Origin of the sequence: Stenotrophomonas sp. CFBP 13725 (assembly GCF_014841935.1) — a bacterium.
Lineage (GTDB): Bacteria > Pseudomonadota > Gammaproteobacteria > Xanthomonadales > Xanthomonadaceae > Stenotrophomonas.
This window is the reverse complement of record NZ_JACYUV010000001.1, coordinates 230,441-286,851: the sequence shown is the minus strand read 5'-3', so window position 1 is coordinate 286,851 and position 56,411 is coordinate 230,441. Positions and strand designations below refer to the sequence as shown.

Below are 56,411 nucleotides of genomic sequence, written 5' to 3'. Positions count from 1 at the left end.
GGAAGTGGGGTGACTGGTCTGCAGTGTTCGATGTCACGGTTATCGAAGCGATACTGATCTTCGCCATGGTGCTGCTGTATGCGGTCGGTTGGCTGCTGGTCGGGCTGCGGGTTCGGCTGGATAGCTATGTCAACCTGCTCGAAGCGTCGTTGCACGAGGGTGCGGCGTCCGGTGATCCCGCAGCTACACCGTGCCTGGGTGTCACTTCACCTCGATATGCAGGCGAAGCCCCATCGCGCTCAGCACCCCCGTCAGGCTCTCCAGGCGCACCCCAGCTGGCGCAGTGAGCCGTCGGCGGAGGGTCAGGGGATTGGAGCGCAGCGTCGTAGCGATGTCTCCCAGGCCGTACGTTTCAGCCAATGCCAGCACGCCGGCGCCCCATATTCGCGGATCGTCCGGCGCCCCGGCCAGCTGAGCGTTGAGGGACGCCGCCATTGCCGAGGCACTTGGCGCGGGCGGCCCTTCGCTGCTTGCTGGGCACGGAGTTTGCGGGTTCTCGTCCATGTTCAATGGGCCCCCAGGTCCGGTCCCACCGACGTCTTTCTCAGCTCTCGACCGGCCACCAGCAGCCCCTCCAGCAGATGCTCGCCCAGCAGGGTGTCGGTATGCCCGTCGCATCGTGAGAGATGCTCACCGTGGAGGATCTCAAGGATGGCGTCCAACCCTTGCAGGACGCGTCTCGACACGATGACCTTGCCGTTGCGCGCCAGCTCGCCCTCAAGCTCGGACGGGGCCGGGACCAGAGCCAGTCGTGGCGTCCATGGATGAGTGGGATGGTCGCGTTCGAACTGTTCGATCTGCGCTTCCAGTCGATCGACAAAGCCGGGTGGGAAGGCGTTCACGCGGTCGCCAAGCAATAGGGCCAGGCGAGCGCGGCTGCGTGGATGCTGGGGTGTCATCGGTCGGACCTCGCATGCGATGAGGCCACCTGCGCCAGGGCGCAGGGTGGCGGGCGATGCGGGTTGGCATACCGGTGGTAACAAAGCAAAAGACCGGCGGATTGGGATCCCCTCGCACCGCCCGCCGTGTGACCGGTGGGCAATGCTGTGCATTCTCCGCCGTGCCCCGGAGGGCAGAACAGAGCCAATCGCTTTGTTACCTGTCAGGATGCCAATCCCGGCTGTGACCTTTCGGCTTCAGCCCGGTCATGGTCCGTGCACAGCATGGATGCGTCCATGAGGATAGTTGCGAATCTGGCAGGTGCGACGGCGACGCCAATGGCGTGGTGATCAAAGCCGCAATCGGCCGGAGAACCACTGCAGCGCTCAATTATCCGGCCGGAAGGAAAGGTGCCGCCGGAATGTCGCAGTGGCATCCCGCGCCGGGTCCGGAGGAAAGAGAGAGATCAGTCCCGCTGCCACTGCCTTCGGTTGCAGGGTCACGCCCACGCCTTCTGCGCGTTCGATATCCACGGCGCTGACCGTTCCATCCCGCTTGATGTGCATGACCCAGACCAGCTCCCCCGTGAACTGATCGGGTGCGAGGGACGGATCGTAATTCGGTCGGCCGAGGACGTAGGGCATGCCCGCCGGCGTGTGCTCGACCAGGGCCTCGACGGTAGCGAACACATCGACCGACTGAGCACCCACCACACGATCCTGATCGTTGACCCGGACCTCGTAAGTCCATTTTCCAGCGGGTGCGTCTGCCGGCAGATCGGCAGAGAAACACTTCTTGCTACCGTCCACGTCGCGATACATCTGGCGGCTGATCTGCCGGCCGGCGGGGCCGACGGCCCGCACTTCCATACGCTCGACGACCAGGTCTTTGTTGAGGATTGCCACGCAGATCTGGTGATCAAAGCGGCCATCCAAGGCGAAAGAGCGGGTTTCCTGCCGCGCCAGTGCGCCCACGCTCGTCCTGGTCCAGAGAAACTCGATGTAGGCGTCCTTGGGGGCCGGGGCAGGCGGCATGGCGAGCGTCGTCCCACAGGACCAAAGGCACATCATCAAACACAGGCTTCTGAACATGGACCGTCCTTGGTATTCGTCGCGTTGACCTCGCTACCTGATTAAAGCGCAGATTCTCTGCAGGGGCGAGCGGCTTATCCGGGGAAGAAAATCGGCGCGCCATACACTCGCTGTCGAAAGCCTGCGGAAGAAGAAAACAGAGCGCGTGCACGCCCTCAATCCAGCCAGCGGAACAGGCGTAACCGCGGCCTGATCCAGCGATCAAACGCCCAGACCACCAGCAGCGACAGAAACACCAGCGGCAGCACGATGGCGGTCGCGAGGGCGATGACGAGCCACCAGCGAAGCGGCGTGTGGCTGCCTGTTCCCGGTGCGCCGATGCGGCCAGCCGGCTTGCGCCGCCACCACATCACCACACCCGACACACACAGCACGACGATGCCGATGCACGTGGCCAGCATGACCGCCTGATTGGCGCGCCCGAAGTAGTTGCCCATGTGCAGCTGCACTCCCATTTCAATGGCCTGCGCCACGACGCCGTAATCATCGAAGCCCGCCCGCACCAGCAGTTCGCCCTCTCTGTCGAAGTGGTAGGTGACCTGGCCCTGGGGCCTGTCGGGGTAGGTGTAGGCCATCAACGCACCGCGCTGCGTGCTCGGCAGGAACACCCGCAGCGGGTCCGCCGTGCCTGCAGCGCGCACATGCGCTATCGCGCGCTCCAAACCTGCTGCGGTCCACTGTCGCGCCGCGCCGTCCGCCGGGGACGCGTGGCTTCCGTGATGCGAATGCGCTGCGTCGGCCGCCGCCCCGGCAGGCGGCATCGGCGCGTGCTGCAACGTCCACGGGACGTCGTTGAACGCATTGCCGATCTTCGGTGCCTCCGGTGCCACGTAGCGGCGATAAACCGGGGGGTAACCCGCATGGATGGCCTCCGCGCCACCGCGCACCCAGTCGCCCCAGAACGCGGCCCATGGCAGGCCGGTGAAGATCAGGAACAGCACCAGCACTGACACCCACAGGCCCGTGGCAGCATGGAGCGACTTCCAGAACGCCCGCCCCTTGGCGCGCATATCCGGGACAACGCCCGACCACCAGGCAAGCCCGCGTCCACGCGGCCAGCCCAGATAGAGCCCCGTCACGATAAGCACCACCGCCCAACATGCGGCCAGCTCGATCAGGTAACTGCCCAGCGTGCCCAGCATCAGCGACCCATGCAGGCGCTCAGCGAACCCCACCAGCGTCCGGGACGGCACCATCGCGCCAAGCACCTGACCGGTGCCGGGGTCGACGAAGGTGATCTGACTTTCTGCATCGGCGCGCTGCAGATAGACCTGGGCAGGACGTTGCGGATCGGTCGGCACATCGATCCGCGTGGCGCTGCTACCGGGCGCAAAGGCCTCCGCAGCATCGATCATGCTCGCCAGCGGTGATCGCTCTTGCCACGGGGCAGGGGTGAAGCGCAGCTCCGGGTAGAGGACATCGTTCAACTCATCGTTGAACAGATAGATCGCACCGGTGATGGCAAGCAACACCAGAAACGGCGCGACGAACAGGCCGGCATACAGATGCCAACGCCAGAACAGCCGATGCCGGTCCCGGTTGCCTGCATCGCCACGCTGCGCGGAAGTGGAGTGTGAGGTCATGTCAGAACCGCGTGCGCAGGGTCAGCTCAACGCTGCGGGGCGCGCCGAGGTAGATGTGGGTGGACGGATACCCGGAATACGTGCCGTAAAGTGCGTTCGACAGATTCCGCACACGCAGCACCGCAGATACCTGCTGCCAGTCGTAGCCGACCCAGGCATCGAATGTCGTATGGCCACGGACGTGGATCGTGTTGGCGTTGTCGGTGTAGAAACCGCCGACGCTGCGGCCGGAGGCCCCTACAGAAAGCGGAAGGCCCAGGAAGCGATAGGTCGCAGCCAGTGCGGCCGTGCCATTGGGCACATTGGTGGGGCGATTACCGCTGCGATCGGCCCCGCCGGCTTCCAGCAGGCGATCGTAGCGCGCAGTGCCATACGCAGCCGAGAGGTCCACGCGCAGCCCGCGCGTCACCTGGGCCTCTGCAGACAGCTCAACGCCCTGCGACGACTGCTCGCCGCCCTGCACGCTGATGCTCGGGTTGGCCGGGTCGCGGGTCAGGATGTTGTCCCGCTCGATCCGGTAGGCCGCTGCAGTAAGTTCCACGCGCTTGTCCCACACGCTCGCCTTGATGCCCGCCTCGAGCGACCTGGCCTTGCTGAGATCGAACACACCGGCAGCCGGCCGCATGGTCAACAGGGTGGACACCGGGCTCACCGCAGTGGCGTACTGCCCGTAGACCTGCACATCCGGGGTGAGGTCGAACACGCTGCCGACCCGCCAGGAGAACGGGCTGTAATCAGGCCGGAACGCGTCGTCGCTGCCGGTGTTCAGATCGCGGATGTCACGCGACAGCTTGATGTTTTCCACGCGCGCGCCCGCCAACAGGATCCAGCGGTCTGTCACGTTGAGTGCATTCTCGGCGAACACGGCGGTAGTGCGCAGGCGCGACTCGAAGATCACATTGTTTCCCGCGCCGGGAAAGTTGCCGGCCGATCCATCCGGGAACAGGCCGACATCCGGATCAAGCGGCGATACCGGGGTGGTGACGCCGGTCTGTCGCGGATTGTGGAAGTCGGTGTCGTTGTACTCGACCCCTGCCGTGAACCGGTTGCGACGTGCCCCGATCTGGCCATCGTAGGACAGCGCAAGACGCTCGTTCCACGTGGTCTGGTCGTGCCGGATCCGCTCGGCGGTCCGCGAGAACTGCCCGGTCGAACGGTTGTAGATCCAGTTGTCGGAATAGAAAAAGTCCCGGTCGGCCTGATACCAGCTGAGATCGCTCTGCAGCGTCCAGTTGTCAGCAAGCGGAAGTTCGACACGCCAGCGCAACAGGTCACTGTTGGCGCCGGTGGTGGCCCCCAAAGGGTTGTAGTTCACATGGCGGGTGGCCTTGTCCACGACGAATCCGTCGCTGCTGCGTACGACCCGACTGGGCGATCGGGCCACATCGGCCGGCACCATCGGCGCACCCTGGTACGTGCCCGTGCTCTCGTCCTCGGCGTGCTCGAAAGAGAACAACATCGACATGCCGGAATCGCGGCGCCAGAGCAGGCTGCCGCCTACCGTCAGCAGGTCTGTGTCGTTGTTGTCGATGTCATCCAGGCTGTCAGAGCGCAACCGGCTGACGAAACCCCGTACCGCCACGGTATCCGACAGCGGCGTGTTGACGTCGAAGCCGGCCCGCCACGTGTTGAAGCTGCCGACCCCGAGCATGCCCTCCATGCTGGTCGCGCCGAACTGCGGCTTGCGACTCACCAGGTTGATGGCACCCCCCAGTGCCCCTTCACCGTAGAGCACCGACGCCGGACCGCGCAGCACTTCGACGCGTTCCAAACCGAACGTATCCAGGTTACGGGTGACGATCGTGGAGGTGCCCAGTCGCACGCCGTCGTGCAGGACCGAGACCGTGTTGCCACTGAACCCCCGCATCGTGACCACAGCAGGATTGCCCGGCACATTGCCGACCATCGCGCCGCCGACCATGTCGAACACCTCGCTGGTGGTGCGTGCCCCCTGCGTGGCGATGTCGTTCTGGTCGATGACCTGCAAAGACGCTGGGGTCTCGCGCTGGGTCAGGCCCAGGCGGCTGCCCACCGCCTCCGGCGAGTCCAGCAGGCGCTGCCGCTGCCCTTGCACGTTCAGCGCGTCCAGCGTCGTCGGGTCTGCAGGCGCAAGCGCACTGCTGGTCTGGGCAAAGGCGCCGGGTGCGCAGAGTGCGCTGATGGATAGCAGCAGCATCCCTTGGCGGGGCAGCATGCTGGATGAGAATCGGGAGATCGTCATGGGTGGACCTTGGATACGGGATGTCGGACCACGGGATACGGAGTGCCAAGCGCCCAAGCGCACGGGTGCTGATCGATACACGATCAGCCACGACATCGAGATGCCGCGACCCCTCAGGGCCGCGACACGGAATTGAGCCGGCCTGTCAGCCGGTTACGGAACGGGGGATCCAGTGTCCAGCCGCAAATGCGCCTGCCCCGGCGACCTGCCAGTGACATGGAGCGTGCAGGAACAGCCGGGCTCGGTGAGCCTCAGGGCGTGGGCTGGATCAGCAGGCGAGGGCGCGTGGTGGGCCGCGGGCGCCGAGCGTTCCCGGCGCGGGGCGGGTCTGCGTATCGACCAGTCCGGCTACGGCACGGAACACCGCCGGCCACAGGCTGATCAGCAACAGCAGCGCCACCAGCAGGGTGATCATGCGGGCGGCGATGAGGCAGTAATCGCACTCCACGCCCATCTCATGGTCTGCGTGGGGATCAATGACCTTCGCGGGCGTGGATTCCGGCGGCGCCGTTTTCGTGGGCGGCGACATCATCGGCATGGCGTGGTCCATGCCCTGCATCCCTTCATGGTGCTGATGGTGTGTATCGGCCGACGGGGATGGCGCCGCGTCCATTTCCATCGCATGGCCCGCATGGGCATCTGGCGCCTGCACGGATGCCACCACCGGGTGTGCCAACGCCCGGCTGACCAACGGAGCGACCACGACCAGCACAATGGCCAGACAGGCCAGAACGTGGAGCCAGCGGTAGAAGACGGGGACGCGCACGGAGCTGATTCTACGGGATGGGGCGGACGCGTCAGGGGGAAAACGGCTTGGTTGCGCCATTCTGCGACGGTTTGTCGCAGGTACTGCGTCGGTTGAGTCCGCAGGACGGCGAGGCGCAGCTCACCCTGGACCAGGCAGATTCAGTTCGTAAGCGGTACCGCGCCCGCCCGCCGCGCGTTTAGTCAGGACGCCCAACTCCAGCAAAGCAGCGATATCACGCAGCGCCGTGTCTGCCGAACATTTGGCGATTGCTGCCCACTTGCTGGTGGTCAGGTTTCCTTCGAATCCATCAAGCAAACGGGCAAGTAGTTTGATCTGGCGCGCGTTGAACGACGTACCGGCCCAGTGCTGCCAGAAGCGCGCTTTGCTTAGCACGATATTCAAGGTGGCCTGCGCGCTGTCGATGGCACGTTCAAGCGCACCCAGAAACCACGCCAGCCACGCAGTGACGTCCAGTGAACCTTTCTGCGCACGCTCCAGTTCGATGTAGTAATCGTTACGCTCACGCTGTATCTGCGCCGACAGGCTGTAGAAGCGCTGTTGGGTTGCACCATCGGCCCGGGCAAGGAACAGGTCGCCCACAGCCCGTGCGATACGGCCGTTGCCATCGTCGAACGGATGCAGTGTCACGAACCACAGATGCGCAAGTCCCGCCTTGATCAGGTCGGGCTGGCCGGCGTCCTGATTGGCCCACTCGACAAAAGCCGTCGTCTCGGCAGCAAGCTGGCTGGCAGGCGGCGCCTGGAAGTGGACTTTCTGGCGTCCGATCGGCCCCGACACAACCTGCATGGGGCCGCGCTCATCGTCGCGCCACTGCGCTACGTTGATGCGGCTCATTCCGGAATAACCGGTCGGAAACAGGGCGGCGTGCCAACCGAACAGGCGCTCGGCGGTCAGCGGCTCGGCGCTGCGCGAGGTCGCGTCCAGTACCATCTCGACTACCCCGTCTATGTGGCGATCAACGGGCGAAACGGCGCCAATGTCCACGCCGAGGTGCCGTGCGATCGACGAGCGGACCGACTCGACGTCGAGCACCTCGCCCTCGATGGCACTGGTCTTGACCACGTCATCGGTAAGCGCTGCCAAGCTCGCCTGATCGCGCAGGGCCATGCCCACGTCTGCCAGTCGGCCGAGCAGCATGCCCTGAGCACGACTGACACTCGACAATGCAGGGGCCAGTGCACCTGCATCGTAGGTCATCGCAGGCCAGCGATCTGCCTGCCAGATATAGGACGTATCTCCGCAATTCATGCGGAGATTAGCGCATGGATTCGCCGCAACCGCAAGCTAATCGCCGCATATTATGCGGCGATTAGGCGTTTTTTCTCCGCACAGTGCCCCGGACGACCGGGGTGCCGACTGCGGGGCCGGCCAGCAGACATCCCTCCCGGCTACTCCTGCAGACTCATCGGCTTGGTCCCGCCCGGCGGCAGGCCGAACCGCGCGCGCACCCAGTTGAGGAACGCGCCGTAAGGGCGTCCGGAAATCAGCATGATGACCGTGGCACCCAGGATGCCGAACAGCAGATCGCGGCCCGACGCGCCGCTGAAAGCGATGACGGCGGCGTAGATCGGCACCTGGAACGTCACCAGTGCTGTGCTATCCCAGAGAACGCGGGACCAGCGCGCCCCCGTGGCGCGGCGCATCAGCAGATCGCGCCACATGCCGTAGGGGCGTGCTACGGGCACCATCAGTGCCGCACCGAGCAGCCGTGCCTGGCCGACGTCTTCCCAGCTCATGCCGGTGATGTAGCGCTCGTTGAGGGCCCCGGTAACGGTGAAGAAAATGATCAGTGCCGTGGTGTCGGCAAGGAACCCACGCGGATTCCAGGCTTCCTTGTTCGTGGTCTTCTGCATGGGGGCAGGATGACACGGCCCGTGCGCGCGTTCGGTGAGCAACACGCCCTGCCGTGCACCTCAATCAGGTGACAGCTGTCACTGTGAAGCGGACGCGTTGCCCCCCATCATTTACTCAACGCGCTGGCCCGCCTGGCCAGTATCTCTTACATCAAGGACGTCCCGTGCAGATGCTGCAGCTCATCGTTTCGCATACCCCGATCTGGGTCTGGCTGGTCCTGGCATTCCTGGTAGTGCGCGGCATCAAGGCCATGAAACCGTGGGAAACCTCGCTGGGGAAACTCGCCATCGTGCCGGTGCTGTTCACGGCGTGGGGCATGTGGTCGATCAACGCCCGGTATGCAGGCTCCTGGCAGGCATGGGCGCTCTGGCTGGTCGGTATAGCGGCCGGCGCCGCCATCGGCTGGGCACTGCTGCGCAGACTGCAGCTGCGCATTGAACCCACCACCGGCGCATTGTGGCGGGGCGCGGATTACAGCCTGCTGCCGCTGCTGCTGGTCACCTTCCTGGTGAAGTATGGTTTTGAAGTGGCGCTTGCGATGTCACCCGAGCTGGTGGCTGATACCGGATTCCGTGCCGCGTACATGATGATCTCCGGTGGGTTCACCGGCATCTTCGTCGGCAAGTTCATCCGGTATGTCAGCGCATCGCGGGTGTTGGTGGAGCAGGGGAAGGTGATGCCGACGGCTTGAGCAACCTGCAGACAGGGTGCTGGCAGGGTGACGATGGGGCCAAAGCCGCTGAAATACGCGGGGGTATAGTGGTTCATCGTCACCGCAAGGATCGAAGCTATGCAGAAGGGCTCGGATCTACTGGTCAAAGCGCTGGAGAATGAAGGCGTCGACCGCATCTTTGGTGTGCCGGGCGAGGAGAATCTCGACTTCCTCGAGTCACTCCGCAACTCGCGCATCGAACTCGTCCTTACCCGCCACGAACAGGCGGCCGCCTTCATGGCCGCCACCCACGGTCGGCTCACGGGCAGACCGGGCGTGTGCCTGGCCACCCTCGGCCCGGGCGCGCTGAACTTCTCCACCGGTGCGGCGTATGCCCATCTGGGTGCGTGGCCGATGATCCTCATCACTGGCCAGAAGGCGGTAATGAGTGCGAAGCAGGCCCGCTTCCAGATCGTGGATATCGTGGCGTCGATGAAGCCGCTCACGAAAATGACGCGGCAGATCGTCAGCCCGGCCGCTATCCCCGCCATGGTGCGTGATGCGTTCCGCGTGGCCATGGAAGAGCGCCCCGGTCCCGTCCATCTGGAGCTACCGGAGGACGTTGCAGGCGAGGAGGTGGAGGATGTTCCTGTCATCCCCGTGCACGCGCTGGACCGTCCCGTTGCATCGCCTGCCGCCTTGGACCGGGCAGAGGCCGCCATCCTCGCGGCGAAGCGGCCACTGGTGATGATCGGCGCGGCGGGCAGCAGGCCGTGGCTCACCGAGGCCCTGTCGGCCTTCGTCGCACGTACGCGCCTGCCGTTCTTCAACACACAGATGGGCAAGGGCGCCGTCACCGGGGGGTCCAACCTATACATGGGGACGGCCGCGCTTTCCGAAGGCGATTATGTCCATGAGGCCGTCGCCCGCGCCGACCTGATCATCGCCATCGGCCACCACACCATCGAAAAGCCGCCGTTCCTGATGAAAAGCAGCGGCGGGCCGAAGGTCATCCATATCAGCTTCCAGTCCGCCACGGTCGAGCAGGTCTACCACCCCGATATCGAGGTGCTGGGCGACATCGGTGCATCGGTCGACGCCTTGGCGGACCGCCTGGAAAATCGCCTGTCTGGCGACGAGGGCATGAGCGAACTGCGCCAGAAAATCCTTGCTCATCTCAACGAGCGCGCCGACGAAGACCGTTTCCCGGTCACACCGCAGCGGGTGGTGCATGACGTGCGCCAGGCGGTGCCGGACGACGGCATCGTGTGCCTGGACAACGGCATGTACAAGATCTGGTTCGCCCGCAATTACCGCACGCATGTCGCCAACACGCTGCTGCTCGACAATGCGCTTGCCACCATGGGCGCCGGCCTGCCATCGGCCATGATGGCGGCGATGCTGTACCCGAAGCGCCGGGTCATGGCGGTGTGTGGGGACGGCGGCTTCATGATGAACTCGCAGGAGATGGAAACGGCCGTGCGGCTGGGCCTCAACCTGGTCGTGCTGATCCTCAACGACAACGCCTACGGCATGATCCGCTGGAAGCAGGCAGTCGATGGCTTCGAAGATTTCGGCATGCAGTTTGGCAACCCCGATTTCGTGAAGTATGCCGAGGCGTATGGCGCGAAGGGGAGCCGGGTAACGGCTGTGGAGGAACTGGCGCCGATGATCGAGGCCGCCTTTGCCGGCGGGGGTGTCCACCTGCTGGACGTGCCCATCGACTACTCGGAGAACACCCGCGTGCTGGTGGATGAACTGCGTAACCGCGTGCCGGATGTGGGCTGCGCCTGATCGTCCCCTGACCTTATCACGGAGCACAAGATGCTGACCGTCGTACAGGCCTTCGACCGCGCACCCATCATAGAGGTCGGGTTGGACACTGCTGGCGCGCTGGAGAAGAAGCTCAGCGCCGCTGAGCGAGTATTCAAGGACCGCGACGGCTGGCTGCCGCCGCACCAGCGCATCGCGATCCTGCGCAAGCTCGCCGCCTTGATGGATGCCAAGCGCGATCACCTCGCCCTGCAGATCGCACGCGAGGGCGGCAAACCGCTGCGGGATGCGATTGTCGAGACCACGCGCGCGATAGACGGTGTCCACAACGCAGCAGATGAGTTGCGGAACTTCGGTGGCCGCGAGATCCCGATGGGGCTGTCGGCAGCCGCAGAAGGGCGCTGGGCCTTCACCACACGCGAACCCATCGGCATCGTGGCGGCGATCTCGGCGTTCAACCATCCGCTGAACCTGATCGTCCATCAAGTCGCACCGGCCATTGCGGTGGGTTGCCCGGTCATCATCAAGCCGGCCTCTGCCACGCCGTTATCCTGCCTGGAGTTCGTGGCGATGGTGCACGAGGCAGGCCTACCCGAACCGTGGTGCCAGAGTTTCCTGCCGGAAGGTAACGACCTCGCCGAGGCATTGGCCACCGACAGACGAATAGCGTTCCTGAGCTTCATCGGCTCAGCAAGGGTAGGGTGGTCACTGCATGCCAAGCTGGCCCACGGCGCACGCTCGGCACTGGAGCACGGTGGCGTTGCGCCTGCGATTGTGGACCGCAGTGCAGACCTGTCCAGAATCATCGAACCGATCGTCAAGGGCGGCTATTACCACGCAGGCCAGGTGTGCGTGTCCACGCAACGTATCTTCGTCCACGACGACATCGCCGATGCGTTCACCGAAGCCCTTGTCGACCGCGTCGAACGCCTGCATACCGGCGATCCGACCCTGGAGGAGACCGATGTCGGTCCGCTGATCCAGCCGCGCGAAGCCGACCGCGTTGCCGAATGGATTGAGGACGCCGTGAGCGGCGGCGCCACGCTCGCCACAGGGGGCAAGCGCCTGTCTGAGACCACGTTGCAGCCTACCGTGCTGCTGAATCCTGCCGATGATGCCCGCATTACCACGCAGGAAGTGTTCGGGCCGGTGATGGCGCTGTTTCGCTACGCCGATCTGGACAAGGCGATCGCGCGGGCCAACGCGCTGCCAACCGCGTTCCAGGCCAGCATTTTCGCGCAGGACATCGACATCGCCCTGAGAGCGGCCAACCGGCTGGATGCTTCGGCGGTGATGATCAACGACGCTACGGCGTTCCGCACGGATTGGATGCCTTTTGCTGGACGCCGTGAGTCGGGATACGGCACCGGCGGCATCCCGTACACCATGCGCGACATGTCTCAGGAAAAAATGATCCTGATGCATAGAAGCTGAGCGGGGGGAGGGGGTCTTCACACCCCCTCTACCTCCCCGGGCATTCACTGAACGTCGGTCTTGGCCTAGTCAAAAACGCCGCTATAGTCCGAACACCCCATACGACGGAGACAGCGAAATGTTCATTACCAAACAGCACCTGACGACCGCACGTACGCTTGGCGTCGCACTGATCGCAGGCGTCAGCCTGAGTGCCTGCGCCACCTATAAAGACGACTTCGCACGCATCGACTCCCGCCTCGACCAGTTGGACGTGAAGGTACAGGGTGCAGCCCAGAGCGCCGAATCCGCCAATCAGTCCGCGACCCAGGCCAACCAGCGTCTGGACCAGATTGAAGGCCGTGTGCAGCAGCTCGAGCAGGCCCCGCGCCGCAAGCCGCGCGGTTGATCGCTTCGCTCACCTTGCAGTGAATGTTTGAACCAGGGACAGGTGGCCGTTACAGGCCACCTGCGTCCTTAGGGCGTTAGAGATGATTCGAAGGAATACTCCCATCCGTACCCACTTCTATCCCAGCTTCAGGCCGCTTTGTGGCGCATTGGTCGTGGCGCTGGCGCTCGCGAGCGCTGGCACTGTCAGTGCCAGGAACGCCGACAAGAACACCGCTGCACCGTCGGTAGCCGCGGTGGACGAGCTTCCGGAAGGCCAGTCAGTGTCAGACACCGTGATTGAACTGGCGGGCTGGGTCGTTGCATCGAAGGACAGCCAAGGCTACCCGTTTGCGATCATGGACAAGGCAGCAGCGCAGGTCCTGGTGTTCGACGGCGATGGCAAGCTGCGCGGCGCAGCGCCGGCATTATTCGGTTCAGCGAAAGGTGATCACACCGCACCGGGCGTCGCCGGTCTGGCGCTTCGCGAGATTCCAGGGCGAGATCGCACTACGCCTGCCGGTCGCTTCATAGGCGGGTACGGCCCGTCCATCGATGCCGGACGCGTGCTGTGGGTGGACTACGATTCCGGGGTTGCGTTGCATCCGATTGCTACGGGTGTGCCGGCAGAGAAACGTGCCGAGCGATTGGCATCGGCGTCAGCCGAAGACAACCGCGTGACGCATGGCTGCATCAACATTTCGCCGACGTTTTACGAGCAGATTGTTCGAACGACCTTCGAGCGGGGCGGGGTGTTCTACGTGCTTCCGGATAAGGCGTCGATGGCAGAGACGTTCCCGGAGTTCGCGCAGAGCCGCGCCGCTGCAAAAGACAGTGGTGAGAAGGACGCGCGTTCCGCCCGCAGGTGAGGGGCGAGAGAGGCGCGTCGTCTGAGACGATCAGCTGTCAGCTCACTTAGCCTCCGCCAGCCCGGGATCGATACCGGTCATTTCCACCGACATCTCCCAAAGGCGTCTTGCCGCCTCAGGATTCATTGCGCATGCCGAGCGCTTGGCGGCACCGGATACACCTCTCATTTCGGCGAAGCCCGAGGGACCGTAGTACCCGCCAGGCACTACATCGCCTGTGGCTGCTTGCAGTGCTGGCCACGCCCCCTGGGCAGCCGTGTTGAGTAATAGCCCAACCACGGGACCAGCAAGCTGCGCGATTCCCATGTACCGCCCAAGCCGGGTAAACGCCACCCCAGGATGACACCCCACTGACAGCACGCTTGAGCCAGCGGACCTGAGTCGTTTATCCAGCTCGAAGAAATGAAGCGCGTTGGCCAGCTTGCTCGAACGATAACGCGCCGCCCGGTGGTACGTTCTTTCCGCGTTGATATCGTCCCACTCAATGTAGCCCTTGATGTGAGCAATGCTTGATGTGACAACCACGCGCGCGCCTGGTGTTGCCGCCAGCTTCGGTAGCAACAGCGAGCTCAATGCGAACGTGCCCAGATGATTCACGCCAAACTGCAGTTCGAATCCCTGTTGGGTACGGGTCAGCGGTGGAATCATGACGCCGGCATTGTTGATCAAGCCATGAAGATGACCCTCTTTTTCCACGATGGCCGCTGCGTCACGAACGCTTGCCAGATCAACCAGATCGAGAGGGAGCCAAGCCAACTCTGACTGTGGCGCCGTGCGCCGGATATCAGCAGCCGCGGCTTGAAACTTGGCGATGTCCCGACACGCCATCAGTACGCGCGCACCTCGCAACGCCAGCACACGCGCTGTCTCCAATCCGATTCCAGCATTAGCGCCGGTTACAACGAAGGTCTTTCCCGACTGATCGGCTACGCTTCTATCCGTGAAGCCTGCGGCAGTTGTCATTGAGATCCATCCAGCGGACTAAGGCGTCAAGTCGGAACATCACCTTATGCGGCGAGGTGGAAACGCCATACGGGTCCTTTGCTCGTATATGCAGCACTTCCATGAACCTGGAAGTTTACGGGGCGTAGGGGCAGGGTGCCTTATGGAAACGCGACACACCGACGGAAGGTCTGAGCAGAACCTGTAGGCTGTTGCTGGCCAAGCCACTCTAGCGCACATCGGTGTTGCCAAACTGGCGCTTCAACTCTGCACCCCCGACGTACCCTTCGATGTCGACCGAATTTTCGTGCCGGACGGCCATGTGTGGTCCTCAGCGGACGTCAGGGCAGGCGTCCAGGGGGCAGTCGCAGTTCAGTGCGCTGAGGAACCAGGATCGCACTGCCTGCGCGCCGGGCACATCAATCAGTCACTCGGCGACCTTGGCGTACACATCGCTGAACTGGACGGTCCCGGCCCGCGGTCCCTTCACCAGTCGTGCGCGGATGAAATCCCGTTGCTCCTGCGAAAAGTCGAAGCTCATCGATCATTCCTTTGAAATTGTCATCGTGCGAACCAGCGCGTCGAGATCGCGCCACCTTTTGAGATTGTCCCGTGAGTAAAAGTGATACCTGACTAAGTATGGTTCCGCTTTCCACTCGACGTAGTTGATGGTGGGGGCCCAGTCCTCGGCCGGCGAACCTTCTATATAGAATGCCGAACCGTCCGGATTTACATATTGCGTACCCAGTGGCGTGAATAGCTGGGACTTCAAGCTGCCCTGACCGGCGCGTATGCGCCTGAATTCCCGGAGGTGCAGGTCGGGGTGCTCCACCTGCTCGGTCCACGGCTGTGCGAGGGCGATAGTACTGCCCAGTTCCGCGTTCCCTGTAAGGCATTTCACCAGAACGACCAAGGGGTCGTGAGTGAGGCTGCCGCCGAGTTTATCCAACGCGACTTCGATCACCAGGACGTCCTTGCTGCCTCGCACGGTCGTGATCGCGGGATTGGTATTCACCGTGGCGCCGCACATCCTGACGCTGCCATCGCTCGCGCGCGCAGGCGATTCGGCAGCGGGTGGGGCAGCCGGCTTACAGCCGGTGCCTGCAACGGCCAGCAGTGCACCGATGATCGATGCCGTCCTAAGCGTGATGACCATTACGACCTATCCATTGTCGAGTCCAACGCAGCGGAGTGTACTTCGTGCGTTTGCCGCGGAGTAGGGGCCAGCACTCGACAATCCGCAATTGGGCGAGGGTGCTTCTGGCGCCCAACCGGGTGTTACGTTTATCTCCCGCAGTTGAGCCAGCCTCCTCACCCTGCGGTACGCGTAGTGAGGCGCATGGGCGAGGGTGTCCTCGTCAACCTGCTAAGCAAGATTGCGGGTACCTGAGCGCGATCCATGGAAGGAGCACCGGACGAAGCTGAGGTAATCTGTTGATAGTAGGTATCGACAGCTTGGAGCGCATCCTCATCACGCTGCGGCTGTAGCGAATCATCCGCAGCACAAAAAGAACGGGGGCGTGGTCCGAAGAGGAATTGTTACATAAGTGGTTTTTGTATATCGCCGAGTAGAGTTGCAATAGATCGGGAGCTTGGACCACGAATGGATGACGGAGAGCCATGCAAGAATGAAGACACCCAGACGAGGCTCTGAAGCCGCTCGCGCACAATTCAGTTCGGCGGCGCCAAAACTTTTGGCAGTCCTGGTCACCGGACTGAGTACTGGAAACGTGACGGCAACGGAGACATGCATTGCTGCGCCGATCGAGGGCAAGGCGAATGTTCAAATCTGCGATGCGGATTTCCCCACCCTTTGGCAGAGGCGGGAGCAGTACGATGGCAGGTACATCATGATCACCGGCTTCGCTACCTACGTAGATGGGAGCCCATACCTGTTCGCTTCAAAAGACTTGTACACCTACATGGCTGCGCGAGGGGGCATCGCGCTGGAGATAGATCCAAGGGACGCGGTGCTCTTCAGGAAGGTGGTGGAGGGCGGAGGACCTGTGACGTTGCAGGGCAGGTACGCGGTCAACCACAGCGCGGTAGCATCGATCGGATTGTTGATCGTCCCCAAGCGACGCTTCTGGCCGGAGACGATGCCGGGTGAACGTCCTCAGCGACCGCCGGACTGAGTTCAGTGGCGATCCTTCAAAGGAGCAAGCGTGCTCCATGCCGCTTTGGACAGAGAAGAACGATGAACAAACTAGCGCGGCTGACCTGCGTCGCTTTGGTCCTCACTGCATGTACTGGCGAAGACCATCCCGCTGATTCCAAGTTGCCTGACCCATGTGTCATCAAGACCAATGGCGCGCCCCCGTCGTGCGAAGTCTCAGCCCAGCACCTACTGTCTGCTGGGCAGGAATTCACTGGGAAGATCGTATCCGTATCGCTCTACTACCCCGGCTATAACGCAAGTCTCTTGTTTTCGGGGGAGGAGTCCGCGGAGATTCACGATCTATCGTCAGCGTTCGTTTTCGACCCGACGTCGCTGCGTGGTGGGAGGACGTTGGAAGATGGCCCTGAGTTGGCTCCCGGCTACTATCGGGTTCGTGCCCGTTTCCAACAGGTGGAGCCGCTGACGGTGGGCGAGGGGGTAGTCATGCCCTTGGTGGTTGCCGGTCGCTTGATTGATATCACTCAATTGGAAAAGATCAGGACCGTCAGGGAGATTCGTGAGGGCTGCACCAAGATCCCCGGATGCAAGATGAACTACCTGCACGGGTTTTATCCGATTCCGACGTTACGGGAGTCGCCGGAATCCTGACCGTCGGGTGCGTCGGCACCACTCCTACGAGGGCTGTGGAAACGTGCTAAATGGCAATCAGTGCGCTGGAAAAAACATCCACTGCAGCGACACGAGGTGACACGTTTTGGCTGTGAAATCATTGATACTGACCCTGGCCCAAGCCAACGCAGCGACTCAAAAACTCCTGGTTGGCGCATATCTGGACAGCTTCAGCGTTACCAGCGTGTCGGTGTCTCTGCAGTTCATCAACCCTGCACTGGTTCAGCGCACGAACCTTTTGGTCGATGTCGATTTTACGTGTCCTGCTGCAGTCCTCAGTCCTTTCTCGAAGACACGCATTGCCGAGGACGAGGATTTCTTCGTTGAACGCAGCGTCTTCATTTCACAGGTATTCAATTGCATCGGCAAAGTGATTGACCGCATGCATGTGGAGGCGGACGGCAGGCTTGTTCTGGTGATTGAAGATGTGTCCGTCGAACTGCACGTCTCTGCTGATGATTGGGCAGATGATGACTCGGTATGGAGCATTGCATTGCACGGTGCGGACGCTCATCACTCGGCGATAAGCGCCGTCTCATGCATCGCAGATGAGTCGATTTTGTTTGTGGCAGACTGTTGAGCTTGGCCATGGTTTGCGGATGGGCCATCCGCAGGTTGGACAACGCGAACAGCCTCACCGGCTAGCAGCCGGCGATACTTCCTGAAGGGCAGGCCGACGACAGCAGGCCTAATCTTGAGGACATCAAATTGCATATGACCCTGCACCTGCAGCAGTTCAACCTCTTCGCGCCGGCCAAGAACGGCCTTGAGCTCAGGGACGGAGGAGGACTCGGTGAGCGTCTTCTCGGATGCGTCTTGACCAGCCGGCTCTACATACGGTCTGCAACGCTGTGAATGGGTCTCGGCACAGCAGATCCGTTCCTTGCAGGCACTAGTAGCTTTCTGTAGGCACCTGAGGTTCAATTGATACATGACCAGCGAATATTCCGCGATCGTTTCGATCCTCGCCTTGATATTTTCAATGATATCCACCTGGATAGCCTATCGAGCGCACCGTGATTCGCACGAATCCAGACAGGATGAGTTGCAACTTGCATTCTCTCGCGAGAGATCCGAGTTCCTGGTTAGAATTGATCGAGCAACGAAGCTGTTTGATCACCACAAGCGCAGGAGCGAGGGTCTGCTGGCTCACATCGACAGCTGGCCACTCCATGAGCAACCCACCATGGCTGATGCTGTCGCACAACTTCGTGGTTAGCTGAGATACTTGGAGGGCTGCCAGCGCCAAGTAGGGTCGCTTCGGGATGAGGTTTACCACCTGAGTCTATCCGGGTTGGCGCATCACAAGCCCCGGTTTCTCGCTCTCATCGAGGACGACGAGAAGATCGTCAGCGAAAGGGCGCTGCGTTCCGAGGTCCTAGGTGCCAACGCGCTCACACAACCCGAGCTGTTGGACGTCTATGCGCAAAGCATGGTGAACCCTGTTAAGGAGGGGGCAGGGGCGCAACAAGTCCGGTCTATACCCAAGGAATGAAGCCTCCGCCGAACCCGGCTGTTTAGGCTGTAATTCGTCTCCTCAGCGACGGTCCCCTCACGTCGTTTGCCGCTGTCGTTCCGCAAAAATGGAGCTTCTTCGCCCGGAAGGGCCAGTGAGATACTCGAGTTCGAGCTACCTTTAAATTGTAGAAAAGAGTCTTGAAGAGGTCAGTCCCCCAGCAGCCGAGCCAATGGATTGCTTGCGGCCCCACCCGTCTGGAAATACCGTACGACGCTCGAAACGGAGCGGTGTTCAGTCAGTTGCATGATCGCCAGCAGCGACACACCCTGACGGCTAGCCTCGGTCACCTACCCGGAGCGATGGTTGTGCCCGTCAAATTTTTTCAGAGCCTCCCTAGTTCAAGTCCTTAAGATCGATGGCTGCTTCGTCAAAGGTCTCTCTTCTTCTGGGAATTGGAAATCGAAGGGCCCTGACCTCTGTTGGCGGATGCAGCTCGCCTATCAAAATGTCATCTGTAGTTCCGTTCCTCTCTTTGGTCTTGAACGTTCCAGTAACTGATACCCAAGAATAACCGTGCTGATCGTACATTTGACGCTGCGAATCCAAAGGCCCTCTAATCCTTACAAAAACTTCGTCGGCAACTCCTGCGTCAAAGAGCTCCTTGCTTGAGCTCAAAACAAAGAGTCCCGCTGAGACAACGAGGTAACCTTCAATTCTCACCTTGCGGCCGTCGAATGATGCTGGATCAGCTGCGAGCGCGCGGAAGGATACTCGGCATACGCTCTCTTTTTTCTCTGATTCGCAGAGTTGCGGAGTGCCGCTTCTTGACGCGTCTGCGCATCCTGCCAGAGAGGTTGCGTAGAAAGCCAAAATAAGGAAGAAACGCACCATCACTTTAGCCCTCTGATTGACCGGTTTTGTTCAACTCTTACACACTTGAAGGAATGGATACATAGTGCGTTGAATTCCATCTCTCAGTTGAAGTCCGAACCATCCATCTTGATTTTATCAATGTCGAGGCGCCGAACGTGCACCCCGACACCGAAATCAGTCTGTCTCCTCACGGGAGGCTGGCGTGCAAGGACGAGGAGCTCACGGGCCATGCGAATATTGAATTGTCGCCTGATCAGGCCGTCAGACTCACCCCAAGTGGCTGACGCGGACAGGATTCCCTAGAAGTTCTACGGCAGTCGCGACATCACGGCGATCCGTAGCGTGGCACTGCCTCAACCCGCACGACCGAGCCAGATCATCGCGAAGGTACAGATGATGCAGCCCACAAGAAGCAGGAAAAACGTCTGCAGCGTGCCGGCAATCATGTTCCTGCCCAATAGATAATGCCTCCATGTGAACTCAGGTTTTCGCTTGAGCGCATGCTGTTCTTTCAACGTGGACTCCTGGTTTTGGTGCCTTTTTGCGGCGTGGCATGTATTGCCCAGATAGACTAAGCCTCTGGAACAGCCACAGCTACTCGCATTTCAAGACCGACATGCCCATACCTCGTGACCTTCCGTCGCAACCTCGCAAACTTCCTCGCCAGGCGCGCTCGATCAGCACGGTGGACGCCATCCTTGAAGCTGCAGCCCGTCTGCTCGAGCAACAGAAGTTCCATGCGTTCAGTACGAACGCGATTGCGGCCCTCGCGGGTGTCAGCACTGGCTCGCTGTATCAGTACTACCCGGATAAGGAGGCTGTCCTGCGAGCGCTGGTCATCAGGGAAATGCAGGGCAGGGTGCATCACGCAGTGGAAGCGATGCGGCAGCACACAGGTCCCGGGGCCGTCATGGCTGGGGTCGCTGCAGCGCTGGCCCATGCGCAAGAGAGGCCAGCGCTGACGACGCAACTCGCATTCGCGGAACCCATGATCCTCGCTGCACCGCACGACAGCGCTCTCACCAAGGGTCTTTTCGTTGTGCTGCAACAAGCGATCCAGCGAGACCACGGGGTATCGGCACAGCTCGCCACTGACTTGGCCCACGATGTCCTGGGCATCTGCAAGGGCATGCTGCTCTCGGCGGCTGCCCGAAACTCCGTCAGTTCTGCCGACCTTGCCAAGAAGATCAGCGTTGCAGTCGGTTCCTATCTGAATGCGATAACCAAATCATGAAGGCAGAACAGGCGGTCTGACAAAGCCGCACGCGCCCGACGCACTGTTTCCTGGCGGTCTCAAGCGTCGGGAAGCGTCCTGTCGGCGCGTTCCCGGAGCCGGCCCGGAATCGTTACGGGGCCAGGTAAGTTAGAGCCTTCAGCAGGATTCGTGGGGCACGTCGCGCCAGCCCCCCTCAATGCGCCTGAAGCGATTACCTGAAATACACCGCTCACCCGGCCGCAATGGCGCCGGAGCGTATTCCGGGATGCTCAGCCTGATTGTTCGCGGACGGATGGCCTCCGCATCCCGCGCCAGCTCAGTGTTTAACCGTGCCATTTCTCGGTCGAACTGTGCCTGTTCGGATTTCGTCATTGGACGCATCAGCTCGGCTGTCATGGCTGCCGCTTGCCGCCTGGCGTTCCACTCAATGAGTCCCATTGCTATTGCGACCGCTGCCGCCACCCCTAGGCAGATTCCTAGCCATGGAATCTCCGGTCGATTTCGATAGGTTGAATTGGAGCTGGAACGCTCCCTGAAATGCACTTTCGCCATGTCTTGTTTGCCAAACGTCGGCTCCTGCCGTTCGCGTTCCATAACATCCCCAAAGCGTGTCCCGGTTCGCATTGTAAGGGTGTGTAGGGCAGGGTCCCTACGGCAAAGGCGTGATCGGCTGAGGTGGACAACAATGGAAGGCTCCTCGCTGCGGCCGCGGCCTGCTTTGCCTTATGGCATCGTGCAGATTGATCACGTTTGGTCTGCAGGAGCCAGCCCGTGGAATCCATTGAAGTTGGCGATGCGCGACGTTGCAGGTCACCGACCGCCAGGCCATATCAGAGGGCTCAAGGCTGTGACACTCGGAGACTTACACAGGTCCACCCTGAAAACCAGAACCGACCTAACGACATGGAAGGGACGCAAGTGCCAACCCAAAGCTCGATCCAATGCCAGCCACAGCTGAAAAAGGCTCCGACTTGACCCAGAATTGATTTCGCATAATGTATAGCCTGTGTTCTGCGCTGTAGCCGCTGCTCTGCATAGCCTGGGCATCGCGGGGCAGGGCGAGACCCACTGCCAGACACAGCGCCATCGCGGTCGCGGCCAGTTTTCGCCACACCGCCTTTTCGTCTGAACTGATGGCTCTCGCCTCGCCGACGATCCCCAGTACCCGCGCCAACGGCGTTCCCGTAAGTCCTGCCAACGTCGCGCAAACAACGGCGTTGGGCAGCGAAACGCCGCGCCTGTAGTTACTCACGGCAGCCGGCCGAATCCCTAGCGCCTTCGCAAGCTCGGAGTCATTCGCTGATTTCGTAGCCGCCTTCGCTGCGTCTAGAAGCTCATCAATCGTGGACATATTTTTCAAAGCCCCTTGACATTGGATTACAAGGGGTATTGAATCACGTCCGGATTCAAAGGGTCTTTGAATCCCCCGCCAGCCGGTTCCCAAGGCCGTTGGCGGGTCATCTTGGGCTTGGGGCATGGGGATGCAGCAATGGACGCATTGATTCTGGCCTCGCTCGGGGGCGCGGTACTGGCCGTCTCCGTCGGACTTGCCAAGTTCTTCACTCGGATCTACGACTACCGCCAAGCAGTAGCCGTGCGCTCCATTCGTCAGAGCGCCTACGTTGCCCAGGCATCCGCACAGGTGCGGCAGTGAGCGCTCGCCTCTTCTTGTGGTTGGTCCCCGCCATTCTCTTTTTTGCGTGCAGTGCCGTGCTGGGCTTCATGGCTGGCACTGTACTTGCCGAGGATTGGAACGCTGTCGCTACTGAGCGTGGTGTGATCCAGAAAGCCTGCCTCGAAGGAAATGACCGCGCCTGCCGCGTCTACGAGGTTCGATATGGCCGCTAAGGTCAACCCTCGTTTCCGCGAGCCCGTGCTTTCCATCTCCCCGCTTGAGGCTGAGATTCGCGGCCTGATGCAGCTGGATAAGCTGCGCTACACCATCGAGCAGCGCGCCATCGGTGGTACATGGGCGCACAAGAGTGACTACGGCACCGACGAGGCGCACGCACTCCGTAATGCGCGTTGGTTCCGCCAGATGCTTCGCGGCAAGGTTGATTTCCGCGTGTGCGTTCGCCTTGGCAACGCAAAAACGGTGATCCTCGGCGAAGTCGAGGTGCATCGTGGTTGAGCGCGTGCAGGCGGCGGGCGAGGGGCTCCCCGCGTCTAACAGGGGAGTCAGTGAATTCAGCAACCCCGAGGGAACCCTGACGGTCGGCATTGACTGGTTCTCGGCTTCTATTGATCTTTTCGTGGCGCTTGATGAGGTTGGTTTCCTCAACGGCGACGCCCAGGACGAAGTCCGCCAGTGGATCGACTTCAATCCCGACAACGCTCGCGTGGCCGCATTGCAGGTCTTTACGTGGTTCTTCGCCGGTCTCGGCCTTGAACTGGATGACACAGCGGGCGGCGGTCGGTTCTACGCATGGCGCGTCAAGATCCTTGACGCAGAAAAGAAGATGGTTGGCATGGTCGAGTTGGGCGGCGACAACTGCCAGCGCGTCGACGGTACTGTCACTGCCCGTGTCGAGTTGACCGGTGAAGGTTGCAAGGCAATGAGCGCTGCGCGCTGCGGCCATGCGAAGCGGTGGCTGGAGCTTCGAGCGAAGCTCGAAAGCTGCGCAGGAAGGATCACCCGTCTTGACGTTTGTGCCGATGATCTGATGGGTAAATACCCTTTGCGTCTCGCGCAATCTTGGTACGCCGATGGTGAGTTTGACCAGCGTGGACAGCGCCCCAAGGCCCGCTTGATTGACGACTACGACAGTGGCGACGGAAAGACGTTCTATGTCGGCGGCAAGCAATCTGAAAAACAGCTTCGCGTCTATGAGAAGGGCAGGGAGCAGGGCGACAAAGACTCGCCGTGGGTTCGCTATGAGGCTCAGTTCCGAGCGTCGAATCGAAAAGATCTCCCGTTGGACCTTCTCCGTGACCCCGCCTCTTATCTGCTCGGCGCGTACCCGGTGCTTCGCTTCCTCCGCTGCGTATCGACGCGCATCGAAATCACTAAGGCCGCTGTCGCGGCAACCATCAAGAGTGTTCGCCGGAACATCAAACGCCAGTACGGCGCTGCCCTGAACGTCATTGTCAAGCACTGCCCGGACGCGGAAGCCGTCAAGGCGGTAATCGAATCCTGCACTTCGCCAAAGCTGCCGAAGTGGTTTTCAGGTGATGTAGCAGCTCATTGGCCCGAAATCGCGGGCGTAAATCAAACCTCAAAGGGGTAACGAAAGATGGACCACAACAACGCCAAGGTCACCGTTCTCGATTCGCAGGTCGCCGAGCGCGGCGGTACGTTCGAAGGTAACAAGGGTGAGCAGATCAGCTACACCACTCGCAAGCAGAAGGGTCGCATCGAAGTCGGCGGCTTCGCGTACCCGGTAGATATCCGTCTGGAAGACGGTCAGCCGCCGTACGCAGTCGGTGACTACGAGTTGGATATCGCATCGATGCTCCAGGTCAACAAAGGCGTCATGAGCCTGTCGAAGTTCACGGCGCTGCGCTCGCTCACCAAGCCCGCTGCACGGGCTGCCTAAGAAATGTCCGCACCGGTCTCTCTGTACGTAGTTGGCTGTGCCCCTGAGAACGTTCAGGCGGATGCCACATGCTCGGTGCCGGTGTGGATGCCATACCACCAGCCAGTTTTACCACCCCTGTCTCTGGCCGATGGAACCCTTGTCGCATTCTCTATCGTGGGGGTGTGGGCAGTCGGGTTGAAAGCGCGCGTCGTATTCCGCGCCGCGCGTCTCGGGGTCTACTGAAATGACGAGGAATACCGCAATGAAGAACATCATCAACACCGCGCGTCGCGTTGGCGCATCCACTGCTGCAAAGGTTGGTACCGGCCTGTCCGCTGTCATGGCGTCTGGCGCTGCATTCGCCTCCGGCAGTGGCTCGCCGGGTTCCGCCATCGCTGGCGAACTCGCGGGTGGTAAGGCAGAAATCGGCTTGGTGGTCGCAGCGTGTGCAGTGCTCATCGGCCTGATCCTCCTGTGGTCGTACACCCGCCGCGCTGCGAAGTAAGGCGCAAGGGTTGTCCAGGCAGGGGCGCGCGGAAACGTTCGCCCCTTTTTTTCTGCACGATATAGGGGGTTCTATGGGTTACTTCGTGATTGTCGCGGTATGTGGTGCCTGTTGGCTCGCATTCGAGGGCATGTGATGAAATGGCTAGTTCACATGTTCGCTCGCGCGTTTGTCAGGCGACTGGCATATCTTGTCATTGCCCTCATAGTCGCCACTCTCTTCTCCCCGCGCGCATGGGCCGTTGACTATCCCGATCAGGGTGCAGCTTATGCCGGGTGCATGTCTGAGGCGGGCAGGGCGGTGTCGCTTGCTGATTCTGGCACGCGTCGCATGCACGCTGAAACGTGCTCTCTTGAAGGAGCTTCGACGGATTCTCCTGGCTATTACTGCTTTGTTGAATGGCGGAATTCGCCCACGGCCGCTTGGGCCGGCGCAAGGACTGATTGTCCTCAGCGAATGCATTTCTTCCCGAAAGACAAATCCTGTGCTGCCCGACCGTCAGGTGTTACCCCGTTCTTTACTCCTACGGGTTCGGTCCGCTGCATGTCCGGCTGCGAGTCCGTGTTCCGCCAGAACGCAGATGATACGAGTACCTACAGCGCAACCGGGAAGCTCTGTGACAAAAAGCCCGACTGTAATGCGCAAGGCAAGAACATGGTTTGGAATGCAGGCCTCGGCGTCTGTCAGCCAGTTGAGCCAGAGTGCCCTGCTAATCAAGTGGTGGTTGGCAATGCTTGCGCTGATGAGCAGCCGTGTCCCGATGGTATGGCGCTCGTCAATGGCTCGTGCAAGAAAAAAGATGAGGAATGCCCTGCAGGGATGATTCGCTCTCCCTTGGGTAATTGCATTCCAGGCGACGGGCAATGTGCTGCAGGTGAGGTGCGCGGCAAAGATGGGACATGTAAGAAAGACAGTGATAACGATGGCAGTCCTGATGAAGGCGAGGACGGTGAACCTGATCCTGATGGAAAGCGTAAGGATCAGTTTTCCGGTGGTGATGACTGCAACAGTCCCCCCTCTTGTAGCGGGTCTCCCATCATGTGTGGTCAAGCTCGCATCCAGTGGCGCATTGATTGCAACACGCGTCGCAACAACAACATTTCCGGCGGTCAGTGCACGCAGGCTGGCGCCCCAGTGTGCACAGGTGAAAAGTGCAGCGCGATGGAACACACGCAGCTGATGATGCAGTGGCGCTCCGCGTGCGCTCTTGAGAAGCTCGTCGCAAAAGGTGCCGGAGATTCGTCAGGTGGCCCCAGCACTGATGCCAACGGCAATGGCGTCGCTGATGCACTGGAGGGGCAGGGCGCTGTTACTTCCCCCGGAGACGGAGCCGCTGACGTTGCCTCTGCCAAAAAGTGGGGCCTCGGCGTTTCTACCAACATGATCGACACCACCAGTCTTTTTGGCACCGCTGGGTCGTGTCCTCAGCCTCCGTCTATCACCATCATGGGAACCACCGTTAGCGGTGCGGATTTCCCATATTTCTGCCAGCTTGCCGCCATCATGCGCGGGCTCATTCTGATGTTCGGCGCGTACTTCGCACTGCGCATCTTGCTTGGAGGTAGCGTCTGATGGGCATGGTATGGGATTGGATTTCTAAGGGTGTTACTCACCTTGTCGGAACGGCCAAAGACGCTGCGGCCGGCATCGTTGGCAAGTTCCTTGCAGCATTCGGCCTCACAACCATTACGTTCAATTCCGTTCTGCCCAGCCTCAAAAGCTTCGTGCTGCAGTACGTTGGGGCTATACCCGGCCCCATGCTTGATTTCCTGTCCTATCTCGGCGTCGGAACAGTCATGTCGATGATCCTCTCGGCTCTCACTGTTCGGATGACGTGGAAGGTATTCATCGTTCCGAAGACCGTGGCTGATCAGATCTCGGGAGGCGGCTCATGATCTACTGGTATACCGGCCTGCCAGGACATGGCAAAACACTTCACGCCATTGAGCGTCTTCTAGAATTCAAGGATCAGGGGCGCATGGTCTATGCGTGCAACATCCGCGAATTCGACTATGCAAAGACGGGTGTTCTTGAGCTCACTCCTGAGCAGTTTCGTGACTGGCCGGACTTCCTTCCTGACGGTGCCGTTGCACTGGTTGACGAAGCTTACGAGCATGGGATGCTTCCAAAGCGCGCACCGGGAGCCAAGGTCCCTCGGCACGTAGAGCAACTGGCTAAGCACAGGCATCGTGGCCTGGACTTTATTTTTGTCAGCCAGTCACCTGATAAGCAGTGCGATCAGTTCGTGCACGATCTCATTGAACGTCACGTCCATGTGCGTAGGCGATTCGGTACCAACTTCGTGCATCTGCGAGAGTTCGACCGCTTTGAAGCGCAAGCTGAGAAGGCCACTCCGCTCGTTATCCGGCGCAAGAAGCTACCAAAGCGCCCTATGGGTCTTTACAAGTCCACGGAGATGGACACCACCGAGCGAAGGGTTCCGTGGTACGTCATCGCGCTTCCAGTAGCGGCTGTCCTCGGCGCGGTGTTGATGTATTACACGTTTGGTCGAATGGATAAGCGGTTTTCAGGCGATACCGCCGATACAGCAGCGCTCAATCCACCAAGCGCATCGTCGCCGCGCGTCGGAGCGTCAGCGACGGCGGGCGGTGGCGGTGCAGCGTTTTCTGATAAGACCGCTGAGGAATACGCGAAGAGCTTTATTCCGCGATTTCCATCTCAGCCGTGGACTGCGCCTGCATACGACTCCGCGCTCAACCTTCCGTCAGAGCCTCCGCGTGTTTTTTGTATGGCCTCTCGTGGCGGCACCAATGCCCAAGGCGATCACGATGGTCCCAGCTGTACTTGCGTCACTGAGCAAGGCACGCGCTATGACCTCGACGACCCCACCTGTCGGTTCGTTGCTCGCAACGGACAGTACGAGCCCTACAGGCACCAGCGTGAGGACCGGTTCGCCGATGGCGGCACGCAGATGGACCGGGCAATTGACGACATACGGATGAAAGAGCAGGGCGGTAGTGCACTCGTTGCCAGGACGCAAAGAGCTCAGGGCACGTTTCCCGAATCCCCCGGCTACGAAGGGTCCGGGGTCACTCAGCTATCCGAGGCAAAACTATGACGAGCGGTGGACGTGAGTTGTTGAAATGGATCGCTGTTCTTCTGATGACCGGCGACCATGTGACTAAGGTTCTCGAGCTCGGGTATGTTCCTGTTGCCACCGAACTTGGCCGTGTCGCATTCCCTTTGTTCGCGTTGGTGCTTTCCTACAATCTGGCCCTTCCGGGCACAGACCTAGTCAAATCCATACGGCGCTTATTTGCTTGGGGTCTGGTCGCCACTCCGGTGGCTTTCATGGCATTCGGTGAGCTGCTACCGCTCAACGTGCTTGTTACCTTTTCAGTCGGGTCTACGGCCATATGGTCGATAGAGCGCCGGAACTGGCCCGTGGCGGCCTTCGCGATGCTGATAGCTCCACTTGTGGTTGATTACGGCTTCCCCGGCGTGTGGCTCGTTGTAGCGGCTCACAGCTGGTTCCGGCAGCACGGAAAGCGCATGCATTGGCTGCTGGGCTGTTGGGACTTCCGTCGATCACGGCTGTATCTCGTGCTCCCCGTTTGGATATGGATCTGCATGGCGTTGCTTTGCCTCTACAACGGCAACGCATGGGCGCTTCTCGCGCTTCCACTGATGCAGCTCGGCGAGCTTTCTTGGACGATCCCTCGCACTCGCTGGGCTTTCTACGCCTATTACGTTGGGCATCTCGTTGTGCTTACGGCTTGCAGCTGACTGGTTGCCCGCGGTGCGTTACAGATTCCCAGCCGTCGGCAGTGCGGTCAATCAATTTTCCTCCCATGCATTTCGCTGTTGCTGGCCAGGCAACTACATCGCCGTTTGACAGCATGTTCGGCTCTGGTGCGCAGCGCGCTTGGTGCACTTCGTGTAGCGTTACCGTTTCCACGGTTCGTGAGCCCTTCAAATCCTCCGTGGCTTGTGCCAATGCAACTCTGTTTGCCTGCAATGCGAAGCCCATTGCCACTGCACAGAGCCCCATAGCTGCTGCCACCACTTGCCAACCTGTCTTTTCCATAAGAACCTACCTAATTGCGTCTTTGGCATTCTACCGGGGTGTAGGGGCAGGGCCCCTACGGTAAGCGCCTCACCCGCGCTTGCGTGGCTTCGGCCCTCGGCGCATCTGGACCACATTGGACGTCTCGGCGGCGGGGCCAGTTGTCACCCGGTCAACCGACTTTTCAGTAACGTAACGAGTTACCCTGCCGCCCTTAATTTTTGAGGCTATTCATGACTGATTTTTCTTTTTTGGAACTGGTTGCTGCAATTGCGCTCGGGTCGGGCATAGGGCGCGTCTGGATCGATTGCTGCAAGGCCTTCGGCACTTTCCTATCGAAGCGGCGTGACAGCCATGGGGGGTGATTCGCCGCTAGCTCAACGCCTTACACGCGTTGGCGGGGCTTCGGCCCACGGCTGATCTGCACCACATTGGAGGACTCTTCGCCCGGTCCGCGATCACCCACGCCCAGCCGCTTTTCTCGCCTCCGCCTTATCGCATCGCGAAGATTGATGACATTTTCAGAACGATGACAGAAGCCGGCGTCGCAATTACGAGCACAGGTGGAACTGTCGATCGCTGGATCTGAACGGGCCTCCGCCATCATCAACCGCCATTCCCGAGCGATGTTGCAAGTGAGCGACCACCAGGTCATGTCGCAGGGTTCGAGACTGTGTCCCTCAGGGGTGAACATCTTTCCAGCCTGGAAACCGAAACCGGCCCAATGGCCGGTCAGTTCTACACGGTCGTGCGGATCCATCTTGCTCATGCTGCTAGCTCGTCCTTGTCGTCAGAGCCGGAAGGGAAGCAAGAGCCGATCCAAAGCTTTATCCAGTGCCAACCGGACGAAACGAACGCCATCCCGGCCCTGACCCAATTGCGCATAATGTATATTATGTTACGAAAGACCAAGCCCTGACTGTCTCACAGGATGCGACAAGCTTCGATCCCCTAGTCAAATAGACGTCCCTCCTCAACGGCGCCAACTTTTCCGGTAGGATCCAGGCGAATGGCGCCAAAGTGGAATACTAGGCTCGCTGCCCTCCAGATCGTGCGGTCAACGTCGGTGCAATCTGTCCGGTGAAATGTTGATGCAAGTAAAATGATGATGCGAGCTATTTCAGAAAGGGAAAGGTTCCTGATCGAAGGCGTGGCCAAGCGCCTTCCGCCGCAGGACGCGTCACAGCTGATTGAAGATATGAATAGATGTAGTGCCGTGGATCGCTTCCCGGATGGCGCTGTAGTCTTGTTTATCATTGAAGGGTATGACCGACCGAAGTACGAGGGTCAGCATTCTTACCCTGTAGAAATCCGCCTTTCTGACGCAGATGGGGCCGACTTGACAGCAATTCTGTTCGCGGACCCCAACGACCGTCTTTATGAGCTTGAAATTGTGAGGTGGGACCTTGGGGTATTGGTTGGACCGAACATGGAGTCAGTGGAGTTTTATTGACCTTCAGCGTGCTCAGGAGGCCCCTCCCTGTGATGGACTGCCCCGACTGCTACCGAGCTTTAGCACGTAACTCGGACGCCCATCCCGAGTCCGTCGGCAAGCCCGCGAAGGTTTGCCAGCATGATGTTGCCCCTGCCCTACTCTCTCCGTCTCCGCCGCCGCACCGCCGACACCTGCCCAACTACCGCCGTCGCCAGGATCAAACAGTTCGTCACCACGAACACCGTAGACCCCACCAAAGCGCTGTAAGCAATGAACAGCACCGACGCCGTCATCTGGCCCACGAACAACCACGTAGATACGGCTTCCACGGAATCAGCCTTGTGTTGTTTGTGGATCTGGCGCGCCAGCGTAGCGATCAACACCACCGTGGCCGCCCAGCCCAACAGGTCCGCCGTCACTTCCATGCTCAGCCCTGCAGCGCTCGCGTCGGCAGCAGCCGCGTACCGACATCAAGGACTTCCCGCTCCAACGCCCGCAGGAATTCGCTGAAACCGTGCGGTGCGCGCGCCGAGCGGCGGGCACTGGTGAGCACGGCAGGCTTCGCATGCCATGCAATGGATGCGCGGGTATTGCTCAGCGCACTCACCAACGCGACATCCTCGCCGGTGGAAAGTGTCTGGAAACCGCCAGCGGCCAGGTACGCAGGCGTGCTCACGCCCATGTTGGCCCCATGGATATGGCGATGACCATCCCTGACGAGTTCGCGTTGCGCGAAGGCGTCTCGAACCGCGTCCGGATAGTCCATCCAGTCGGCGACGTTCACCACGCCGCAGAAGGCATCTGCACCACAGCCTACCTGCCTGCTCAGCCAGTCGCGGGGCACGATCGTATCGGCGTCCGTGCTGGCGATCCAACGCGCCCCCTGGGCAATTGCATAATCCGCGGCGGCCGCACGTGCAGCGCCAACGCAGCGCGCATTTACTGCAATGGCCATCACGCCCTGCCCCTCACACACCGCCGCCGTTGCGTCGGTGCAGCTGTCCAGCGCCACGACGGTCAGCACGGCCTCGCCCCGCAATCTCGGATGCTGGGCGGCGCGGCTGACAGAGGCCAGACAGTGCTGGATCGCGGCCGCCTCGTTGTGGGCCGGAATGATGACGCCGATCATCGCAGTCCCTCCCATTGCGCCACGCTGGTCGCCTGCGTGCTCCATCCCTGAAGCAGCAGATCATCGTCGCGATAGGTGAATGCCTCCACCAAGCCCTGGCCGAGCGCTTCGTGCACCTGGTCAGTGTTGCTGCGGGCCTCATCAAACCCATGCCGCCAGTGGCAGCCCAGCAGGAGGCCGCCATCGGCGAGGCTCCCACGCAGGCCAACAGCGAGCTGCTCAAGATCAGGCTCCGCCAGGTAGTACCCGACTTCGCTGATCACGATCAGATCGAACCGGCCGGCAGGCCAGTCCTGCGGGTGCACGGCGCGTTTAAGCGTCACGTGGGGATACATGCGCGTGGAAGCGGCCGCCTCGGTCAAGGCGTCTGCGCTGATATCGGTACCCAACAGCGTGTCACAACGCGGCGCCAGCTCCGCCGTGAGTACGCCATTCGAGCAGCCCAGCTCCCACGCTTTCTGATACCGCTGCCGTGGGAGCGCGGCGATGGTGAGCGCACGCTTGCGCGCTTCATACCAGCGGCTACGGTACTGAAACGGGTCAGGCTGCTGATACAAGGTATCGAAGTAGGCGGCGGTACTCATCCGATCAGCACCTCGTAGGGCCGCTTGAAACGCGCGGTAACGTGATCGGGCAGGATGGGCGCGCAGTCGAGTCCGTCCACCGCGCCCATCTGGGTGGCGAACGCCCGCATTGCCTGCTGCTTGCGCGACATCGAGGCGTCACACAGGGCGACGCGCGAGGCCACGCGCCACGGCCCCATGGTGGTGTGCGGATCCATCCAGTGCCATGCCCATACCGGATACTGCAGCGCACGCACACCGCGTGCCGTCGCTGCCTCCAGCGTCGCACGTCCGGTTGCCTCGTGGTCCGGATGGGCATCATGCACCCACGGACCCAGCACCAGGTCACCCGGCAGGAGTTGTGCCACCAGCAACGTGACCAGTTCGGCCTCGCGCAGGCTGACGCCACCATCTGGAAGGCCCAGCAAGGTCACATGGGTGGCATCGAGCCCAAGCTCGCGCATGGCGGTGGCCAGTTCGTGCCGCCGCGCATCGCGCAGGCGCGCAGCAGGCCACAACGGTTGATCGGGATAGCAGGCCTCGCCGTCGGTTACCGAGATCACATGCACGTCCGCACCGAGGCGTGCGGCCGCCTGCATGAGGCCGCCACAGCCCAGCACTTCATCATCCGGATGGGGCGACACGATAACCAGCCGGCGCGCGTCCTGCAGCACCGAATGGGCCTCGCGTGTTGGCAGCGCGCCCAGCCACGAAGACGATTCCCACTCGGCTTCCGGCGTGCCCTGCCCTTCAATCCGGGGTCGAGGGGAAACAGGTTTTACAGACTCCATGTGCCCTCCTGCGCCTGCACATCGCGCCCCAGCGCGGCCCAGTCGCGGTCTGCGTGGCTTTGACGAATGAAGACGGTCAGGTCGCTCCAGCGACGGGCATGCTCCGCATCCAGACACATCGGTGCAGGTCCAAGCGCGCGCCCCACCATATCAAGCACGCGCGTGCAGGTGCGCTCCACGACGCTGCGCAGGCGGACCACTTCGGTCTGCCACGGCCGCGACGGATCGGAGTCGATGCGCGCTGCGAGGTCACGCAGCAGCGCAGCCGCACTATGCAGTGCCATATCGACCTCGCCCAGCAGGGCCGCGGTCTGTGCGTCGGTCGCAACGCGCGGAGAACGCTGCAAGGGCGCAGCCAACGCGGCGGCGGCACCGTACCAGCAGGCGGCAATGCCAGCGCCACCGTGCCAGAAACCCGGACGTGCCAGGTAGGCGCCTGGCGCTCCCACGGGCACGGCAGCAACCCCATCAAAGCGGGCCGTCCCACTGGGGATGCCGCCCATGCCGGTGGCGTGCCACGTCTGCGGCTGCAGCAGGATGCCGGCCGCATCGGTGCGGACCTGCACGAGCTGCGGGCCGTCAGCGCTCTGTGCGGTGACCAGCGCAACATCCACCAATCCCGCACCGGAGCACCACGGCTTGTTTCCTGTCACGGTGCCAAGGGCCGGGTCAAAACAGAGCGTTGCCTGCGGGCCCTCGGCTGCCCACACTGCGGCCAGGGCGTCCTGCGGCAGGGCATCAGCATGCAGGTCGGCAAGAATCGCCTGTGCGTCGTAGTGGGCTTCGACAACCTTCACCACGCAGAGATCGCGGGCGGCGATGTCGGCCAGCGCACGCCAGCGATCCAACGTATTGCCACGTCCTGGCAACGGCAAGGCAGGCAGGCGGGCCAAGACCTCACGTGCGCCGGCATCCAGCGCGGGCGATGCGTGCTCTGAAAGCTGGTCCATCAGGGCGTCAGGATGACCTTGCGGCAGTCCTCCTCCTTGCGATCGAAGATCTCGTAGCCACGTACCGCGTCCTCCAGCGAGAGCCGGTGGCTGATGATCACGCCAGGATCAAGCGCACCTTCGCCGATGTAGTCCAGCAGTTCGGGCATCAATCCCTGTACATGCGTCTGACCCATTTTGAACGTCAGCCCCTTGTCGAAGGCATCGCCCAGCAGGAAGCCGTGCAGATAACCCGCGTAGACACCCGGAATGCTGACCGTGCCGCAGCGCCGGGTAGCCGCAATGCACTGACGGATCGCCACCCCACTGCTGCCTTCCACCTTCAGCGTGGTGAGCGCGGTCTCCAGCGCGCTGCCCTCCGCCTCGAAACCCACGGCCTCGATGGACGCATCCACGCCGCGCCCGTTGGTCTGGGTGATGATGTATTCGGCAGGATCTTCGATCTTGCTGAAGTCGACCGGCGTCACCCCGTATGTGCTTTCGGCGAAGGCCAAGCGATACGCAAGGTGATCCACCATGAAGATGGTCTCCGCGCCCAGCAGGCGGCAGCAGGCAGCTGCCATCAGCCCCACCGGCCCGGCACCGAAGATCGCGACCGTCGAGCCGGGCTTGACGCCGGCGTTGATGGCGGCCTGATAGCCAGTGGGCAGGATGTCGGACAGGAACAGGACCTGCTCGTCCGCGAGCACGTCCGGTATGCGCAGCGGCCCCACATTGGCCTTGGGTACCCGCACATACTCTGCCTGGCCGCCGGACACGCCACCGTACAGATGGCTGTAGCCGAACAACGCCGCCGGCGGGCGGATGCCCTTCTGGTTGAGTGCCGCGCCCTTGCCGGTGTTCGTGGTCTCGCACGCGGCGTGCTCGGACAACATGCAATGGAAGCACTGCCCGCACGCAATCACGAAAGGCACCACCACGCGGTCACCCGGCCGCAGGTCAGTCACCTCGCTGCCCACCGCTTCGACAATGCCCATGAACTCATGGCCCAGGACGTCGCCGGCGTGCAGGTCGGGAATCTTGCCGCGATACAGATGCAGGTCCGAACCGCAGATGGCGGTCGCCGTGACCCGGAGGATCAGGTCATCGGGCGCTGAGATGGTCGGATCGGGTACGGTCTCTACCCGTACATCCTTGCTGCCGTGGTAGGTCAATGCACGCATGGTCCGGCTCCTTGAAGATCGTAGCACCCAGTGATACCTGCCAACCCATGGGTGAACGGTGACCAAGATGTGCGTGCGGCGTGCATGCGCGCGATTCAGGCCCTCGCCCGTCGCGGGGCCAGGGTCGCCGATGCGCCCCACCCCGCCCCGGAAACGCCCGCCGCTACGCGCGGCGGGCGTTTCAGTACGCGGATCAGGGCCAGCTGATCCCCACTTCCGGCGTTGTCTCAAGGATGCCGTCGATCCCGCAGGCCAGGCCCACATTGGACTCCAATGTCCCCGTCAGGCTGAGCCGCCCGCCGATCAACGTGCCGTCAAGCGTCCCGTAGCAGTGGACCCCAAACGGCCCGTTCACCCTGACATCGCGGATCTCGAGGGTCGTGGCTGATGTTGGCAGCACAGCCCAGCTTCCGCTGCCCCTTATCACCGCGCACCCCCGTGATGTGCCGGAGAACTCGGAGACATCTCCGTCGATCTTCCCGGCTCCTGCCGGATCGATGTCACCAAACAAGGTGACAGAACAGGTGCCGGAATACGGTCCTGCCGAGAGCTTGATGGCGCCCATTCCTTCAAAAACCGAATCAACCGGCGTCAGTCCGCTGGCGTGCGCGGTACCGCTGGCCAGCAGGCCAACGGCGACCAGCGACATGCCGAGGTGATGCATTCCCATGACTTTCATATGCGTGCGTCCTGCCCGGTGCGCCGGGCCTGCGTACAGACGGTGCGTCTGCAGCAGCGCCATCGCGTAGATGACGCTGCCAAAGGCGTTTTCACACGCTTCGCCTCCGCTGCACTTTGATCCGCGTCGCATTGAGTCGACGGAGGGCGTAAGCCTCACCCTGCTTCGGGCAATTCCCGCAAGCGACCTGACCGGCTTAACGAAAAGATTGCCCGGCTCCGACCGAAATCCGACCTGTGCCCCCCCAAGATCGCCGCCATCCTTCATGCCGGCGTTCTACTTCGTGGCCCCTCCTTCCCCCTCGCCTGTCGCCGCAGGTCCTGCTGCCCTCCCCTACCGTGCCCTGGCCCGTGGTGCCGTGCTGGATCGCCTCGGAAGCTGGCATCCGGCGGTAAGCCAGGAGCGGCTGATCCTGCTGGCCAGCGTGTTCTTCGCGCTGGTCAGCAATGGGCCGTTCTGGCGCGCCTCCTACGCCCTGCATCCCGGCAATCTGCTGTTCGGCCTCGCACTGAGCGGCCTGCTGATCACCGCAAACGCGGTAGTGCTGTCGTTGCTGGTGTGGCGCTGGAGCGCAAAGCCGCTGCTTACCGTGCTGTTCTTCACTACGGCGCTGGCCGTGCACTACATGTCGACCTATGGCGTGTACATGGACGCGGACATGGTCCGCAACGTGCTGCAGACCGATGCAAGGGAGTCACGTGAGCTCATCACGCCCGGGCTGATCCTGCCGCTGCTGGTCCATGCCGTGCTGCCGACACTGGCGGTATGGCGCGTGCGCATAGTGCCGCGCCGGATGATCCGCACCGCGTGGATACGCCCCCTCTTCATCGTCGGCCTGCTGGTCGTGGGTGCCGGCTCGGTCCTGCTGGCCTCTGCCGACGTAGCATCGATGCTGCGCAACCATCGCGAGATCAAGTATCTGGCGACGCCGCTGAACTACCTCATCGGCCTTGAGCAGAACCTGCGTTCGAACTCGCCGATCAAGAGAGCCCCCAGGACGCCCATCGCACAGGATGCCAAGGCGGGGCCACACGCGCCAGGCGCCAGGCCGCGCCTGTTGGTGCTGGTGGTCGGCGAGACCGTTCGCGCGCAGAACTGGGGCCTCAATGGCTACCGCCGGCAGACCACGCCGGAGCTTGCACAGATCGGCGTGGTCAACTTCCCGGACATGCATTCCTGCGGCACCAGCACCGAAGTATCGGTGCCGTGCATGTTCTCCCGGCTGGGTCGGCGCCACTACGACGAGAACGAGATCCGGTCGGAACAATCGCTGCTCAACGTGCTGGATGGGGTGGGCATCAAGACGCTATGGCGCGACAACCAGTCCGGCTGCAAGGGCGTCTGCGAGGGCACGGCCTTCGAATCACTGGCCGATGCGAAGGACCCCGGCCTGTGCGCGGACGGCCGCTGCATGGATGAGGTGCTGCTGAAGGGACTTGCCGAGCAGGTGCGTCTCACCCCGGGCGATCGTGTCGTCGTGCTGCACCAGCTGGGCAACCATGGCCCAAGCTACTTCCAGCGCTACCCGGGCAACTTCCGCACCTTCACCCCGCCCTGCGAGAACCCCGAACTGGGCAACTGTCCGCGCGAGCAGATCGTCAATGCCTACGACAATGCCGTGCTTTACACCGATCATTTCCTGGCGCGTGCGGTCCATGAACTGCAGGCGATGGATGACTACGACACCGCCCTGATCTATGTGTCCGACCATGGCGAGTCGCTGGGTGAAAAGGGCCTCTACCTGCACGGGGTGCCGTATGCCATCGCACCGGCTGAGCAGACGTCGGTGCCGATGGTGATGTGGTTCTCACGCCACTTCGCCCTCGACCGCGGCCTGGATACGCGCTGCTTGGCAGAGCGGGCGCGGCAGCGCACCGACCACGATGTACTGTTCTCTTCGGTACTGGGTCTGTTGCAGGTGACCACGTCAGCGTACGACCCCGCACAGGATGTGTTCGCATCGTGCGTCACGCCGACGACCAGGGCCTGACGCATGCCGTCCGTGCACTCCCCCGCCGGGCCAACGAACCGCATCGCCGCCGCCAGCGTGTCGACCGCGTTCCTGACCACGGTCATCGCGCGCTGCTGGCAGCCGCTCCTGATGCTGATGATCGCGCTGAGCCTGGCGGCCGGGCTTGGCCTGCGCGCGCCGTCGCCCCCCGACGAGCCCCGTTTCGTGCTCGCCGCCAAGGCAATGATCCGCACCGGCGAGTGGCTGATACCGCACCGGGGCACGGAGATCTACGCGGAGAAGCCCCCGGTCTTCATGTGGCTGCAGGCCACGGCGTACCAGCTGGTACACAACTGGGACATCGCCTTCCTGCTGCCGTCCCTGCTCTGCGCCTTGCTTACCCTGTGGATGACATCGCGCATCGGCCGCATGCTGTGGAACCGACGCGTGGGGCACCATGCCGCCCTGGCCGTGTTCGCCACCCTGCAGTTCGGGCTGATGGCCAAGCGCGGTCAGATCGACATGGTGCTGGTGGCCATGACCACCGCCTCGCTGTGGGGGCTGCTTGCGCATCTGCTGCGCGGCCCACACCGCGCAGCCCTGTTCTGGGGTGCCGCAGCGGCCGGGCTCGGCACGGTGACCAAAGGCGTCGGCTTCCTGCCCCTGCTGATCCTGCTGCCGTGGATGATCCTGCGTCTCGGCCACCGGGTTCCCGCGCTGCCCGGCAGTGCGTGGCAGTGGCTGCTGGTCCCTGCCGGCTTCGCCACCGGGCTGGCGGTGTGGCTGGTGCCGCTGGGCATCGCAGTGCTGCAGCCCCACGCCGCCGAGCTCGACGCCTATGTGCGGGAGATCCTGTTCCGGCAGACGGCCACCCGCTATGTAGGTGCATGGCATCACCTCCAGCCGGCGTGGTACTACCTGCAGGTCATCGCCACCCTGTGGCTGCCCGGTTGCCTGCTGCTGCCCCGGCTGGTGCCGGCGTGGGCACGACGGGTCGCGCGCGGTGACACCCGGCAGATACTGCTGATCAGCTGGGTGGTACTCGTCCTGCTGTTCTTCAGCGCCAGCCCGGGCAAACGCGAGGTCTACCTTTTTCCTGCCCTGCCCCTGCTCTGCCTGGCCGCTGCGCCGTTGCTGCCAGGTTTGCTGCGCCAGCGCTTCGCGCGCATCGTGCTGCCCGGCTTCACCGCGCTGATCGGCGCGGCGTCGTTGGTGCTGGCGATGGCCATCCTGATGCAGGCCAGCTGGATTCAACCCGCGCTGACCGGACGCGATCTGGACCCCGACGCCACCACGGCGATCGGGTACTGGGCCGGTGCCTTGGGCGCGGCAGTGCTGGCGCTGGCCGCCGTGTTGCGTGGACGCCAGCCGGGCCTGTTGGCAGTGCTCACGATGGCGTGTATCTGGACGGTGTATGGGGTGGGTTTCATGCCCGCGCTGGACGATGCGGCATCTGCCCGCCAGCTGATGCACCGCGTGCTGCAGACCATTGGCCCAACGGCCGAGCTGGGGTTGGTGGACTTCCGGGAACAGAACTACCTGCAGGCTGATGGCCGGGCAACCGACTTCGGCTACCGGCAGCCCTGGGATGTGCAATGGCGCCGCGCGCGCAGGTGGGTGGACGACGCACCGTCCCGGCGCTGGATCCTGGTCACCGACAAGGCGCTGGGACCCTGCGTGGACACTCGCCAGGTCCGCGCCATCGGCCAGTCCAACCGCAACGCGTGGCAGCTGGTCCCCGCTACGGCGCTCATCCACGGATGCGAAAGCACGATCAACAGGGGTGATATCGATGAATGACAACGCAGGCGTCTGGCCAATCCCGGGTCGTGGGCGTTCGCTGCTCGGCGCGCTGGGTATCGGCAGGCATGTGGTGCTGCCGCTGTCTGGCCTGCTGCTCGGTTCACTGGTGCTGATGCAGTGGCACGGCGACCAGGCGGTGGCGTCGGCACTCTATGCGATGCAGGGCCATCAGTGGGCGTGGAAAGACCAATGGCTGACCGAACAGCTCATCCATACGGCGGGCCGCGACCTGTCCATCACCGCAGGCCTGCTGGTGCTGCTGCTGGCCATCATCGCGGAGTGGTGGACCCCACTTGCCGGGTGGCGCCGGCCGCTACTGCGGCTGTTCGCCTCGGTGGCGCTGTCCACGGTGGTTGTCTCGTTGCTGAAGAAATCCACGGGGATGGATTGTCCGTGGGACCTCATCGACTACGGTGGCACCCGCCCTTTCCATGGACTCTTCGCGTCACGCTCGGCCGGTACGGTGTCCAGCGGCTGCTTCCCGGCGGGCCATGCCAGTGCAGGTTACGCTTGGATGGCGCTGTACTTTCTTGCGCTGGAGGTTCGCCCTCGTCTGCGCCACCTGGCACTGGGGCTGGGCGCTGGGCTGGGCCTGCTGTTCGGCCTCTCCCAACAGCTTCGCGGAGCGCATTTCATGTCGCATGATCTGTGGACTGCAGGCCTGTGCTGGTTCATTGCGCTGGGCCTCTATCTGCTCAGTCCACCACTTCGATATCCAACCCCTGCAGCAGCCGTACCGCTTCAAAGCGGCTGAACTTCGCGTGGCGCACGACATTGTTCAGCACATCGATGTCGTAGTTCGTGGCTTCGCTGAAGTCCGCTTCGCTGAGGTCGGTGCGGCCGAACAGTGCACTGCTGAAATCGCTGAAGGTGAGGTCCGCCGCACGCAGCCGGGCCTCACGGAAGTCCACCGCGTGCGCCTTGCAGCTCTGCAGCACCAGTGCGTCCAGGGCCAGCCCGAAGAAACTCGATTCGTTGAGCACGCAGTCACGGAAACCGACCTGGGCATCACGCGTGAGCCGCGACCAGTCCACGGCCGTCCAGTTGATGCCGACCAGACGGCACCGCTCGAACACCGTGCTGGTGAAGCGCGTCGAGGACAGCTGTGCGTGGTTGAGGGTGCTGCCCTGGAAGCTGCAGTCGATGAAGCGGCAGCGACGAAGCGTTGCGCTGGACAGATCGCAGTCGACGAACGTGCAGGATTCGAATTCGATGCCGTCGAGACGTGCATCGGCAAGCGCCAATGCCGTGAAGGTTTTCAGGTAGTACGCCGTTTCACCGTCCACCAGCGCGCTTGCTGCGCTGCCCTGCGTCTGCATGCTCATTGTCTCTTTCGTGCGGCGGCGCACAGCATACGTCAGCACGGCGGAAGGCGCGGCGCATCCTGTCCGCGCGCTTCCGACCCCCTTCAGCCGCGCTGTGTACAGCGCAGCCTGCCCTGCTCTCAGAGCTTCATGTTCAGGCCGACGAACACCGATCGCCCCGCGGCCGGCGAGAACATCGGCTGGGCCTGCTCCCAGAAGAAGCTGTCGTACCACGCGTAGGCATACGCGCGGCCGGTGGCGTTCTTCACCTGCAGATCGACGCTCCATCGCGGATTGATGTCATAGCGCGCGCTGAGATCCAGCACGGCGAACCCACCGAACTTCCCGGCGACGTTGCGCTCTTCGAGGTAGTAGTCGCCCTGCGCCCTCCCCTGCATGCCCAGCTGCAAGGCCTCGGTCGCCTGGTAATCGATGCCGATGGTGCTGATGTGACGCGGAACCGCTGCCACCTCGCGCCCCTGCAATGACAGCGCGGGGCCACGGCCATCCCGCTTGATCTTCGCTTCCTGGTACGCGTGCGAGGCCCACACGGTCCACGCATCCGCGAGTTGCGCACTGATCTGCGCATCCACGCCCCGCCGCTGCGTCTTGCCGAGCGTGATGGTGGTGCCGGTGGCCGGCATGTTGGACGTTTCGTTTTCCGCATCCTGTTGCCACACCGCCACGCGGGCCTGCGAGCGGGCGAAGGGGCTGAACTTCAGACCCAGCTCCATCCCGGTGTTGGTGGACGGCTCCACCGCAGCCTGTCCCGGCGTCAGGTAGGCCGGCGCGGTCGGTCCGGTCAACACCTGGAAGGTACGGCCCCAGTTGGCGTAGAGGTTGGTGTCCGCGCCGAGGGCGTAGACAACGCTCAGCTTGGGCTGGTTGATGGTGCCGTAATGCTGCAGCTCCCCGGTGATGCCGCCCGGCAGGCGCGTGTTTCCGTCGAAGCGGTCCACGCGGAAGGCCGGTACGATCTTCAGCGCCGCGGTGGGTTGGTAGATGGCCTGTACGTAGGCGCCCCAGTTGTCCAGGGTATGACGGTCGTCGCTCTGCACGCGTGCCGGCGGGGCGTCGAAATCGGTGGGCTCGCTGTAATTGAAACGCTGGCGCAGGTAGGCGTTGTCCTGGTGCTCGTAGTTGATGCCACCTTCCACGGTCAGGTTGCTGCGTGCCTGCCACGTCAGCGTGCTGAGCATGCCCACCTGTGTTTCGTTCCATACACGTCGCTGGCGTGGCGCGTTGCCGGTGGGCAGGTCGCTGAAAGTCACCTTGCGGTCGTCTTCATACCGGTTGTAATACAGCTTCGTGCTGGCCAGCAGATCGTCCGCAAGTTTCAGGTCCACGTGCACACCGAGCGTCCGCATGTCACGGTCATCGCCGTCGTTGGCATTGCGGCGCTGCGAGGATCTGCGGTCTGCCCTGAGCTCTTCGGCCGTCATGAAGCCGGGCTCGTCCGCCTCGTGGTGGTAGGCCCTGGCCGTCAGCCCGATGCGCATGCCCTCATCCAGGCTTCCGTAGAACCACTTGCCGCCCAGCGAATATTTCTGCGAGGTATCGTGGTCGCGGTAGCCGTCCGAGGCCTGCGTGCCGATGAAATAGTTCTGCGCGAAGCCGTTCGACTCACGCCCCACGGCCAGCTGGGCATCGCGGGTGTTGTAGCTGCCGTAGGACAGTCGACCGTCCGTGTAATTGCCGCCCTGGCGCGTGCCGAAATTGACGTTGCCGCCGATGTTGTGCAGGCCATAGCGCGGATCGTTGGTCCCCCTGACGACTTCGATGTAGCTGATCTCAAGGGGAAACAGCATGTCGATGAAGCGCTGGTTGCCGCTGTTGACGTTGCTCGGCATGCCGTCGATGAGCGTTTTGATGGCGTTGAGATAGCCCTCGCCGTTGAACGCACGGAAGCTGACCTTGCCTGATTCGGCGCCCTGGCGCGTCTCGGTGAGCTGTATCCCGGGCATCTGGCCCAGCAGCTCCCAGCTGTGCTGGACGTTCTTGTCTTCGATCTGGTCAGCGCCCAGCACGTCCACCGAGGTCAGCACCTGGTGCGCCGTCAGCTGCGCTTCGCCGTGTTGGTGGACATCGACCTTGCCGAGCGTCAGGGCGGAGCCAGCAGATTGCGCGTGCGCGTCCGGCGTGCACACCACCGCAGTGATCGCGGCGGCCAGGACGTGGATCTTCATCAGGGAACTCATCGGGCAACTCATCGGTGAAAGGAAAGGGGGTGAACAGGCAAGAGAACGATCAGCGATCCGCGTCGAAGCGCGGCGCCTTGTCGTAGTCCGGTTCATGGAATGGGGTATCGGTGAACAGGAAACCGTAGAAATAGCGACGCAGCTGCGCGTGGTAGTCGCGCACGCGATCCTGGTAGGCCAGGTGCGCCTGCATGTCCGTGTCGGCCATGCGGGTCAAGGCCACCTGCAGCCCCACCGGCGGCAACAGCCACCCTAAAGTGGATGCCGCGGCGGTCCGCTGCTCGATGCCCTGCCGGTAACCGGCAACCAGGGGTGCCACCGCATCGTCGCCATTCTGGTGGAACGCCAGATACCACTTGTAATGAAAGTCGGTGCCCAATGGCGGCGAGTCGCGCCATTCGGGATACGCCGCGTAGAAGCGACGCATGGTGTCCTCGCGCGGAATATCCCACGCGCCATTGACCGCCTCGCGCTGCGCGCGGGCGATGCCGGCGCCCTGCTCCACCGGAATGGCCCGCTCAATGCCCACGTTCGCCAAGGCAGGCCCGACCAGCGCGACCACCACCCACAGCGAGGCCAAGGTGGCCGCATTGACCCCGGAGTTCCAGCCGCGCCACGCCACCAGCAGGCACAGTCCGGCCCAGAACAGCAGGTAGCCCGCCGCCAGCGCCAGCACGGCCAGTATCTGGCTGGCCGCCACCTGCTGCTGCAGTGCCACGACCAGGAAAGGCAACCCTGCGCAGATCCACAGCGCGGCCATCCGCACCGTCGCCCGGCGCGCGTAGAGCCGGCCCATCCGCAGTGGCAGGCTGCGCAGCATGCGTTCGCGACCGGTCTCGGTTTCGGCCGAGCGGATGTCGTGCATCAGGGCGATCACGAACAGCGGCAGCAGGAAGGTCAACAGGAAGGCGAAGTCGAAGCGACCGGCCAGTGCAAGCTCTGGATTGAACGTATCGCCATCGTGGATCTGCGCCTCCAGGCCGAGGGCCCGCACGCGCAGGATGTAGGGCGACACATCGCGCATACCTACCGCGGCGAAGGCCAGCGGCGACGGCGGATTCCACGTGGGATGGAAGCTGTAGTACGCCGCACGCCCGGCATCGGTGGAATCGCCGTGCCCGGCGGACACCGCGGCCAGATCCTCCGCGTGCAGGGCGCTGATGCGTGCGATCGCCTCGCGTTGGCTGTCCATGCGTTGCACGCCCGCCACCAGGCTGGCCAGCGCAAGCAGGCTGAGCAGCACCAGCGCGGCAGCAGCCACCCGCGAGCGCAGCATCATGCGCAGCTCATACCGCCAGAGGCTCATCGCACACCTCCCAGCCGCCGGATGGACCCACCCATCAGCAGCGCACCGGCCAGCGCCCAGCCAAGCAGGCTGAGCAGCGGCCACAGCAGGGATCGCAGCACGCCGTCGGGCGGCTGCGGCGTGTAATGGAACGTAGGGATTTCCTGCCACTGTGCGCGATCAACGCGCTTGCGCTGGTCCGCTCCGGCATCGCTGGCGGTGTCGTCCGCATAGGACACCGCATCCGCCTGCATCTGGTTGAGCTGCTGCACTAGTCCATAGCGATGCTGCTCGGCCTGGTCCATGAAGCGCAGATGGGCGCGCAGATCGGTGGCCGCTGCGGCCATCGACAGCTGTCGGATGGCGATGACCGGGCTCAACAGCGCGAAGCGGCTGACCAGCGCATTCTGCGCATGCTGGAGGTGGGCGCTGTGCTCGGCGTACCGATTGAACAGCGTCGAGGTCAGCCGCTCCCCTTCCACGGCCAGCAACCCTTTGTAGTTGACGGGCAGATCCTCTATCCGCGCCACGCCATACTGGTCCAGCACACGCTGGCGGAAGCCGGCAAAGTACGGATCGGCTGGATCATGGCTGTCGCCCATGGCGCGCAGGTCGCGCGCGATGCCGACCTCAGTCTGCAGCCGGTCCGGCAGCGCGAAGGCCGTATAGGCCACGTCCGGTGCGATGCGCGGCACCAGCAGTGCTACCACGGCCCAGCCCCCGATCATGCCCAGCAAGGCATCGCGTCGTCGCGGCAGCAGGGCCGAAACGGCGGTGATCACGAGGCACCATGCCGCCAGATAGAGCGCGTATCCCGCCAGCACGCCCAGCGCCACGAGCGCCGACGCCGGCGCACCCACGGCCAGCCACCCCAAGCCCAGCGCAGCGGGCAACAAGAACGCCGCCGCGATGATCAGCAAAGCCAACAACTTGCCGCCGACAATCGCGCGGCGGCTTGCCCCCTGCAGCATCAACTGGCGCAGTGTCCCGCTCTCGCGCTCCTGCGCCAGAAGGCCGTGGCCGAGGAAGATGAGCACCAGCGGCGCCAGGATCTGCAGCACGAAGGCCGGGGTGAGCTGTCCGAAGCGGGTCAGGATCGAGCTCTGCATGACATCACCGAAGTTGGCCGTGTTCTGCCGATGGCCTTCGAGGAACATGCTGCTGCCGGTGAAGGGGTCGACGCCGGGATCAAAGGCGGCCAGCGCCGACGGCAGCCGGTAGACGAAGTGACCGTAGTGAACGACACGATGCGGATGCCGGTCCGGCTGCGCATCGAACGCGGCCTGCGCCTCCGCCTGCTGGCGAGTGCGATGCTCGGCCGCTGCCGCCATATGGTGGAGCGACACGACCGTCGCGGTGACGGTCAACGCGACCATCAGCACAATGCCGGCCAGCGCCGTGCGCTGCCTGACCAAGGCGCGCAGTTCGTTGCGCATCACCGAGAGCAGTGCACTCATGCGGCGCGTTCCCGGCCCGCGAAGTGCGCATGCAGCGTCCGCAGGTCGAAATCCCTGCGTTCGGCTTCATACACGATGCGGCCATGGTCCAGCACGCCGATGCGATCGGCGATCTCCACCGCCCCCAGCAGATCGTGGGTCACCATCAGCACCGCGGTGCCACGTGCCCGGACCGGTTGCAGCAGCGCGTGGAAATCCGCACTCGCGCCGGGATCCAGGCCGGACGTCGGCTCGTCCAGCAGCAACAGAGGCACCTCGCGCATCAGCGCCAGCGCGATGGCCACTTTCTGCCGCATGCCTTTCGAGAATCCGGAAAGACGTTGCGACCACGCGGCTTCCTGCAGGCCCGCCGCACGCAGTGCGTCGGCGATTGCGCTTGCAGGCTGGCGGCGACCACTGAGCGAAAGCAGGTAGTCGACGTTCTCCACCGCCGTGAGGTGGTCATACAACGCCACGTTCTCCGGCAGATAAGCCAACTGGGCACGGGCGCGCTCGGGATCGGCCCATGGCGTCAGGCCTGCCACCCGCACGTCCCCTGCGGTGGGCCGCACGAAACCGAGCAGCGCCGACAGCGTGGTGGATTTTCCGGCGCCGTTGCCCCCCAGCAATGCATAGATGTGCCCGCGATCAACCGTCAGGTCAAGGCCGGACAGCACCGATTTGCCGGCAAAGGAAATGGAAAGGTCGCGGATCTCGACAACAGGCGTATCGGCAGGCACAGGCAGTCCCTCTGAAAGCAGGTCGCGCAGCCTATCACGATATGATATTACATAACATTCCCGTGATGAGACGTAGGCCGCTGGGCTTCTCCTCGCACCGGGTCAGCTCGCCGGTTCCGATTTCAGCAGTTGCGCCAGCCTCGCCACGATGATCGCGCGCTCGGCTGCATCCAAGGTGCCGTTGTACATGGCCTCGTAGATCCAGAGGCCATCGGCAGCGAGGCGTGCGATGAAGGGGTCCCATGCCGAAGGCGCGTCAGTGCCCGCTGCGGGCGGCGACGGCGCCCATCGCAGCATGGCCTCGTTCCACGGCGCGCTGCCGGTCTCCGGATCCATCGATTCCAGCATGAACAACAGCTCGGCCCGGGTAGCGCTCTGTGCCGACACCCGCATGTAGGCCTCGTAGCGCTCCACGGCAGTGGTCTGCGCTGTGGGCTTGCCTGCGAGCGCCTCCATGGAAGCTTCCCAGGCCTGCACCAGATGCGCATCGATGCCGCGCAGCAATGCCTCGCGCGAGGGGAAGTGATACAGCAGTCCACCGCGGGTAAGCCCCGCCTCGCTGGATACCGATTCGAAGGTCACCGCGCGCACGCCCTCGCGGTTTATCACGCGGACAGCGGCGTCGAGGATGCGGGTTTTGTTGCTGGCTCTCATCGGCTCAATGTACGGGATGGTTGCGCGCTTCGGCCACCGTCGGCGCGCGGCGCAGCAGCACGCCGGTGAGGATCGCGCCCGCCGCCAGCACCAGTGCGATCACGCCCAGCACCGTCTGGTAGCCGCGGTCGTAGGCCACGCGCACATCGTCCAGCCACGCCGGTGCGGTGTTGCCTGCCGCCTGCAGAGCGTGGCTGATGCCATCGCGCGCGGCAGCCGGCAACGACGCATCCACCGGCAGGAACGCCGTATACAGTGCGGCACCCAGGCTGCCGAGTATCGCCACGGCAAGCAGGCCGCCGAACTCGTACGCCACCTCTTCCACCGAGGACGCCATGCCGGCGCGGTGAGACGGCGCGTTGCCGATGATGGCGGTGGAGGCAACCGAGATCGTGGCGCCCATTCCGATCCCGGTGAGTGCCATCCCGCCGATGACCCAGCCCAGTCCGTGCGGGAACCCGAACACGATCACCGCCACGCCCACGGCACCACAGGCGAGGCCGCCGCTGATCAACGGTCGCAGGCCCACCCGATGCAGGATGCTGCCGCCCAGCAGGGCGCTGGGCAGGCTGCCCAATGCCGCGACCGATACCAACAGGCCCGCCTGCAGGGGACTGAATCCAGCGATGAGCTGGAAGCGCTGCGTGGTCACCAACTGCAGGCCGGCCAACGCGAACAAGGTAAACACGGCCGCCAGCGTGCCCGACAGGAAGGCGCGGTTACGGAAGATCGCAAAATCGAGCAGCGGATACGGCAAGGTCTGTTGACGACGCACGAAGGAAGCACCTGCGATCACCGCCACCAGCAGCGCGATCGCGCCGGTGACCCAGGCGGGCGGCACCGCGATCCAGGACTTGATGGCCAGCACCAGCCCGGACAGCGCGACGAGGGCGAGCAACGACGAGGCGACGTCCCACGTGCGACTGGCATCGGGCACGCCCTTTGGCGCGAGCACCAGGGTGGCGATGATCGCCAGCACCACCACCGGCACGTTGATGAGAAACACCGAACCCCACCAGAAGTGCTGCAGCAACAGACCGCCGATGATCGGCCCAAGGGCTGCGCCGATGATCGCGACCGAGCCCCAGATCGCGATGGCGAGGTTGCGCTCGCGCTCTTCGTGGAAGGTGAGGCCGATCAACGCAAGCGTCGCCGGCATCATCGCCGCAGCCCCCACCGCCAACGCGGCGCGCGCACCGATCAGCTGGCCCGCGGTCTGCGAGAACGCCGCCCCCAGCGAGGCCACGCCGAAGGCGACCAGCCCGGCCAGGAACATGCGGCGATGTCCGATACGGTCACCCAGCGTGCCGGCACCGAGCAACAGGCCGGCCATCACCAGCGGATAGGCGTTGATGATCCAGAGTTGCTGGCTGTCGCTGGCGTCCAGTTCGCTGGCCAGCGTGGGCAGCGCCGTATAGAGCACGGAGTTGTCCAAGGTGACCAGCAACAGGCCGGCCGCCACGGTGAACAGCAGACTCCAACGGCGGGCAGGAGAAAGGAGGGTCATGAGGGCGACACGAGACGAGGAATGATCAAACTATACCGGACGTCCGGTATAGTTTGTGAACGCCGCCCGCCGCAGCCGCTATCAGCGCCCTGCCGCGCCGGTCAGGCGACAACGAACGCAAGCGTGTAAAATCCCGTCTTTTGGCCCTTCCGAACATGGCGAAACCGTCACACCGGCCGCCCGTCGCAGGGCCTCCCCTGATCCGCACCCTGGCCCGCTTCGGCCACCCGCCGCTCTCCTCCGACAGCCCCGCCCTGCCCGCCGCGCTGGGCAACTGGGTCGACTGGAACCGCGCGGTCGCCCTGGCGCGCGCGCTGGACGGCGCACTGCCACCGGCTCCCGACGTCGCCGCGACGCTGACGCGTGAAGCCGTCGAGGAGGAGTGTGCGCGTGTGCACAGCGCACACCGCGACGCGGTCCACGCGCTGGTGGAAGCGCTCGACGATTCACTCGACGCGGCGGAACTGCAACGCCGGCACGCCACCCTGCAGCGCGGGCAGCTCACGAGCACGGGCCGCCTGCGCGGCCGACTGCGCGATCTACTGGCGCAAGGGGACGCCCAGTGCGCGCGCCTGGCCGAGATCGATGCGGTGATGGAACAGGCACTGGCACCACGCGAGTTCCGCTTGCTGGACGCGCTCGGTGCGCGCCTGGCCGCCCATGCCAAGGCCACCCTGGCACCCGCCGATCCGGAAACCGGTGACGACACGGCACCCGGCACGGCTTCCCCTCCTTCCGCGCCCTGGCCGGCGGCACTACGCGACGATGTGCGCGAACTGCTGCTGGCCGAGCTCGACCTCCGCTTCCACCCGATCGAGGGGCTGCTTGCGGCCCTTCATCCGCACCGAGCAGGACCCCATGCTGCGTAACGCCTTGCACCTGATCATCTTCGTCCTCGGCCTGAGCGCCGCCCTGTGGATCGGCGTCGGCTATATCGGCCACCACGCCGTGGGCGCGGCAGTCGCCTTCCTCATTGCAGGCTGCTACTGCGTGGGCGGGATGGAGCTGCTGCAGTTCCATCGTGCCACCCGAGCGCTTGCCACCGCCGTGGCCGACGCAGGCAGTGCCCGCGATGACCTCGGCAGCTGGCTGCTGCGCTTGCCGGAGGGGCTTCGCACCGGTGCCCGCCTGCGTATCGAAGGAAGCCGCGCCGCCCTGCCCGGCCCGGCGCTGACGCCCTACCTGGTCGGCCTGCTGGTGCTGCTGGGCATGCTCGGCACGCTGCTCGGCATGATGGCGACCCTGCGCGGCACCGGTGTGGCACTGCAGAGCGCGACCGACCTTGCGGCCATCCGCGGCTCGCTGGCCTCGCCGGTCGAAGGACTTGCGGTGGCGTTCGGCACCTCGATTGCCGGCGTCGCGGCATCGGCCATGCTCGGCCTGCTGTCGGCGCTGCTGCGCCGCGAGCGCCACGCAGCCGTGCAGGCGCTGGACCTGCGCATCGGCAGCGACCTGCAGGCCCACGGACAGGCATGGCAGCGCAATGAAAGCCTGCGCCTGCTGCAGGGCCAATCCGACCTGCTGCCCACCCTCGTGCAGCAGATGCACGCCTTGGTAGAGAGCGTGCAGCAAGCGAACCAGGCCAGTCACGCGCAGTTGGATGCGCGGCAGGACGCGTTCCTTATCCGCCACGAACAGGCACAGCAGCAGCTGACCCAGCAGATCCAGTCCGTCGTGGACGGCATGCAGCAGGCAAGCGCGGCCAGCCACGATCAGCTTGCCGCGCGCCAGGAGGCGTTCCTGACCCGCAACACCGAGGCGCAGGTGCAACTGGCCGACGCGCTGAGTATGTCGCTCGAGCGTGCCGTGACCCGCGGCAGTGAAGCCATCGGCAGTGCCCTGCAGCCCCTGCTGCAGGAAACGCTGGGCAGCCTGGAAGATACCGCCACGCGCACACAGACAAGCGTGACCTCCGCCGTACAGCAGCAACTGGACGGCGTGCAGGCCGCCATCGACCGCGTATCCACCGAGGCGGATCGTCGCGTGGACATCGCGCTGCAGGGCCAGCAGCAGTCCAGCCGGGCGCTGCTTGATGCGCTGCGTGGGTCGCATGACGAAGTGATCGAGCGGCAGCAGCAGCGCAACGAGGAGCTGCTGCAGCAGATCGATGCGCGCCAGCGCGAGCAGCAGCAACGCCTGGGCAGCGAATGGTCGGCGCTGGCGGAGCGCCAGCAACAGGCGCTCGCGGCCGTGACAGAACACGCGAGCCAATCCGCACAGGCGTCCCTGCTCGCCCAGCAGCACCTGGTCCGCGACACGCTGGCCGACCTGCAGCAGCGCCAGGAAGCACTGATCGAGCGCGCTGGCGAAGGCGACGCCGCCCGGCTGGCACAGTGGTCGGAGGCCTTCGCCACGATCACCGAACAGACTGCCCTGCGGTGGGAACACAGCAGCGAACAGGCGCGCCAGCAGCAACAGCAGATCATCGCCACCCTTGAAGCGGCCGCGCGCGGGATCAGCGAAGAAGCGCGCGCACAATCCAGCGCGACCATCACGGAGATTGCGCGCCTGCTGGAAACGGCAAGCGAGGCGCCGCGTGCCGCCGCCGACGTGGTTGCCGAGCTGCGCCAGCGCCTGTCCGACAGCTTGGTGCGCGACACCGCCCTGCTGGAAGAGCGCGCGCAGTTGCTGGGCACGCTGGGTACGTTGATGGAGTCGATCCAGTCTGCCTCGCTGGCCCAGCGCGGCGCCGTCGATGACCTGATCACCAACGCACAGGGACTGATGCAACGCACCGGCGAGCACTTCGCCGAACAGGTCGACGCACAAGCACAGACCCTGCAAGCCGTGATCACCGGCGTAAACGATGCCGCCACCGGCACCCGCGCGCTGGCCAGCGGGCTGGAAGGCGCGGTGACCACGTTTGCCGACAGCAGCACATCACTGTCCGCCCACCTGCAGCAGCTCGCCGGTGCGCTGGATGCCTCGCTGGCGCGCAGCGACGAGCAACTCGCTTACTACGTGGCGCAGGCACGTGAAGTCGTTGACCTCAGCCTGTTGTCGCAGAAGCAGATCACCGAGGAACTTCGCCAGCTGGGCGATGCACGTGGCGCAGCAGGTTCGGCATGAGCCTGCATGACGAACTGGAAGACGAAAGCAGCACCCCCATCTGGGCGGCGTTCGGCGACCTGATGTCGGTGCTGCTGGGCGCGTTCGTCCTGATCCTGGTCGGCGTGGTCGCGATGCAACTGGAACTCACCAGCCGGTTGGACGCAGAGGTAAAGCAGCGCGAAGCCGCCGAGCAGACGCTGGAGCAGGCGCTGGCCGGCCCCTTGGCGGGCGGCCGCGTGACGCTGGTGGATGGGCGCATCGGCATCAGCGGGAACGTCCTGTTCGCACTGAACTCCGATCAGTTGCAGCCCGAAGGACGCGAGGTGCTGCGCAGCCTGGCCGGACCGCTGAAAGGCTGGCTGGCGCAGCGCCAGGACATCCTGATGGTCAGCGGGTTCACCGATGACCAGCCGGTCCACGCCCACAACCGCCAGTTCGCCGACAACTGGGAGCTGTCGGCGCAGCGCTCGCTTACGGTTACCCGGACGCTGATCGCCGAAGGCCTGCCCGCATCTGCGGTGTTCGCCGCGGCCTTCGGCGCCGAGCAGCCGGTCAGCTCCAATGCGGACGAAGCCGGCCGCGCACGCAACCGCCGGGTGGAAATCGCACCGATGCCGCGACCCGGCGCGAAGGCGCCCACCGATGGCCACTGAGCAGGACGTGCAGGGATTGGCGGGCCTGGTCAGGCGGCTGGACGAAGCGTCAGCGTCCGCCGCGCACTATCCGCACCTCCCTGCCTTGCAGCCGCTGCGCGATGCCTGGCAACAACTGCACGCCGACAGCCGCCTGCGCATCGCCTTGCAGCAGACCCCCGCCGAAGGCGGCCCGCTCAATTCGGCCGTCCTGGTGCACCGGATGCTGGACACGATGCACGCGCTGTCGCCAGAGTACCTCCGTCACTTCATCGCCCACGCCGACACGCTGGCCTGGCTGGAACGCTTGCCACCGGCCAACGCAGCAGCCACCAAGCGCCCGCCCCGCAAGCGCGGCAAAGCCGAGCGGTAGAGCCGAGCGGTAGAGCCAACTTCAGTCGGCTTACGGACAGCAGCCGACTGAAGTCGGCTCTACCAAGAGCAGAGCAGCGCCGCGCGTGCGCGGCACCCACGTATCAGCAGCACCGCGGACGCCCCAGCGCAGCCGAGATCGTCGGTATCGCGGTAGAGCAGACTTCAGTCGGCTGCGGGCAGCATTGCGGTAGAGCCGACTTCAGTCGGCTTACGGACACCAGCCGACTGAAGTCGGCTCTACCAAGAGCAGAGCAGCGCCGCGCCGCGCCGCATGTATCCCACCCACGTATCCGCAGCCCGTGGAAGCCGAGGAGCAGCGCAATCCGGGCGCCCCGTCAATCGGGACGCCCGCGCCGTACCGCGATCACGCGTCGCGCTGTGCCTGCAAACGCGTCAGGTCAGCAAAACGGGACAGCGACATCAGGTGCTGGTGCACCAGGCCCAGCCAGCCATTGCGGTGCCATTCCAGCACCACTGCATCGGGCAGCGCCTGCAGCTTTTCCACGTCCACCACACTGAAGCCCTGCAGGGTCAGCTCGCGACCGTTGGGCAGGCGCACATTCGCATTGCGCACGGCCAGCAGGTCGTGTTCGATCAGCGCCTTGGAAAACGCCTGCGTGCGGTCATGCTCGCCCGTGAAGCGGCCGCAGAATTCCATCGCCTGCTGCAGCAGTTCGCTCGGCTTGCCGTCAACGAACAGCGCTTCGCCTTCCGTGCCGCCCTTGACCAGGCGATCACTGTCTTCGTCCACACCCAGCACGAAGTTCTGGCTGCCATCAGTGTCAATGAAGATGAAGGGATGACGGCGCACGTAAGCGGGCACGTAGGTGTCCGGCTCCCACTTGCCATCGGTGATGAAGAGGTTGGTTTCCGTGACACCCGTGGCGGCCATCGGCACCGCGCCGGGGCCAGCGAACAGGATCGGGAAGTGATGCAGCGCCAGCGAGAACTCGCCGACGATCAGCGGGATCGCATTGCTCTTCGCCGCAAAATCCAGCTTGCCCGGCAGGATGCGCAGGTCACCGTGGATGTCGGACTGCAGCGGCACCGGGCGGCTGTAGAACAGGATGTTGCTGCCTTCTGCGGGCGGGGTGTCGTTGCCGGTCGTCATCGTGGAATGCCATCTCTACTCGTCGCGCCAGCCGTCCCGGGCGCGCATGCGGGTGGAACTTCAATCCCGCATTATCAACAAGCCGTGTTGCAATCACCACCCCGTCACGAATGACTCATTTCAGTTGCAGCGGATAACGCTGCCACAACACGTGCACGAGGAAGCCGGTGAGCTCGGCATCCTTGCCGCGGATGGACGAGCGGATCTTGTCCAGCAGCACCATGTCGCTGCACTTGCGCACGTCAGCATGATTGGCCTGGCCCGCCCGACGTGCACGGTAGCGCGCCGCGCGCTGCGCATCGCTCATCGCATACCCGAATTTCGGCGGCCTGCCCCGCTTGCGCGGCAGGGACAGTTCAAAGGTGCCGGGGTCTTTATCGTCGCGCATGCGGGGGGACAGATGAAACGGCCGCGCACTTTATCGTGAGGCATCACTTTAATCCAGCTTTTTCGTCACGAATCCGCTTGATTTCAGGCGTCTCGCCACTGTGTTTCAACCGCCCGCACACACGTGGCGCACCGCTAGCTGCTATTGATGCGAATGCTTCTTGATTGCATCATTGCCCGGGTGGCGTTACGCTGGCTGTCACCTTCATCAACCGCAGGGCCCCGCGCACCTGGATCTGCCTGATCCGTGCTGCGCCGGCCGGCACACGCACGCCCATGACCCAGACCGCACGCGCCCCGCTGTTCTCTCTTTCATGCCACCCGCTCGCCCTCGCCTGCGCGCTCGCCGCCTTCGCACCCGCTGTCCACGCGCAGCACGGCAGCGCTACCGAGCTGGATGCAGTCCGTGTCAACGCGTACCGCGCGGCGAACAGTGTCAGCAGTGCCACGAAAACCAGCACGTCGGTTGCCGAAACACCGCAGTCCGTGTCGGTGATCGAACGCGCCGAGCTGGATGCGCGCGGGGTGCAGTCGCTCAACGATGCCATGCGCTACGTGGCCGGCGTCAGCCTTGAGAGCTCGGGCATCGACAACCGCGTCGACGATTTCCGCATCCGTGGCTTCGATGCGGGTAGCTGGGCGAACAACGTGACCCTGGACGGGATGCGTGCACCGCAGGGCAGCCAGTGGAACCGCAGCATGTTCGACAGTTGGAACCTGGAGCGCGTGGAAGTGCTGAAGGGACCGTCTGCGGTGATGTACGGCCAGGTCGCACCCGGCGGCATGGTCAACCAGGTCAGCAAGACGCCGCAGCCGGACCAACGTCAGCAACTGCGACTGGGGCTGGATGCGCACGGTCAGTACAGTGCAGCGTTCGATGTGGGCACCGGCACCGACGATGATGCGCACCTGGTGCGCCTGGTCGGCCTGTATCGCGACGGCGACACGCAGATCAAGTACACCGAGCAGCAGCATTGGTTCCTGGCGCCGAGCTACACCTGGCAGATGGCCGAGCGCACGCGCATCACCCTGCTGGGCATGTACCAGAAGGACGACGGCGGATCGACCTACCAGTTCCTGCCGATGGATGGCACGCTGCGCGCCACGTCGCAGGGGCACATGAAGAACACGACCTTCATCGGCGAACCGGACTGGAACACCTTCAACCGCACCCTGTGGACGGCAGGCTGGATGTTCGAGCACGCCTTCAATGACCAGCTGACCTTCAGCCAGAGCGCGCGCCGCACGCACGTGGAGTCCCTTTATCGCGGCGTAGTAACCAACGGCGCACTCAACGCCGACGGCCGCACGCAGGCACGACGCGCGACCTACGGCACCGGCGATTCCGATGGGGACACCTTCGATACGCGCCTGCAGGCGCGCTTCACGACGGGCATCGTCGACCATGTCGCGCTGCTGGGCTGGGACTGGCAGCGTGCGGACTGGGAGGGCGTGCGCGGCGCGATGAGCAGTCCGCGCCCGATCGACATCTTCAACCCGGTCTACACCGGCTACGTGCCGCAGGTCACCTCACTCAGTCCCACCGAGGGCAGCAATCGGCAGAGTGGTGTCTACCTGCAGGACCAGCTTGCGCTGGGCAACTGGCGGTTGACGCTGGGAGGGCGTTACGACTGGACCAAGGACGACGCATCGAGCGCGACACGCAATCCGATCACCGGCGCAACGGTCACGCAACCGCGCAGCGTGATCAAGAATGAGGCATTCACCGGCCGCGCGGGCCTGCTGTATGTGTTCGACAATGGGCTGACGCCGTATGTCAGCTATGCCGAATCGTTCCAGCCCTCCTCCACCAGCCCGCTGAACAACTTCGCCGGGACTGCATTCGATCCGGTGACGGGCAAACAGTGGGAGGCGGGCATCAAGTACCAGCCCGCTGCGATCGATGGCCTGGTCACGCTGTCTGCGTTCGACCTGCGCCAGCAGAACCTGCTCACCCAGGATCCGGACCCGAGCCACAACACCTGTGGCGCCACCGCCAATGCGCGCTGTTCGATCCAGGACGGTGAGGGGCGGGTGCGTGGCGTGGAACTGGAGGGACGCGTGACGCCGTTCGAAGGCTTCAGCCTGATCGGCGCCGCTACGTGGATGGATTCGGAGATGACCCGCTCTGACCAGTACCAGGGCAAACAGCTGATCATGGTGCCGGACTACACCGCCTCGTTCTGGGCGGACTACACGTTCCGCGGCGGCGCGCTGGATGGCCTCAGCCTTGCCGCGGGCACACGCTACAACGGGCGCAGCTACGGCGACAGCGCGAACCTGTACCGCATTCCCGGTTACACCCTGTTCGACGCGGCCATCCGCTACGACGTGGGCCGCATCGGCAACAGCGATCTGCAGCTGGCGTTGAACCTGAGCAACCTGGCTGATCGCCGCTACGTTTCTACGTGCACCACGGTGTCATCGTGTTATTACGGCAGCGGCCGC

At 63.4% G+C, this 56,411-nt stretch carries 56 protein-coding genes and 1 pseudogene (2 of these 57 running past the window's edge); 28 read left to right on the top strand and 29 right to left on the bottom strand.

The window, feature by feature from the left end; genetic code table 11:
* Positions 1–287: the 3' portion of a hypothetical protein gene (locus IFT65_RS01235; RefSeq protein WP_249404975.1), read on the top strand. Its footprint begins 547 nt before the window's first position; only the last 287 of its 834 coding nucleotides appear in the window; its start codon lies beyond the left edge, outside the window; the stop codon is at positions 285–287.
* A gap of 219 nt (positions 288–506) precedes the next feature.
* Here the strand turns inward: IFT65_RS01235 and IFT65_RS01230 are convergent, their stop codons facing one another.
* The 7 genes from IFT65_RS01230 to alaE form a co-directional block, all read right to left on the bottom strand.
* Entirely contained in the window at positions 507–842 is a 336-nt protein-coding gene (locus IFT65_RS01230) for a hypothetical protein (RefSeq protein ID WP_192079490.1), read from the bottom strand.
* Positions 843–1,265: 423 nt separating this feature from the next.
* Positions 1,266–1,970: a hypothetical protein gene (locus IFT65_RS18605; protein ID WP_249404974.1), complete on the bottom strand. Its 705-nt coding sequence runs from the start codon at positions 1,968–1,970 to the stop codon at positions 1,266–1,268.
* 155 nt (positions 1,971–2,125) lie between these two features.
* Positions 2,126–3,553 carry a PepSY domain-containing protein gene (locus IFT65_RS01220; protein WP_192079488.1) on the bottom strand — a complete coding sequence of 476 codons (1,428 nt, stop codon included), beginning with the start codon at positions 3,551–3,553 and terminating at the stop codon, positions 2,126–2,128.
* 1 nt (position 3,554) lies between these two features.
* Positions 3,555–5,774, bottom strand: a complete 2,220-nt coding sequence (locus IFT65_RS01215) for a TonB-dependent siderophore receptor (RefSeq protein WP_192079486.1) — start codon at positions 5,772–5,774, stop codon at positions 3,555–3,557.
* Between the two features lie 268 nt (positions 5,775–6,042).
* A complete protein-coding gene (locus IFT65_RS01210; protein WP_192080078.1) occupies positions 6,043–6,489 on the bottom strand; it encodes a hypothetical protein in 447 nt (148 codons plus the stop codon).
* A gap of 171 nt (positions 6,490–6,660) precedes the next feature.
* Complete coding sequence (locus tag IFT65_RS01205) at positions 6,661–7,791, bottom strand: Fic family protein (RefSeq protein WP_192079484.1); 1,131 nt, start codon at positions 7,789–7,791, stop codon at positions 6,661–6,663.
* A gap of 140 nt (positions 7,792–7,931) precedes the next feature.
* Positions 7,932–8,396 (bottom strand): L-alanine exporter AlaE, encoded by a 465-nt coding sequence (gene alaE, locus IFT65_RS01200; protein WP_192079482.1) that lies wholly within the window; start codon positions 8,394–8,396, stop codon positions 7,932–7,934.
* A 170-nt stretch (positions 8,397–8,566) separates the two neighbouring features.
* On the opposite strand from alaE, the gene IFT65_RS01195 reads away from it, so the two are divergent.
* The 5 genes from IFT65_RS01195 to IFT65_RS01175 all read left to right on the top strand — a co-directional run bounded on the left by IFT65_RS01195 (position 8,567) and on the right by IFT65_RS01175 (position 13,491).
* Positions 8,567–9,088, top strand: a complete 522-nt coding sequence (locus IFT65_RS01195; protein WP_197973942.1) for a DUF6622 family protein — start codon at positions 8,567–8,569, stop codon at positions 9,086–9,088.
* Between the two features lie 99 nt (positions 9,089–9,187).
* Entirely contained in the window at positions 9,188–10,843 is a 1,656-nt protein-coding gene (locus tag IFT65_RS01190) for an acetolactate synthase large subunit (protein WP_192079478.1), read from the top strand.
* A gap of 30 nt (positions 10,844–10,873) precedes the next feature.
* Entirely contained in the window at positions 10,874–12,256 is a 1,383-nt protein-coding gene (locus IFT65_RS01185) for an aldehyde dehydrogenase family protein (RefSeq protein ID WP_192079476.1), read from the top strand.
* 118 nt (positions 12,257–12,374) lie between these two features.
* Entirely contained in the window at positions 12,375–12,644 is a 270-nt protein-coding gene (locus IFT65_RS01180) for a hypothetical protein (protein WP_188324015.1), read from the top strand.
* 154 nt (positions 12,645–12,798) lie between these two features.
* Entirely contained in the window at positions 12,799–13,491 is a 693-nt protein-coding gene (locus IFT65_RS01175; protein WP_192079474.1) for a L,D-transpeptidase, read from the top strand.
* 42 nt (positions 13,492–13,533) lie between these two features.
* Here IFT65_RS01175 and IFT65_RS01170 read toward each other — a convergent pair whose 3' ends face one another.
* Together IFT65_RS01170 and IFT65_RS01165 are read right to left on the bottom strand one after the other, a co-directional pair.
* Complete coding sequence (locus tag IFT65_RS01170) at positions 13,534–14,454, bottom strand: oxidoreductase (RefSeq protein ID WP_192079473.1); 921 nt, start codon at positions 14,452–14,454, stop codon at positions 13,534–13,536.
* A 523-nt stretch (positions 14,455–14,977) separates the two neighbouring features.
* The gene (locus IFT65_RS01165; RefSeq protein WP_192079471.1) at positions 14,978–15,589 is read right to left on the bottom strand and encodes a hypothetical protein; all 612 of its coding nucleotides are present in this window, start codon (positions 15,587–15,589) and stop codon (positions 14,978–14,980) included.
* A 436-nt stretch (positions 15,590–16,025) separates the two neighbouring features.
* On the opposite strand from IFT65_RS01165, the gene IFT65_RS01160 reads away from it, so the two are divergent.
* The 3 genes from IFT65_RS01160 (at position 16,026) to IFT65_RS01150 (ending at position 17,801) form a co-directional block, all read left to right on the top strand.
* Positions 16,026–16,568, top strand: coding sequence for a hypothetical protein (locus tag IFT65_RS01160; RefSeq protein ID WP_206756809.1), 543 nt, complete (start codon positions 16,026–16,028; stop codon positions 16,566–16,568).
* 62 nt (positions 16,569–16,630) lie between these two features.
* Complete coding sequence (locus tag IFT65_RS01155) at positions 16,631–17,200, top strand: hypothetical protein (protein ID WP_192079467.1); 570 nt, start codon at positions 16,631–16,633, stop codon at positions 17,198–17,200.
* 112 nt (positions 17,201–17,312) lie between these two features.
* Complete coding sequence (locus IFT65_RS01150) at positions 17,313–17,801, top strand: hypothetical protein (protein ID WP_192079465.1); 489 nt, start codon at positions 17,313–17,315, stop codon at positions 17,799–17,801.
* Positions 17,802–18,886: 1,085 nt separating this feature from the next.
* Here the strand turns inward: IFT65_RS01150 and IFT65_RS18600 are convergent.
* The 3 genes and pseudogenes from IFT65_RS18600 to IFT65_RS01140 all read right to left on the bottom strand — a co-directional run.
* Positions 18,887–19,066: pseudogene (locus IFT65_RS18600) on the bottom strand (integrase); the annotation flags it as partial.
* 7 nt (positions 19,067–19,073) lie between these two features.
* Entirely contained in the window at positions 19,074–19,571 is a 498-nt protein-coding gene (locus IFT65_RS01145) for a hypothetical protein (RefSeq protein ID WP_192079463.1), read from the bottom strand.
* Between the two features lie 335 nt (positions 19,572–19,906).
* Positions 19,907–20,068 (bottom strand): hypothetical protein, encoded by a 162-nt coding sequence (locus IFT65_RS01140; protein ID WP_192079461.1) that lies wholly within the window; start codon positions 20,066–20,068, stop codon positions 19,907–19,909.
* Positions 20,069–20,238: 170 nt separating this feature from the next.
* Between IFT65_RS01140 and IFT65_RS01135 the strand changes: the two genes are divergently transcribed.
* From IFT65_RS01135 to IFT65_RS01085, 10 genes are all read left to right on the top strand, one after another.
* Positions 20,239–20,787 carry a TetR/AcrR family transcriptional regulator gene (locus IFT65_RS01135; protein ID WP_192079459.1) on the top strand — a complete coding sequence of 183 codons (549 nt, stop codon included), beginning with the start codon at positions 20,239–20,241 and terminating at the stop codon, positions 20,785–20,787.
* 1,471 nt (positions 20,788–22,258) lie between these two features.
* Entirely contained in the window at positions 22,259–22,423 is a 165-nt protein-coding gene (locus IFT65_RS01125; protein ID WP_192079455.1) for a hypothetical protein, read from the top strand.
* 183 nt (positions 22,424–22,606) lie between these two features.
* Positions 22,607–22,900 (top strand): hypothetical protein, encoded by a 294-nt coding sequence (locus IFT65_RS01120; protein ID WP_192079453.1) that lies wholly within the window; start codon positions 22,607–22,609, stop codon positions 22,898–22,900.
* Positions 22,890–23,996 carry a replication initiation factor domain-containing protein gene (locus IFT65_RS01115; RefSeq protein ID WP_192080076.1) on the top strand — a complete coding sequence of 369 codons (1,107 nt, stop codon included), beginning with the start codon at positions 22,890–22,892 and terminating at the stop codon, positions 23,994–23,996. Before IFT65_RS01120 ends, IFT65_RS01115 begins: the two co-directional genes overlap by 11 nt.
* Positions 23,997–24,002: 6 nt before the next feature.
* Positions 24,003–24,305, top strand: a complete 303-nt coding sequence (locus IFT65_RS01110) for a single-stranded DNA-binding protein (protein ID WP_192079451.1) — start codon at positions 24,003–24,005, stop codon at positions 24,303–24,305.
* A gap of 244 nt (positions 24,306–24,549) precedes the next feature.
* A complete protein-coding gene (locus tag IFT65_RS01105) occupies positions 24,550–24,792 on the top strand; it encodes a hypothetical protein (RefSeq protein WP_192079449.1) in 243 nt (80 codons plus the stop codon).
* A gap of 561 nt (positions 24,793–25,353) precedes the next feature.
* A complete protein-coding gene (locus IFT65_RS18900) occupies positions 25,354–26,364 on the top strand; it encodes a virulence factor TspB C-terminal domain-related protein (protein ID WP_249404970.1) in 1,011 nt (336 codons plus the stop codon).
* Entirely contained in the window at positions 26,364–26,687 is a 324-nt protein-coding gene (locus IFT65_RS01095; protein ID WP_192079445.1) for a DUF2523 family protein, read from the top strand. Before IFT65_RS18900 ends, IFT65_RS01095 begins: the two co-directional genes overlap by 1 nt.
* Entirely contained in the window at positions 26,684–27,871 is a 1,188-nt protein-coding gene (locus IFT65_RS01090) for a zonular occludens toxin domain-containing protein (protein ID WP_192079443.1), read from the top strand. The genes IFT65_RS01095 and IFT65_RS01090 overlap by 4 nt, the downstream gene beginning before the upstream one ends.
* Positions 27,868–28,539, top strand: a complete 672-nt coding sequence (locus IFT65_RS01085; protein WP_192079441.1) for a TraX family protein — start codon at positions 27,868–27,870, stop codon at positions 28,537–28,539. Before IFT65_RS01090 ends, IFT65_RS01085 begins: the two co-directional genes overlap by 4 nt.
* A gap of 665 nt (positions 28,540–29,204) precedes the next feature.
* Here IFT65_RS01085 and IFT65_RS01080 read toward each other — a convergent pair.
* Positions 29,205–29,588 carry a DUF3653 domain-containing protein gene (locus IFT65_RS01080; RefSeq protein WP_192079439.1) on the bottom strand — a complete coding sequence of 128 codons (384 nt, stop codon included), beginning with the start codon at positions 29,586–29,588 and terminating at the stop codon, positions 29,205–29,207.
* Between the two features lie 333 nt (positions 29,589–29,921).
* Between IFT65_RS01080 and IFT65_RS01075 the strand changes: the two genes are divergently transcribed.
* Positions 29,922–30,272 carry a hypothetical protein gene (locus IFT65_RS01075; protein ID WP_192079437.1) on the top strand — a complete coding sequence of 117 codons (351 nt, stop codon included), beginning with the start codon at positions 29,922–29,924 and terminating at the stop codon, positions 30,270–30,272.
* Between the two features lie 137 nt (positions 30,273–30,409).
* On the opposite strand, the gene IFT65_RS01070 is transcribed toward IFT65_RS01075, so the two are convergent.
* The 7 genes from IFT65_RS01070 to IFT65_RS01040 all read right to left on the bottom strand — a co-directional run bounded on the left by IFT65_RS01070 (position 30,410) and on the right by IFT65_RS01040 (position 35,529).
* Positions 30,410–30,679, bottom strand: a complete 270-nt coding sequence (locus IFT65_RS01070; RefSeq protein ID WP_192079435.1) for a PQ-loop repeat-containing protein — start codon at positions 30,677–30,679, stop codon at positions 30,410–30,412.
* Between the two features lie 2 nt (positions 30,680–30,681).
* Positions 30,682–31,383 carry a glycosyltransferase gene (locus IFT65_RS01065; RefSeq protein WP_192079433.1) on the bottom strand — a complete coding sequence of 234 codons (702 nt, stop codon included), beginning with the start codon at positions 31,381–31,383 and terminating at the stop codon, positions 30,682–30,684.
* Positions 31,380–31,967, bottom strand: a complete 588-nt coding sequence (locus IFT65_RS01060) for a class I SAM-dependent methyltransferase (RefSeq protein WP_192079431.1) — start codon at positions 31,965–31,967, stop codon at positions 31,380–31,382. Before IFT65_RS01060 ends, IFT65_RS01065 begins: the two co-directional genes overlap by 4 nt.
* Positions 31,964–32,737: a PIG-L family deacetylase gene (locus tag IFT65_RS01055; protein WP_192079429.1), complete on the bottom strand. Its 774-nt coding sequence runs from the start codon at positions 32,735–32,737 to the stop codon at positions 31,964–31,966. Before IFT65_RS01055 ends, IFT65_RS01060 begins: the two co-directional genes overlap by 4 nt.
* Positions 32,725–33,687 (bottom strand): acyl-CoA dehydrogenase, encoded by a 963-nt coding sequence (locus IFT65_RS01050; protein ID WP_192079427.1) that lies wholly within the window; start codon positions 33,685–33,687, stop codon positions 32,725–32,727. The genes IFT65_RS01055 and IFT65_RS01050 overlap by 13 nt, the downstream gene beginning before the upstream one ends.
* A complete protein-coding gene (locus IFT65_RS01045) occupies positions 33,687–34,850 on the bottom strand; it encodes a zinc-dependent alcohol dehydrogenase (RefSeq protein WP_192079426.1) in 1,164 nt (387 codons plus the stop codon). The genes IFT65_RS01050 and IFT65_RS01045 overlap by 1 nt, the downstream gene beginning before the upstream one ends.
* Before the next feature lie 193 nt (positions 34,851–35,043).
* A complete protein-coding gene (locus IFT65_RS01040) occupies positions 35,044–35,529 on the bottom strand; it encodes a hypothetical protein (protein WP_192079425.1) in 486 nt (161 codons plus the stop codon).
* A gap of 265 nt (positions 35,530–35,794) precedes the next feature.
* Here IFT65_RS01040 and IFT65_RS01035 point away from each other — a divergent pair, with 265 nt between their 5' ends.
* Genes IFT65_RS01035 through IFT65_RS01025 form a run of 3 tightly spaced genes read left to right on the top strand, consistent with a single transcriptional unit; the run spans position 35,795 to position 40,037 of the window.
* Positions 35,795–37,519, top strand: a complete 1,725-nt coding sequence (locus IFT65_RS01035; protein WP_192079423.1) for a phosphoethanolamine--lipid A transferase — start codon at positions 35,795–35,797, stop codon at positions 37,517–37,519.
* A 12-nt stretch (positions 37,520–37,531) separates the two neighbouring features.
* A complete protein-coding gene (locus IFT65_RS01030) occupies positions 37,532–39,280 on the top strand; it encodes a glycosyltransferase family 39 protein (protein WP_342365820.1) in 1,749 nt (582 codons plus the stop codon).
* Positions 39,273–40,037, top strand: a complete 765-nt coding sequence (locus IFT65_RS01025) for a phosphatase PAP2 family protein (RefSeq protein WP_192079421.1) — start codon at positions 39,273–39,275, stop codon at positions 40,035–40,037. The genes IFT65_RS01030 and IFT65_RS01025 overlap by 8 nt, the downstream gene beginning before the upstream one ends.
* Here the strand turns inward: IFT65_RS01025 and IFT65_RS01020 are convergent.
* The 7 genes from IFT65_RS01020 to IFT65_RS00990 all read right to left on the bottom strand — a co-directional run bounded on the left by IFT65_RS01020 (position 39,979) and on the right by IFT65_RS00990 (position 48,407).
* The gene (locus IFT65_RS01020; RefSeq protein ID WP_197973940.1) at positions 39,979–40,608 is read right to left on the bottom strand and encodes a pentapeptide repeat-containing protein; all 630 of its coding nucleotides are present in this window, start codon (positions 40,606–40,608) and stop codon (positions 39,979–39,981) included. The genes IFT65_RS01025 and IFT65_RS01020 overlap by 59 nt on opposite strands.
* Positions 40,609–40,727: 119 nt before the next feature.
* Positions 40,728–42,773 carry a TonB-dependent receptor gene (locus IFT65_RS01015; RefSeq protein WP_192079419.1) on the bottom strand — a complete coding sequence of 682 codons (2,046 nt, stop codon included), beginning with the start codon at positions 42,771–42,773 and terminating at the stop codon, positions 40,728–40,730.
* Between the two features lie 61 nt (positions 42,774–42,834).
* Complete coding sequence (locus IFT65_RS01010) at positions 42,835–44,091, bottom strand: DUF3526 domain-containing protein (RefSeq protein WP_192079417.1); 1,257 nt, start codon at positions 44,089–44,091, stop codon at positions 42,835–42,837.
* Positions 44,088–45,527, bottom strand: a complete 1,440-nt coding sequence (locus IFT65_RS01005) for a DUF3526 domain-containing protein (protein ID WP_192079415.1) — start codon at positions 45,525–45,527, stop codon at positions 44,088–44,090. The genes IFT65_RS01010 and IFT65_RS01005 overlap by 4 nt, the downstream gene beginning before the upstream one ends.
* Entirely contained in the window at positions 45,524–46,246 is a 723-nt protein-coding gene (locus IFT65_RS01000) for an ATP-binding cassette domain-containing protein (protein WP_192079413.1), read from the bottom strand. Before IFT65_RS01000 ends, IFT65_RS01005 begins: the two co-directional genes overlap by 4 nt.
* A 102-nt stretch (positions 46,247–46,348) precedes the next feature.
* Positions 46,349–46,900 (bottom strand): TetR/AcrR family transcriptional regulator, encoded by a 552-nt coding sequence (locus IFT65_RS00995; protein ID WP_192079411.1) that lies wholly within the window; start codon positions 46,898–46,900, stop codon positions 46,349–46,351.
* 4 nt (positions 46,901–46,904) lie between these two features.
* Positions 46,905–48,407, bottom strand: a complete 1,503-nt coding sequence (locus IFT65_RS00990) for an MFS transporter (RefSeq protein WP_192079409.1) — start codon at positions 48,405–48,407, stop codon at positions 46,905–46,907.
* A gap of 155 nt (positions 48,408–48,562) precedes the next feature.
* Here IFT65_RS00990 and IFT65_RS00985 point away from each other — a divergent pair, with 155 nt between their 5' ends.
* From IFT65_RS00985 to IFT65_RS00970, 4 genes are read left to right on the top strand one after another with little or no spacing between them, the layout of a single operon-like run.
* Complete coding sequence (locus IFT65_RS00985) at positions 48,563–49,276, top strand: DUF3348 family protein (RefSeq protein WP_192079407.1); 714 nt, start codon at positions 48,563–48,565, stop codon at positions 49,274–49,276.
* Complete coding sequence (locus tag IFT65_RS00980; protein WP_192079405.1) at positions 49,266–51,476, top strand: hypothetical protein; 2,211 nt, start codon at positions 49,266–49,268, stop codon at positions 51,474–51,476. The genes IFT65_RS00985 and IFT65_RS00980 overlap by 11 nt, the downstream gene beginning before the upstream one ends.
* A 2-nt stretch (positions 51,477–51,478) precedes the next feature.
* Positions 51,479–52,111, top strand: a complete 633-nt coding sequence (locus tag IFT65_RS00975; protein WP_188327277.1) for an OmpA family protein — start codon at positions 51,479–51,481, stop codon at positions 52,109–52,111.
* On the top strand, positions 52,101–52,463 hold the full coding sequence (locus IFT65_RS00970; RefSeq protein ID WP_192079403.1) for a DUF2894 domain-containing protein: 363 nt from the start codon (positions 52,101–52,103) through the stop codon (positions 52,461–52,463). The genes IFT65_RS00975 and IFT65_RS00970 overlap by 11 nt, the downstream gene beginning before the upstream one ends.
* 366 nt (positions 52,464–52,829) lie before the next feature.
* Here the strand turns inward: IFT65_RS00970 and IFT65_RS00965 are convergent, their stop codons facing one another.
* Together IFT65_RS00965 and IFT65_RS00960 are read right to left on the bottom strand one after the other, a co-directional pair.
* Positions 52,830–53,576 (bottom strand): SapC family protein, encoded by a 747-nt coding sequence (locus IFT65_RS00965; RefSeq protein WP_188324061.1) that lies wholly within the window; start codon positions 53,574–53,576, stop codon positions 52,830–52,832.
* A gap of 115 nt (positions 53,577–53,691) precedes the next feature.
* Positions 53,692–53,964, bottom strand: coding sequence for a hypothetical protein (locus IFT65_RS00960; protein WP_188324062.1), 273 nt, complete (start codon positions 53,962–53,964; stop codon positions 53,692–53,694).
* A 275-nt stretch (positions 53,965–54,239) separates the two neighbouring features.
* Here IFT65_RS00960 and IFT65_RS00955 point away from each other — a divergent pair, with 275 nt between their 5' ends.
* A protein-coding gene (locus IFT65_RS00955) for a TonB-dependent siderophore receptor (RefSeq protein WP_192079401.1) crosses the window boundary here: on the top strand, positions 54,240–56,411 show its 5' portion. The gene runs 33 nt beyond the window's last position; the window shows 2,172 of its 2,205 coding nt (coding positions 1–2,172); its start codon is at positions 54,240–54,242; its stop codon lies beyond the right edge, outside the window.

What these genes read in the sequence shown, in the direction of transcription:
- IFT65_RS18605 (WP_249404974.1), bottom strand. Translation starts at nt 1,970, where the DNA reads ATGTTCAGAAGCCTGTGTTTGATGATGTGCCTTTGGTCCTGTGGGACG.
- IFT65_RS01220 (WP_192079488.1), bottom strand. Translation starts at nt 3,553, where the DNA reads ATGACCTCACACTCCACTTCCGCGCAGCGTGGCGATGCAGGCAACCGG.
- IFT65_RS01215 (WP_192079486.1), bottom strand. Translation starts at nt 5,774, where the DNA reads ATGACGATCTCCCGATTCTCATCCAGCATGCTGCCCCGCCAAGGGATG.
- IFT65_RS01205 (WP_192079484.1), bottom strand. Translation starts at nt 7,791, where the DNA reads ATGAATTGCGGAGATACGTCCTATATCTGGCAGGCAGATCGCTGGCCT.
- alaE (WP_192079482.1), bottom strand. Translation starts at nt 8,396, where the DNA reads ATGCAGAAGACCACGAACAAGGAAGCCTGGAATCCGCGTGGGTTCCTT.
- IFT65_RS01195 (WP_197973942.1), top strand. Translation starts at nt 8,567, where the DNA reads ATGCTGCAGCTCATCGTTTCGCATACCCCGATCTGGGTCTGGCTGGTC.
- IFT65_RS01190 (WP_192079478.1), top strand. Translation starts at nt 9,188, where the DNA reads ATGCAGAAGGGCTCGGATCTACTGGTCAAAGCGCTGGAGAATGAAGGC.
- IFT65_RS01185 (WP_192079476.1), top strand. Translation starts at nt 10,874, where the DNA reads ATGCTGACCGTCGTACAGGCCTTCGACCGCGCACCCATCATAGAGGTC.
- IFT65_RS01180 (WP_188324015.1), top strand. Translation starts at nt 12,375, where the DNA reads ATGTTCATTACCAAACAGCACCTGACGACCGCACGTACGCTTGGCGTC.
- IFT65_RS01170 (WP_192079473.1), bottom strand. Translation starts at nt 14,454, where the DNA reads ATGACAACTGCCGCAGGCTTCACGGATAGAAGCGTAGCCGATCAGTCG.
- IFT65_RS01165 (WP_192079471.1), bottom strand. Translation starts at nt 15,589, where the DNA reads ATGGTCATCACGCTTAGGACGGCATCGATCATCGGTGCACTGCTGGCC.
- IFT65_RS01155 (WP_192079467.1), top strand. Translation starts at nt 16,631, where the DNA reads ATGAACAAACTAGCGCGGCTGACCTGCGTCGCTTTGGTCCTCACTGCA.
- IFT65_RS01145 (WP_192079463.1), bottom strand. Translation starts at nt 19,571, where the DNA reads ATGGTGCGTTTCTTCCTTATTTTGGCTTTCTACGCAACCTCTCTGGCA.
- IFT65_RS01125 (WP_192079455.1), top strand. Translation starts at nt 22,259, where the DNA reads ATGGACGCATTGATTCTGGCCTCGCTCGGGGGCGCGGTACTGGCCGTC.
- IFT65_RS01120 (WP_192079453.1), top strand. Translation starts at nt 22,607, where the DNA reads ATGGCCGCTAAGGTCAACCCTCGTTTCCGCGAGCCCGTGCTTTCCATC.
- IFT65_RS01110 (WP_192079451.1), top strand. Translation starts at nt 24,003, where the DNA reads ATGGACCACAACAACGCCAAGGTCACCGTTCTCGATTCGCAGGTCGCC.
- IFT65_RS01105 (WP_192079449.1), top strand. Translation starts at nt 24,550, where the DNA reads ATGAAGAACATCATCAACACCGCGCGTCGCGTTGGCGCATCCACTGCT.
- IFT65_RS01095 (WP_192079445.1), top strand. Translation starts at nt 26,364, where the DNA reads ATGGGCATGGTATGGGATTGGATTTCTAAGGGTGTTACTCACCTTGTC.
- IFT65_RS01090 (WP_192079443.1), top strand. Translation starts at nt 26,684, where the DNA reads ATGATCTACTGGTATACCGGCCTGCCAGGACATGGCAAAACACTTCAC.
- IFT65_RS01085 (WP_192079441.1), top strand. Translation starts at nt 27,868, where the DNA reads ATGACGAGCGGTGGACGTGAGTTGTTGAAATGGATCGCTGTTCTTCTG.
- IFT65_RS01080 (WP_192079439.1), bottom strand. Translation starts at nt 29,588, where the DNA reads ATGAGCAAGATGGATCCGCACGACCGTGTAGAACTGACCGGCCATTGG.
- IFT65_RS01075 (WP_192079437.1), top strand. Translation starts at nt 29,922, where the DNA reads ATGATGATGCGAGCTATTTCAGAAAGGGAAAGGTTCCTGATCGAAGGC.
- IFT65_RS01070 (WP_192079435.1), bottom strand. Translation starts at nt 30,679, where the DNA reads ATGGAAGTGACGGCGGACCTGTTGGGCTGGGCGGCCACGGTGGTGTTG.
- IFT65_RS01065 (WP_192079433.1), bottom strand. Translation starts at nt 31,383, where the DNA reads ATGATCGGCGTCATCATTCCGGCCCACAACGAGGCGGCCGCGATCCAG.
- IFT65_RS01060 (WP_192079431.1), bottom strand. Translation starts at nt 31,967, where the DNA reads ATGAGTACCGCCGCCTACTTCGATACCTTGTATCAGCAGCCTGACCCG.
- IFT65_RS01055 (WP_192079429.1), bottom strand. Translation starts at nt 32,737, where the DNA reads ATGGAGTCTGTAAAACCTGTTTCCCCTCGACCCCGGATTGAAGGGCAG.
- IFT65_RS01050 (WP_192079427.1), bottom strand. Translation starts at nt 33,687, where the DNA reads ATGGACCAGCTTTCAGAGCACGCATCGCCCGCGCTGGATGCCGGCGCA.
- IFT65_RS01045 (WP_192079426.1), bottom strand. Translation starts at nt 34,850, where the DNA reads ATGCGTGCATTGACCTACCACGGCAGCAAGGATGTACGGGTAGAGACC.
- IFT65_RS01040 (WP_192079425.1), bottom strand. Translation starts at nt 35,529, where the DNA reads ATGAAAGTCATGGGAATGCATCACCTCGGCATGTCGCTGGTCGCCGTT.
- IFT65_RS01035 (WP_192079423.1), top strand. Translation starts at nt 35,795, where the DNA reads ATGCCGGCGTTCTACTTCGTGGCCCCTCCTTCCCCCTCGCCTGTCGCC.
- IFT65_RS01025 (WP_192079421.1), top strand. Translation starts at nt 39,273, where the DNA reads ATGAATGACAACGCAGGCGTCTGGCCAATCCCGGGTCGTGGGCGTTCG.
- IFT65_RS01020 (WP_197973940.1), bottom strand. Translation starts at nt 40,608, where the DNA reads ATGAGCATGCAGACGCAGGGCAGCGCAGCAAGCGCGCTGGTGGACGGT.
- IFT65_RS01015 (WP_192079419.1), bottom strand. Translation starts at nt 42,773, where the DNA reads ATGAAGATCCACGTCCTGGCCGCCGCGATCACTGCGGTGGTGTGCACG.
- IFT65_RS01010 (WP_192079417.1), bottom strand. Translation starts at nt 44,091, where the DNA reads ATGAGCCTCTGGCGGTATGAGCTGCGCATGATGCTGCGCTCGCGGGTG.
- IFT65_RS01005 (WP_192079415.1), bottom strand. Translation starts at nt 45,527, where the DNA reads ATGAGTGCACTGCTCTCGGTGATGCGCAACGAACTGCGCGCCTTGGTC.
- IFT65_RS00995 (WP_192079411.1), bottom strand. Translation starts at nt 46,900, where the DNA reads ATGAGAGCCAGCAACAAAACCCGCATCCTCGACGCCGCTGTCCGCGTG.
- IFT65_RS00990 (WP_192079409.1), bottom strand. Translation starts at nt 48,407, where the DNA reads ATGACCCTCCTTTCTCCTGCCCGCCGTTGGAGTCTGCTGTTCACCGTG.
- IFT65_RS00985 (WP_192079407.1), top strand. Translation starts at nt 48,563, where the DNA reads ATGGCGAAACCGTCACACCGGCCGCCCGTCGCAGGGCCTCCCCTGATC.
- IFT65_RS00980 (WP_192079405.1), top strand. Translation starts at nt 49,266, where the DNA reads ATGCTGCGTAACGCCTTGCACCTGATCATCTTCGTCCTCGGCCTGAGC.
- IFT65_RS00970 (WP_192079403.1), top strand. Translation starts at nt 52,101, where the DNA reads ATGGCCACTGAGCAGGACGTGCAGGGATTGGCGGGCCTGGTCAGGCGG.
- IFT65_RS00965 (WP_188324061.1), bottom strand. Translation starts at nt 53,576, where the DNA reads ATGACGACCGGCAACGACACCCCGCCCGCAGAAGGCAGCAACATCCTG.
- IFT65_RS00960 (WP_188324062.1), bottom strand. Translation starts at nt 53,964, where the DNA reads ATGCGCGACGATAAAGACCCCGGCACCTTTGAACTGTCCCTGCCGCGC.